The 42,374-nt window shown below is 60.4% G+C and carries 37 protein-coding genes and 1 pseudogene (1 of these 38 running past the window's edge); 24 read left to right on the forward strand and 14 right to left on the reverse strand.

The window, feature by feature from the left end:
• From glmU to ACMGFG_RS09120, 7 genes are all read left to right on the forward strand, one after another.
• Window positions 1-75: the final stretch of a bifunctional sugar-1-phosphate nucleotidylyltransferase/acetyltransferase gene (gene glmU, locus ACMGFG_RS09090; protein WP_436930023.1), read on the forward strand. Its footprint begins 1,125 nt before the window's first position; the window shows 75 of its 1,200 coding nt (coding positions 1,126-1,200); its start codon lies beyond the left edge, outside the window; the stop codon is at window positions 73-75.
• A gap of 61 nt (window positions 76-136) precedes the next feature.
• Window positions 137-1,945: a glutamine--fructose-6-phosphate transaminase (isomerizing) gene (glmS, locus tag ACMGFG_RS09095; RefSeq protein ID WP_436930024.1), complete on the forward strand. Its 1,809-nt coding sequence runs from the start codon at window positions 137-139 to the stop codon at window positions 1,943-1,945.
• Between the two features lie 101 nt (window positions 1,946-2,046).
• Complete coding sequence (locus ACMGFG_RS09100; protein ID WP_436930025.1) at window positions 2,047-3,834, forward strand: ABC transporter ATP-binding protein; 1,788 nt, start codon at window positions 2,047-2,049, stop codon at window positions 3,832-3,834.
• A gap of 46 nt (window positions 3,835-3,880) precedes the next feature.
• Complete coding sequence (locus ACMGFG_RS09105) at window positions 3,881-4,897, forward strand: SDR family NAD(P)-dependent oxidoreductase (RefSeq protein WP_436930026.1); 1,017 nt, start codon at window positions 3,881-3,883, stop codon at window positions 4,895-4,897.
• Window positions 4,894-5,859 (forward strand): dTDP-glucose 4,6-dehydratase, encoded by a 966-nt coding sequence (locus tag ACMGFG_RS09110; protein WP_436930027.1) that lies wholly within the window; start codon window positions 4,894-4,896, stop codon window positions 5,857-5,859. Before ACMGFG_RS09105 ends, ACMGFG_RS09110 begins: the two co-directional genes overlap by 4 nt.
• 5 nt (window positions 5,860-5,864) lie before the next feature.
• Window positions 5,865-7,055 (forward strand): DegT/DnrJ/EryC1/StrS family aminotransferase, encoded by a 1,191-nt coding sequence (locus ACMGFG_RS09115; RefSeq protein WP_436930028.1) that lies wholly within the window; start codon window positions 5,865-5,867, stop codon window positions 7,053-7,055.
• 33 nt (window positions 7,056-7,088) lie between these two features.
• Window positions 7,089-8,138: an N-acetylneuraminate synthase family protein gene (locus tag ACMGFG_RS09120; RefSeq protein WP_436930029.1), complete on the forward strand. Its 1,050-nt coding sequence runs from the start codon at window positions 7,089-7,091 to the stop codon at window positions 8,136-8,138.
• Here ACMGFG_RS09120 and ACMGFG_RS09125 read toward each other — a convergent pair whose 3' ends face one another.
• From ACMGFG_RS09125 to ACMGFG_RS09140, 4 genes are read right to left on the reverse strand one after another with little or no spacing between them, the layout of a single operon-like run.
• A complete protein-coding gene (locus tag ACMGFG_RS09125) occupies window positions 8,139-8,816 on the reverse strand; it encodes a methionyl-tRNA formyltransferase (RefSeq protein WP_436930030.1) in 678 nt (225 codons plus the stop codon).
• Entirely contained in the window at window positions 8,813-9,832 is a 1,020-nt protein-coding gene (locus ACMGFG_RS09130; RefSeq protein WP_436930031.1) for a PseG/SpsG family protein, read from the reverse strand. The genes ACMGFG_RS09125 and ACMGFG_RS09130 overlap by 4 nt, the downstream gene beginning before the upstream one ends.
• Window positions 9,832-10,479 (reverse strand): fumarylacetoacetate hydrolase family protein, encoded by a 648-nt coding sequence (locus ACMGFG_RS09135; protein ID WP_436930032.1) that lies wholly within the window; start codon window positions 10,477-10,479, stop codon window positions 9,832-9,834. Before ACMGFG_RS09135 ends, ACMGFG_RS09130 begins: the two co-directional genes overlap by 1 nt.
• 38 nt (window positions 10,480-10,517) lie before the next feature.
• Complete coding sequence (locus tag ACMGFG_RS09140) at window positions 10,518-11,195, reverse strand: cytidylyltransferase domain-containing protein (RefSeq protein WP_436930033.1); 678 nt, start codon at window positions 11,193-11,195, stop codon at window positions 10,518-10,520.
• Between the two features lie 154 nt (window positions 11,196-11,349).
• Here ACMGFG_RS09140 and ACMGFG_RS09145 point away from each other — a divergent pair, with 154 nt between their 5' ends.
• Window positions 11,350-12,684 carry a surface carbohydrate biosynthesis protein gene (locus ACMGFG_RS09145; protein ID WP_436930034.1) on the forward strand — a complete coding sequence of 445 codons (1,335 nt, stop codon included), beginning with the start codon at window positions 11,350-11,352 and terminating at the stop codon, window positions 12,682-12,684.
• A gap of 105 nt (window positions 12,685-12,789) precedes the next feature.
• Window positions 12,790-13,566 (forward strand): class I SAM-dependent methyltransferase, encoded by a 777-nt coding sequence (locus tag ACMGFG_RS09150; protein WP_436930035.1) that lies wholly within the window; start codon window positions 12,790-12,792, stop codon window positions 13,564-13,566.
• Window positions 13,567-13,600: 34 nt separating this feature from the next.
• On the opposite strand, the gene ACMGFG_RS09155 is transcribed toward ACMGFG_RS09150, so the two are convergent.
• Window positions 13,601-14,941, reverse strand: coding sequence for a sulfatase (locus ACMGFG_RS09155; protein ID WP_436930036.1), 1,341 nt, complete (start codon window positions 14,939-14,941; stop codon window positions 13,601-13,603).
• Between the two features lie 58 nt (window positions 14,942-14,999).
• Between ACMGFG_RS09155 and ACMGFG_RS09160 the strand changes: the two genes are divergently transcribed.
• Window positions 15,000-16,364: a sulfatase gene (locus ACMGFG_RS09160; protein ID WP_436930037.1), complete on the forward strand. Its 1,365-nt coding sequence runs from the start codon at window positions 15,000-15,002 to the stop codon at window positions 16,362-16,364.
• 4 nt (window positions 16,365-16,368) lie between these two features.
• Here the strand turns inward: ACMGFG_RS09160 and ACMGFG_RS09165 are convergent, their stop codons facing one another.
• The gene (locus ACMGFG_RS09165) at window positions 16,369-17,472 is read right to left on the reverse strand and encodes a glycosyltransferase family 4 protein (RefSeq protein WP_436930038.1); all 1,104 of its coding nucleotides are present in this window, start codon (window positions 17,470-17,472) and stop codon (window positions 16,369-16,371) included.
• Window positions 17,473-17,785: 313 nt separating this feature from the next.
• Between ACMGFG_RS09165 and ACMGFG_RS09170 the strand changes: the two genes are divergently transcribed.
• The 6 genes from ACMGFG_RS09170 to ACMGFG_RS09195 all read left to right on the forward strand — a co-directional run bounded on the left by ACMGFG_RS09170 (window position 17,786) and on the right by ACMGFG_RS09195 (window position 23,906).
• A complete protein-coding gene (locus ACMGFG_RS09170; RefSeq protein ID WP_436930039.1) occupies window positions 17,786-18,490 on the forward strand; it encodes a class I SAM-dependent methyltransferase in 705 nt (234 codons plus the stop codon).
• Between the two features lie 151 nt (window positions 18,491-18,641).
• Window positions 18,642-19,748, forward strand: coding sequence for a glycosyltransferase family 4 protein (locus ACMGFG_RS09175; RefSeq protein ID WP_436930040.1), 1,107 nt, complete (start codon window positions 18,642-18,644; stop codon window positions 19,746-19,748).
• Between the two features lie 125 nt (window positions 19,749-19,873).
• Window positions 19,874-21,004, forward strand: a complete 1,131-nt coding sequence (locus ACMGFG_RS09180; RefSeq protein WP_436930041.1) for a glycosyltransferase — start codon at window positions 19,874-19,876, stop codon at window positions 21,002-21,004.
• Window positions 21,005-21,080: 76 nt separating this feature from the next.
• Complete coding sequence (locus tag ACMGFG_RS09185) at window positions 21,081-22,256, forward strand: hypothetical protein (protein WP_436930042.1); 1,176 nt, start codon at window positions 21,081-21,083, stop codon at window positions 22,254-22,256.
• Between the two features lie 70 nt (window positions 22,257-22,326).
• Window positions 22,327-22,455 (forward strand): hypothetical protein, encoded by a 129-nt coding sequence (locus tag ACMGFG_RS09190; protein ID WP_436930043.1) that lies wholly within the window; start codon window positions 22,327-22,329, stop codon window positions 22,453-22,455.
• On the forward strand, window positions 22,452-23,906 hold the full coding sequence (locus tag ACMGFG_RS09195; protein ID WP_436930044.1) for a sulfatase family protein: 1,455 nt from the start codon (window positions 22,452-22,454) through the stop codon (window positions 23,904-23,906). Before ACMGFG_RS09190 ends, ACMGFG_RS09195 begins: the two co-directional genes overlap by 4 nt.
• Before the next feature lie 4 nt (window positions 23,907-23,910).
• Here the strand turns inward: ACMGFG_RS09195 and ACMGFG_RS09200 are convergent, their stop codons facing one another.
• Window positions 23,911-25,440: an ArnT family glycosyltransferase gene (locus ACMGFG_RS09200; RefSeq protein ID WP_436930045.1), complete on the reverse strand. Its 1,530-nt coding sequence runs from the start codon at window positions 25,438-25,440 to the stop codon at window positions 23,911-23,913.
• Between the two features lie 292 nt (window positions 25,441-25,732).
• Between ACMGFG_RS09200 and ACMGFG_RS09205 the strand changes: the two genes are divergently transcribed.
• The 5 genes from ACMGFG_RS09205 to ACMGFG_RS09225 all read left to right on the forward strand — a co-directional run bounded on the left by ACMGFG_RS09205 (window position 25,733) and on the right by ACMGFG_RS09225 (window position 29,931).
• Window positions 25,733-26,917: an NAD-dependent epimerase/dehydratase family protein gene (locus ACMGFG_RS09205; RefSeq protein ID WP_436930046.1), complete on the forward strand. Its 1,185-nt coding sequence runs from the start codon at window positions 25,733-25,735 to the stop codon at window positions 26,915-26,917.
• 3 nt (window positions 26,918-26,920) lie between these two features.
• On the forward strand, window positions 26,921-27,868 hold the full coding sequence (locus ACMGFG_RS09210) for an NAD-dependent epimerase/dehydratase family protein (RefSeq protein ID WP_436930047.1): 948 nt from the start codon (window positions 26,921-26,923) through the stop codon (window positions 27,866-27,868).
• Between the two features lie 23 nt (window positions 27,869-27,891).
• Window positions 27,892-28,173 (forward strand): DUF433 domain-containing protein, encoded by a 282-nt coding sequence (locus ACMGFG_RS09215; protein ID WP_436930048.1) that lies wholly within the window; start codon window positions 27,892-27,894, stop codon window positions 28,171-28,173.
• A gap of 163 nt (window positions 28,174-28,336) precedes the next feature.
• Complete coding sequence (locus tag ACMGFG_RS09220; RefSeq protein ID WP_436930049.1) at window positions 28,337-29,299, forward strand: NAD-dependent epimerase/dehydratase family protein; 963 nt, start codon at window positions 28,337-28,339, stop codon at window positions 29,297-29,299.
• A gap of 182 nt (window positions 29,300-29,481) precedes the next feature.
• Window positions 29,482-29,931: an HVO_A0114 family putative DNA-binding protein gene (locus tag ACMGFG_RS09225; RefSeq protein WP_436930050.1), complete on the forward strand. Its 450-nt coding sequence runs from the start codon at window positions 29,482-29,484 to the stop codon at window positions 29,929-29,931.
• Window positions 29,932-29,994: 63 nt separating this feature from the next.
• On the opposite strand, the gene ACMGFG_RS09230 is transcribed toward ACMGFG_RS09225, so the two are convergent.
• Complete coding sequence (locus ACMGFG_RS09230) at window positions 29,995-31,197, reverse strand: glycosyltransferase family 4 protein (RefSeq protein ID WP_436930051.1); 1,203 nt, start codon at window positions 31,195-31,197, stop codon at window positions 29,995-29,997.
• Window positions 31,198-31,210: 13 nt separating this feature from the next.
• On the reverse strand, window positions 31,211-32,653 hold the full coding sequence (locus ACMGFG_RS09235; RefSeq protein WP_436930052.1) for a sugar transferase: 1,443 nt from the start codon (window positions 32,651-32,653) through the stop codon (window positions 31,211-31,213).
• A gap of 287 nt (window positions 32,654-32,940) precedes the next feature.
• On the opposite strand from ACMGFG_RS09235, the gene ACMGFG_RS09240 reads away from it, so the two are divergent.
• Complete coding sequence (locus ACMGFG_RS09240; RefSeq protein WP_436930053.1) at window positions 32,941-35,361, forward strand: hypothetical protein; 2,421 nt, start codon at window positions 32,941-32,943, stop codon at window positions 35,359-35,361.
• A 37-nt stretch (window positions 35,362-35,398) separates the two neighbouring features.
• Here ACMGFG_RS09240 and ACMGFG_RS09245 read toward each other — a convergent pair whose 3' ends face one another.
• Window positions 35,399-36,607: a glycosyltransferase gene (locus tag ACMGFG_RS09245; RefSeq protein ID WP_436930054.1), complete on the reverse strand. Its 1,209-nt coding sequence runs from the start codon at window positions 36,605-36,607 to the stop codon at window positions 35,399-35,401.
• A 169-nt stretch (window positions 36,608-36,776) separates the two neighbouring features.
• Here ACMGFG_RS09245 and ACMGFG_RS09250 point away from each other — a divergent pair, with 169 nt between their 5' ends.
• Together ACMGFG_RS09250 and ACMGFG_RS09255 are read left to right on the forward strand one after the other, a co-directional pair.
• Entirely contained in the window at window positions 36,777-37,892 is a 1,116-nt protein-coding gene (locus ACMGFG_RS09250) for a glycosyltransferase family 4 protein (protein ID WP_436930055.1), read from the forward strand.
• Window positions 37,889-39,016 carry a glycosyltransferase family 4 protein gene (locus tag ACMGFG_RS09255; protein ID WP_436930056.1) on the forward strand — a complete coding sequence of 376 codons (1,128 nt, stop codon included), beginning with the start codon at window positions 37,889-37,891 and terminating at the stop codon, window positions 39,014-39,016. The genes ACMGFG_RS09250 and ACMGFG_RS09255 overlap by 4 nt, the downstream gene beginning before the upstream one ends.
• Window positions 39,017-39,046: 30 nt before the next feature.
• On the opposite strand, the gene ACMGFG_RS09260 is transcribed toward ACMGFG_RS09255, so the two are convergent.
• From ACMGFG_RS09260 to ACMGFG_RS09275, 4 genes and pseudogenes are all read right to left on the reverse strand, one after another.
• Entirely contained in the window at window positions 39,047-40,243 is a 1,197-nt protein-coding gene (locus tag ACMGFG_RS09260; RefSeq protein ID WP_436930057.1) for a glycosyltransferase family 2 protein, read from the reverse strand.
• 203 nt (window positions 40,244-40,446) lie between these two features.
• Window positions 40,447-41,127: pseudogene (locus ACMGFG_RS09265) on the reverse strand (IS6 family transposase).
• Window positions 41,128-41,213: 86 nt separating this feature from the next.
• A complete protein-coding gene (locus tag ACMGFG_RS09270) occupies window positions 41,214-41,717 on the reverse strand; it encodes a metal-dependent hydrolase (RefSeq protein ID WP_436930058.1) in 504 nt (167 codons plus the stop codon).
• Window positions 41,710-42,180, reverse strand: a complete 471-nt coding sequence (locus ACMGFG_RS09275) for an OB-like fold-containing membrane protein (protein ID WP_495849350.1) — start codon at window positions 42,178-42,180, stop codon at window positions 41,710-41,712. Before ACMGFG_RS09275 ends, ACMGFG_RS09270 begins: the two co-directional genes overlap by 8 nt.
• Between the last annotated feature and the right edge of the window lie 194 nt (window positions 42,181-42,374).

The raw sequence follows: 42,374 nt of genomic DNA on the forward strand, positions 1-42,374 counted from the left end.
GGCCCCGACGCGCACATCGGGACGAGCGTCCGCGCGGGCGGGACGATCGCCGGCGGTGCGGAGGTGGTTCGATGAACGGACGCGGTGGACCTGCGATGGACGGACGTGAAACCGAACGAAACGAGGTGACTGGCTAATGTGTGGTATCATCGGGTGTGTGGGCCGGGAGGACGAGACGCTCGACGTGCTCGTCCACGGCCTCTCGAAACTGGAGTACCGCGGCTACGACTCGGCGGGCGTCGCTCTCTCGGGCGAGCGCGTCGACGTGTGCAAGAAATCCGGGAAGATCGAGGACCTGAAGGGTGCGCTCGAATCCCGCTCGATCGGCGGCGCGGCCGGCATCGGCCATACCCGCTGGTCGACTCACGGCCCGCCGACCGACGCCAACGCCCACCCGCACCTCGACTGCTCGGGCGACGTGGCCGTCGTCCACAACGGGATCATCGAGAACTACCAGTCGCTCCGGGACGAACTCGTCGCGGCCGGCCACACGTTCAAGAGCGACACCGACACCGAGGTCGTCCCCCACCTCGTCGAGGACGCGCTCGCCGACGGCGCCGACAACGAGGCGGCCGTCCGCGAGGCCATCTCGCGGCTGGATGGGAGCTACGCGGTTGCGGTCGTCGTCTCCGGCGACGACACCCTCTACGCGGCGCGCAACGACTCGCCGCTGGTGCTCGGGATCGACGATGCCGACGAGGACGCCGACCCGGCCTACTACCTCGCCAGCGACGTGCCCGCGTTCCGCGATTTCACCGACAGGGTGGTCTACCTCGCCGACGGCGAGTTCGCCACGCTCTCGGCGGACGGCTGGCGGGTGTCGGATGTCGACGGCAACACGGTCGACAAGGACGTCGACACCGTGGACTGGGACCCCGAGGAGACCGGCAAGAGCGGCTACGACCACTTCATGCTCAAGGAGATCCACGAGCAGCCCCGCGCCATCCGGCAGTGTCTCCGCGGGCGCGTCGACGAGATGGCCGCGACGGTCGACATCGGCGACCTGGGCGACCTGTCGCCGACCGGCGTCCAGTTCGTCGCCTGTGGGACATCTTACCACGCCGCGCTCTACGGTGCGCAGTTGCTGCAAAACGCCGGGATCCCGGCACAGGCGTTCCTCGCCAGCGAGTACGCCACGTCGCCGCCGCCCATCGGCGACGCGCTGGTGGTGGGTGTGACCCAGAGCGGCGAGACCGCTGACACGCTCTCGGCGCTCCGGGAGGCCCGCAAGCGGGGCGCCCGGACGCTCGCGGTGACGAACACGGTCGGGTCGACGGTGGCGCGCGAGTGCGACCACGCGCTGTACATCCGGGCCGGACCGGAGATCGGTGTGGCCGCGTCGAAGACCTTCGCGTCGCAGTTGGCCGCGCTGAACCTGTTCACGCTCGGGACGACCCGCGTCGACGGGACGCGCGACATCATCGGCGCGCTGCGGGATCTTCCGAGTAATATTCAGGCGATCCTCGACGATTCACAGGCGGAGGCCGTCGCGGAGACGTACGTCGACAGCGACGCCTACTTCTTCATCGGCCGCGGCCTGCAGTACCCCGTCGCGCTGGAGGGCGCGCTGAAGATGAAGGAGATCACCTACAAGCACGCCGAGGGCTTCGCTGCGGGCGAGCTGAAGCACGGTCCGCTTGCTTTGGTTACGGAGGATACGCCCGTGTTCGCTGTTGTGACCGGTGACGGCGAGATGGCCCGCAAGACCATCGGGAACGTCAAGGAAGTCGAGGCTCGCGACGCGCCCGTGGTGGCGGTTACGGACGGGCAGTCCGACGTGGAGCGGTATGCGGACCACGTGCTGGAGGTGCCCGAGACGCACCCCCAGGCTGCGGCTGTGCTGGCGAACGTGCAGTTGCAGCTGGTGTCCTACTACGTGGCGGACGAGCTGGGGCGGTCGATCGACAAGCCGCGGAACCTGGCAAAGAGCGTGACGGTAGAGTAGGGATCCGATACCGGCGACGATAATTCGACCGTACGCATTTTATACCGGCGTCTGCGATACCGCTGTAGGAGCCCAGCGGGCACGGCTCGTTAGCGCGACCAATGAGCGACGAAATCACCCTCGAAGAGAAAGCACGGGCGCTTGCTAGAGTCGCTCGATATCGGCCACTGTTCACAGTCGGAATTGTCGCGTTCAGCGTATTCGCCGCGCTGTTCGAAGGTATCGGTCTGAGCTTTCTGTTACCGATAATCGAACTGGCTCGCGGGAGCGGAGACCCGAGCGGATACATGGAGTTGTTCGTCGCTGGCTACGAGACAGTCGGCATCCCGTTCACACTCGAGTATGTGGTTGTGGGCGTCGCAGCGGTGATGACTGTTCGGTACTCCTCGAGCTTCCTCGTTGCGTGGCTGAAGGCCGCGCTGAGAGAGACATACGTCCGTCATCTTCGGGTCGAGTCGTTCGATCACGCACTGGATGCCGAAGTCGCATACTTCGACGACGAGGGATCGGATGATATTCTCAACGCGATCGTTACCCAGTCCACTTACGCGGGTCGAACGATACAACGAGTCGTTAATCTGGTCCAACAGGGATTCCTGACGGCGATGTACGGTATCGTCGCACTGGTGATGGCGCCCCGACTGACCGTCGTATCGGTTGTCGTCCTCGGTGGACTTGCCGTGGTCTTTCGGACGGTTCTAGAGTCTGGCTATTCAGTTGGCGACCGCGTCGCGGAGGCCAACGAATCCATTCAGACGGCCGCTCAGGCCGGAACACAGGGGATTCGGGACGTGAAGCTGTTTGGATTGAAAACCGAGCTGTTTGACCGGTTCCGGACCGCGACCGATCGGCTCGTTCAGGCTCGAGTCAAACTTCGCCGGAATGAGGCGGCACTGGACAACTTCTATCAGTTGGCGACAGCGGTCGTCGTCTTCCTCCTGATCTACGTCGCGCTCCGGATAGCGAATCTCTCGCTCGCGAGCCTCGGCGTGTTCCTGTTCGCGATGTTTCGACTCGCGCCGCGCGCGAGTACGCTGAACAACTATTTCTACCAACTCGAAAGCGACCTCCCACATCTCGTTCGGACGCAGGAATTCATTGACGAACTCGCGACCCGTGCCGAACCATCGACGGGAGTCGAAGCAGTTCCCGACCGGATCGACCGAGTTGCCTTCGAGGATGTCTCGTTCAGTTATGACGGTGAGGAACTGACGGTTCGGGATTTGTCATTCGCGGTGGACCGCGACGAGTTCGTCGCGTTCGTAGGGCCCTCCGGTGCCGGGAAATCGACTATCGTCTCGCTGTTGGCGCGACTGTACGAACCTGACGAGGGAACGATTACGGCCGGCGGGACGCCAATAGACGACTTCGACCTGCGCGAGTGGCGTGAGAACGTCGCTGTGGTTCGACAGCAGCCGTTCGTGTTCAACGAAACGCTCCGATACAACGTGACTCTCGGGAACAGAGACGCATCCCGAACGGAAGTTGAACGGGCTTGCGAAATAGCCCAAGTAACCGAGTTTCTCGGGGAGTTGCCGAACGGATACGACACCGTCCTCGGTGACGACGGCGTTCGGCTGTCGGGCGGCCAGCGTCAGCGGATAGCCATCGCCCGCGCACTACTGAAAGACGCGGACCTGCTCGTGTTGGATGAGGCGACGAGCGACCTCGATACCGCACTGGAGGAACGCGTCCACGATGGCATCGAGTCGATGGACCGGGACTGCCTGATGTTCGTCGTCGCGCATCGGCTCTCTACTGTTCGGAACGCCGACCGGATCTACGCGATGGACAACGGCGAGATTGTCGAGACCGGTCCTCACGCAGAACTGATCGAAGACAACGGGACGTACGCAGACCTCTATCAGCGGCAACTGGAGCAGCCATGACCACCACTCCGACAGATTGATACCACAGATGGGACACCCCAGGACAATGATCGACGGTCGAAACGTGCTACTAACAGGCGGCGCCGGCTCCGTGGGGCGGATACTGATCCCCCGATTGCTCGACCAAGACCCGGAGGTGTTGCGGATTTTCGACAACAACGAACCGGGACTCGCGTCACTCAAGTCCGAGTTTGGTGACAACCAACGATGTCGGTTCCTTTCGGGCGATATTCGGGACAAAGATCGTCTGGAACGGGCGATGGAAGGAATCGATGTCGTCATCCACACGGCGGCGATGAAGCACGTCGATGTCTGTGAGTACAACCCCTTCGAGGCCGTCAAGACGAACACGCTGGGACTGCAGAACGTCGTCGACACCGCGATCGATGCGACGGTTCAGCGCGTCGTCTTCACCAGCAGCGACAAGGCGGTCAACCCCGCGAACACGATGGGAACGACGAAACTGCTCGGCGAGCGATTGATCACGGCCGGGAACAAACATCGCGGTCGCTCTGACCTCAGGCTCGCATCAGTCCGGTTCGGGAACGTCCTCAACTCCTCGCACTCGGTCGTGCCGCTGTTCGAACGCCAGATCCGCGACGGGGGGCCGGTAGAGTTGACGGACCGGCGGATGACCCGGTTTTTCCTGACACACGACGCCCTCTTCGAACTGGTTACGGGCGCGCTCGAACTGACGAATGGCGGTGAGGTGTTCCTCGCGAAGATGCCTGCGATCCGTATCGAAGACCTCGCGACCGCGATGATCGAGACTGTGGCCCCAGAGTACGGTCACGACCCGAACGACATCGATGTCGAGATCGTGGGAAAGCGACCTGGAGAAACGTTCCACGAGGAGATCATGACTCGGAGGGAGACCGACCGTGTCATCGAGAATGAGGATCTGTATGCGATCCCCCCGGAAAGTGGTGGCTATTTCTCCTACGAGGAGATTGAATCGTTCGAACCGGCGAACGACGTAGTCCGGTCTTCCGCGGACGCGGAGACGCTCTCGAAGGACGAAATCGTCGACCTGCTCGAAGCGAACGGAGGTGTCACGGCATGAGCGAAGTGCTCGTGACCGGGGGTGCAGGATTTATCGGCCGCTGGGTCGTCGCCGAGCTCCTCAACCGCGGATACGATGTCCACGTGCTCGACGACCTCTCGAACGGGTCGCGGCGGAACGTCGCGGCCTTCGAATCCAACGATGGGTTCCAGCTGACTGAAGGGAGTGTCCACGACGCCGATGTCGTGGCGGACTGTTTCCACGACGATCTCGACGCCTGCCTCCATCTTGCCGCGGAAATCGACGTACAGGAGAGTCTCGACGACCCCGAATCGCACTACGAGGCGAACGTCGCCGGCACGCAGAACGTACTAGAGTCCTGCCGGCGATGGGATACGCGACTCGCGCTCGTCGGGACCTGTATGGTGTACGATGTCGCGAGCGCAGTCGACGACGCGGACGGGATCGACGAGTCTCACCCCGTCAAACCGGCGTCCCCGTACGCGGCGACGAAACTCGCTGCCGAGAACCTGGCCGAGGGGTACTATCATGGCTACGACCTCCCGGTGGTGACACTCCGCCCGTTCAATACGTACGGCCCCTTCCAGCAGACGGGGATGGCCGGCGGTGTCGTCTCCATCTTCACCGACCGCGACCTGCGAGGTGAGCCGCTGAAGATCTTCGGCGATGGTACCCAGACACGTGACCTCCTGTACGCGACCGACTGCGCCCGATTTGTCGTCGAAGGCGCCTTCCACGACGACGCCGTCGGCGAGGTGATCAACGCCGGAACCGGCGAGGATGTCTCGATCAACGAACTCGCGGAACTGATCGCGAGCGACGGGACCGAGATACGCCACGTCGAACACCACCACCCGCAGAGCGAAGTACAGAAGCTCCGGTGTGATCCGACCAAAGCTCGAGACTTGCTCGGATGGGAACCGGAAGTGAGTCTGGAGGAAGGTGTCGACCGCTTGCGAACGTGGCTGCGCGAGAACGACGCGAACGGAGGGAGTGAGTGACTGGTATGGACGAGCGCATTCCCGCTCACTACGGTGGCGACCCGATCCGGGACGCAGTGCTTGGGTACGGTGGACAGAGCATCGGCGACGAGGAGAAACAGCGGGTTCTAGATGTCCTGGACGGTGACTACATCACCCGCGGACCAACGGTCGACGAGTTCGAGGACCGCGTCGCCGATTTTCTGAACGTTGAGCACGCCATCGCGACGACCTCCGGGACGACGGCGCTCCACCTTGCGGGAGAGGGAGCGGGCTTCGGCCCGGGTGACGAGGTGATCACGACACCGCTGACGTTCGTCTCGACGGCTCACGCAGCGACGTACGCGGGTGCTGATCCCGTGTTCGCCGACATCGATCCTCACCGGCGAGCGTTGGACCCCGATGCAGTACGCGAACAGATCACCGACGACACTGTGGGGTTGGTCCCGATGCACTACGCGGGCCATCCAGCCGATATCGAGGGTCTGCTTGACGTCGCAGACGAGTACGACCTGACCGTGCTCTGGGACGCCTGCCATGGGTTCGGTGGGACTTGGCGGGGTGAACCGCTCGGGTCCCAGCGGGACCTGGCGACGTTCAGTTTCCACCCGGTGAAGAACATCACGACCGGCGAGGGCGGCATGGTCGTCACCGACAACGACGACATCGCAGAGCGCGCACGCCGCTTGCGTTCGTTCGATATGAACTACGACCCGCCGGAACACGCGGACGAGCCCTGGTATCAGGTTGCCGAGGGCGTCGGCTACAACTACAACGTCACCGACATCCAGGCGGCGCTCGGACTTGAACAGCTGGAGCGCCTTGAGGAGTTCAAAGAACGGCGCGACGAGATCATCGCTCGGTACGACGAGGCCTTCGCGGACGTTTCGGGGATCCGGACACCGCCCGACCCCGAGGAGTCCGACCCCATGTATCACCTCTACGCGGTCGAGATTCGTGACGAGTTTGGGTGTGACCGCGGTGAGTTCGTCAACGCGATGCACGACGAGAACGTTGGGGTGCAGGTCCACTATGTTCCGCTGCACTACCATCCGCTGTTTCAGGAGGAATACGGGTGCGAGCGGGGAGACTTTCCGAATACTGAGCGCGTCTACGAAGGGCTGGTGAGTCTACCGCTGTTCCCAGGGATGGACGACAGCGACGTGGCGGACGTTATCCAGGCGGTCGAGCGACTGCACCGGTACCACGCGGAGTAAGTAACTTCACGTCGCCGGTCGTCTCTCGGTGGTATGGACGTTTTCGAGATCGGGGACCGACCGGTCGGTCCAGGAGAACCGACGTTCGTAATCGCCGAGGCCGGTTCGAACCACAACGGAGACTTGGAGATCGCGAAAGAACTGATCGACGTGGCCGCCGACGCGGGAGCCGACGCGGTGAAGTTCCAGACATTCAGGGCAGAGGACCTGTACGTCGAGGACAGCGGTGAAGTAGAATACCTCGATGACGACCGGTCGATCTACGAGATCATCGAGTCCATGGAGATGCCGTACGAGTGGATTCCGGAACTGTACGAGTACTGTCGCGAACAGGGCGTCTATTTCATGTCGACGCCGTTCGACGAGCGCTCGGCCGACGAACTCGCCGAGTACGTCCCGGCCTGGAAAGTAGCGTCGTACACGAGCAGCCACCACCCGTTTCTGCGTCATCTCGCCGGGACCGACAAGCCGGTCATCATGTCCACCGGGGCGCACGAGATGGAAGAGATCGCGGAGTCGGTAGCGGTGTTACAGGACGCGGGCGTTAAGGACCTCGCGTTGCTCCAGTGTGTTGCCGCCTACCCGACACCACTGGAAGACATCAACGTCAGCGTCGTCGAAACCCTGCGTGAGGAGTTTGGTGTCCAGAGCGGGCTATCGGACCACACACTCGATCCGGTGACTGCGCCTTCAGCTGCGGTGGCACTGGGCGCGTCGGTCGTGGAGAAACACTTCACCTTGGACAATTCGATGGAGGGACCAGATCACGAGTTCGCACTCGAACCTGACGAATTATCACGGATGGTCGAAGCGATCCGAAAGACGGAATCGGCACTCGGATCCCGAGACAAGCGAGTGCTTGATGTCGAGGAAGAACTCTTCGAGAAGGCGCGGCGTAGTATCCACGCGACAACGAATATCGAAGCAGGACAGGAGTTCACTGAAGAGAACGTAAGCGTTCTCCGGCCCGGGGAGCGTCAGTCTGGTCTTCATCCGAAGTTCTACCAAGAGATACTCGGGACGACGGCGACGAATGACCTGAGCGCAGGCTCAGGTATCCAGTGGGACGATGTCGACCAGTGATCATTCCCGTTTGATATCGATCTCGACGTAGTACGTTTCCCCGTTGACTTCGATTTTCGCGTTATCGTATGGTGGGAAGGTCAAGGCACGGAGTCGGTCCAAGAAGTCCTTCACTCTGACAGTCTCGTCGGGCTCGAGTCGACAGAGTGTGTCGAACTCCGATGTCTGGTGAGATGTTCCCTCACTAAGGTCCTGTTCGCTCGGGGTGATATCACCGCCCACCACGCGAGGCCAAACCTCTTGGAACAAATTCACCTGTGCGTCTTCGAGTCGTTCATAGAGGTCTTTACCCGTATCGGAAAAATCGTTTTGAACCTCACGACGGGCTATGATATCACCGGTGTCAACCCCAGGATCCATATAGTGAAGCGTCACGCCAGCGGGCGTCCCCTCGACGATACTCCAGACGTTGGGATTGGCTCCTCGGTTGTACGGGAGGTATGCGGGATGGAGGTTGAGACACCCCTCAGTCGGCACGTTCAGAATCTCCTCGGGGACGATGTGGCGATAGCCACAGGAGACGACATAATCCGGTTTGACTTCCGGGATCACCGAAAGCTGATCCTCGGTCGTTAGAAGCGAGCGAACGAATACATCATCTCGCTCACAGAGCCACTCGTAGACGCGCATTCCGGCGTCGTTCACACCGAGAAAGATGACTTCGAGGTCGGAATTCATGTATCCGTGTTCTCCCCGGCGAGTGATAGTAGTTCCCTGAGGACTCGGCGTGTGCCGTGACCGTCTACCAGATTCCGGCCGATCTGTCGGCGGGACTGTCGGAGTTCCGGATCGTTCAGATACTCGTTTACTGCCGTCTGAAACTCGGTCTCGCCACCGTCAGGCTCAACGACTGTCGCCGCGTCCCTCTCGCGGAGGGCAGTTGCTATCGGCTGCTGATTGTCTACGACGGGACAACTCACGATCGGCGTTCCGAGAGCCAGAAGTTCGTATGTAGTGGTACTTGCTGTACTGACCGCGAGATCCGCTTCAAACATTCGCTTCGGAAAGTCGTCGGGATCACGGTCCACTCTGACATCAGTTGACACTGTTGAGGCAGCGTCACGGATGTCCTGTTCCTGTTCCTCGGAACAGCCTGGACCGACAATAGCGTCCACGTGGAGGTCGAACCCGTTGACGGCCCGTATTACCGTCGGGGTCAACCTAGCGATGTCACTCCCGCCCATTGTTACGAGCATCTGCTTGGGAGGATCACGCCACGGTGGTTCATCGTCCGCGAGTACTGCGATTGCACGACGTAAAAGGAGATATTCGGGGCCGAGACACCACTGTGGTTGGTCGTCGATGTATTCGTAATCCAACGAGGGGGCGTAGAGGTTGCCGTTGACGAGCACGTCGGAACAGATAGTGTGTCGGGCATCGTCTTGGATTACGAGGTGTGGATATCGCTCCATGACGGCCCGCTGGTAGTCCGTATCGATCGGATAAGCGTCAGTGACGACTGCGTCGGGGTTACTCTCAGATAACCTGTCGAGGAAAGTCTCCGGATCACCTCGTGACGAGACTTCTACGACAGAGCAGGCTTCTGGATAAACCTCCTGCGCGTTCTGTGGTGTGGTCGTCGCGATCGTCACCACGTGATCGGTATTAAGGAGCGCCTCAACGAGTGCCGACGTGCGGACGAGGTGTCCGTAGCCGATTTCGGGGCCACCGTCGGCGCGGACCGCAACATGCATTATAATCGCTCGATAGAATTAGTGAGTTCCCCAACACTCTCGATGTAGCACGTCACCGAACTCGCGTCGTCAAGATACTTCGTCGGGTTCCCTGGGTCGCCCAGTGCGACGACATCGTTTTCTTGAAGTTTCACGACGCTACTAGCGAACGATACCATTTCCGGGATCGAGAACGCCATCAGTTCGGTAGTTCCTTCGACGGCAGTTTCGCCGTCAACCTCGACCCAGACGTCGAGATCGTCGTAGTGGTGTTTCCGCCTACGCGGTTGATATTCTGAAAGGATCGGAGAAAACGTCGGGAGAAGTTTGTAACCAACACCAGTGATCATACCGTGATCGGGGTCAGACCAGCCAGGCCAGTCTCCTGAAGCTGTGACATCGTTTGAGATGGTGAATCCTTTAATCCCGTCCCAGGCTTCTTCTTCATCGGCTTCCCAGAGATCAGAACCAATTACTGCAGTCAGTTCTGACCCCGGTTTCACTTTCTCGACTCGTGACGGGATCTGGATCGACTCCTCTTCCCCGATGATTCCTTCTTTCGGAACCACCCAGAGATCAGGCCATCGGTACTGTCTATCTTTTTCGTCCTGATGTGAGTGGAATGTCCCCCCGAGAGCGACAAACTTTCCGATATCTTCGAGTTCCATAGGACTTGTTTCACCTGGTATCGATTTTAATGTAGTGACTACTCTGATCGGTTTTGATGATCCAGACACCACTTCGCGACTTTCATCGGATCTCCCCCCACACTCTCGATAGCATCGATCAGCATCCAGTAATCGGACGGAGTGTCAACGGCTAAGTGTGCCTCGGACAGGCCCGTCCACTTCTCTGGAACGTCGAACGATACGTTCCAGTTCTCCGGATTCTGTCGTAATCTCGATGTGGGGTGTTCATCACCGAGAGCGGCGAGTTCATTGAGCACGTCGACTTCGACGACATCCACGACTATACCGTCTGGAATGCTGTCGTCTGCATTTGTCGTATAGACTGCATCGTTCGCGTGATGCGCCTGTACCAATCGAACGATTTCGTCTGTAGGGACGAACGGACAGTCTCCAGTGACTCGAACCTGAAAGTCCGGATCGAAGGCTTTAGCTACGTTCCGATGCCTGTCGAGAAGATCATCCTCTGGACCGACAACGTACTCGTAGTTATTTCTTTGACACAATTCAGTAAGTGCATCGTTTTCCGGTTCGTCACCGATTGCCAATACGACCTGTTCAACCACAGAATTCGTGTCGCACTGGTTCATCACTCGCTCTATAACCCGGTTTTCCTTGATAGGTAACAGTACCTTCCCGGGGAGTCGTGTTGAACCCATCCGAGCCTGGATGCTGACAATACCTGTTCGACCCACCATTGGCGAGTCAATGTCACTATGCATATTCAATGTTTCTACCTCAGAACAAGTTGAATGTTAGAAGGGAAGCACGAAACATAAATATCTCTCACCACCAGAACAACGTACATCACGGATCGTCGATTAATATGGGTAGTTTACATTCAAATATAGTATGAGAAAGATAGTAATACCTATTGAAATTAAAGCCCGAGAACTTGTCGCTAAGGTATGGCTTGCCGCTAATCTTGCGGATCGAGGATATCAGATCGCATTAGGAAATTCAAATAGTGTGTACAATTCTTTCGATATTCTTAAACCGGATATATATTTTTCATTAAGCGCGGTTAATCACAAGAGACGACACAACCGGATCTCAACTCTCGACAGATGCGGTACTCAAATTGCGGTCTTGGATACGGAAGGAAGTGCATTCCCAGGATTCGAAAGATACAGACAGAGAGTTGATCCAGCAATTCTATCGATGGTCGATTATTATTTTGCGTGGGGGCAAAAAGCTAAAGAAGCAGCTATCAGGCGGACAGATTCAGGTTTTAGCAAAAATGTAACTGTTTCTGGGAATCCACGTTTTGACCTCTTGCAACCCGAGTTACGAGATGTCTATCATGACGAAGCAAATAGCATCGCCAGCAAGTACGGAGACTACATATTATTCAACACGAACTTTGGAGTAAACTATGCAGAGGGAGATGCATTGGCTGATTATATTAACGAATCAAATCGAGATCTGTATCAAAAACAAACCCGTTTGATCGGTGAATTCATCAGTCTGATTGTTGCGATGAGCAAATCATCATTAAGTCAGGATATCGTTGTACGTCCCCATCCATCCGAAGATCTTAGATTGTACGAACAACTATTCCTCCCGTTCGAGAACATCTCGGTAGTCCGAGACGGAGATGTCAGACCATGGATAGTGGCTTCTGACGCCGTGATACACAGCAGTTGTACTACAGCTGTTGCATCGGCGTTGCTCAATAAACCTGTCTTTGCCTACACGCCACATGGACTTTCCCCACACGAGTCTCCGATCCCGAATGTCGTGAGTGAAAAGTATGAGGACCCAGATGCTCTGATCGAACGATTGCACAGTGTTGAATCTGGAGAGCGTTACGAGATCGACGCCGATCAGAAAAATAAACTCAAGCATCACATCGCTAACATCGACTTTTACTCCGTTGATAGGATTGCCAACACTCTCGATATTGATGAAAATGCAACGGCAAGTGGGTTCGATTCAGAATTCGAACCGACCACCAAAACAAAACTTCGACGAAGAGCGCTCCAGACCGTTGGTCAGGGCTTTTTGGAAAAGTATTATTACAAATGGCGACGTGACGACGAGAACGGATACAAATTCGATTCACTAACGCTAACAGAGATACGAACGATCCTTGATCGATTCCCCGACGGTATGGTTCCAGATAATATCGAAGTGAAATCCGAAAAAAGGGTTCTGGATGTATTTTGGCTGCAGACTAGCGGATAAAATATCTAAAAGAGATCGTGTGTTGGTCAGAACTTTGCCCGACCAGAAATTCACTCGAACACAACCGATTCGGTCCACCTTCGAGTCGTACTTGGAGGGCTCTAGATGACACAGATTGACGCAAGTGCACCTCGATCCCTGAAATCACGATTGATGGCACCGGAAGTGAAAGCCCGTCCCTCAAAAACCTACTTTCAATCGCTTCTATCTGAGGACATTAAGCGTTTCAGTTCTTGCGATACCGCGGCAGACATTGCATCGAACGCTCACCAAAATGCAAGATATTTCAACAGTCAGGTCTACTACGGTGTCGACATCGACAGAGAGGCACTACATACCGGGGTGGCGAGCCACAGCCCGGAGACAAACACCGATTACGTCGAGGGACCGATTTCATCTACATCCATTGACCAACAGGTATCCGCCGATGACCCGTATTACGTCTCGATAGAAGGTGACCTTCGCGAGCAGTTGTTCCCCGCATCAAGCCTTGACCTCATTGTCTCATCACACACCATGCATCACATCGACCCAGAATACCACTATCCCATCATCGAGTTATTCTGCTCGTATCTCCGTTCTAATGGAAATCTTTTGTTACAGTTCTCGAACAAAGAGTGGTACACCAACCGGATCCGGGACAAACTAGAACGAGAGTTCAGGAGGGTAGAGACGATCGAATACAAAACGATCATATCGGACTGGTACGAACGCATGGTAGACGATGAGGAAACGGGCGTTGTGTTCCCTGATCTCGTCGGATTGAACCGCTACAAGTACGCTGTCATGGCTACTACTTCTATCGCTCTCTCGAAGTTGGAGTCTCTCCCCTTTCTGCGTGGTAGATACGTGTACGTGCGGGCACTCGATAAAATTAAGTAACGACAGACTTCCTACTGACAGAACTGTCTCGAGGCTATAGATATCCCATCTCTTTGATGTTCTCTAGTACTTCTTCGGAGACCGCACGTTGCTCGCCTGGTGAAACCGGTCGTAATGCGTTTTTGTGTCTCGATAGTTCCTTCCGAAGTTCCTCCGGACGTGGACCGATCGATTCGTAGCGGTCTGATCTTGGATACCAGACGAGTTTACGATCTTCTTCTTTCCAGACGAGGTGTTGCTCACGCTCTAGACGGTCATCCAGTCTGCCTTCAAAATCTGGTGGAAGGCTCTCACACATGTCGGTCCACATTGATTCCGGTGCTGAGTAATAGACGAACGCGGAGTCCCGAGTCATGTCAGAATAGAGACTCTGACTTCGAGTGTCGGGGGGGTCACAACCGGCCGCGTCGAGCACCGTCGGATACAAATCATTCAGTTGTACGATCTCATTCCTGTCTTCATTGGTGAGTTCCCCACTTGGGTCACGTACGAGTAGTGGAACTCTCACGACACCGTCGGTGACAGTAAAATTGTGCCCAAAGATCCCATCGGTGCCGAACGAATCGCCATGGTCGCCGAAGACTACCAGAAGTGTGTCATCAAGTAAACTATCTTCCTGCAGTGTCTCTACTACCTCACCGATCAGTTGGTCAGCTTCGTAGATGCAACCGCGATATAAGTCTTTGAAATGTTCTATGTCTGCGTCTGAGATCGGGGACAGTCCAAGGAATCTGTTCAGACGGCTATCATAGAGTTCCCGCTGGGTCTGATGTATTCGGTAGAGGCCGTGTGTAGTGAAATCGCCGAATCGTCGGTAGGCAGTAATGTGGGGGTGATACGGATAATGGACGCCCTGTAAGTGAACAAAGTAGCAGAATGGCTCGCTTTGCTTAGAAAGACTCTCAATAACGCGATCGATCGTGAACCGATCTTCGTTCTCAACACGAAACGTCGCTTCATGCAGCTTTCGCCAGCCACGCCGAACGAGACCTGTCAGTCCCTTTGAAATTGGCCCATATTTTGGTGTGTGCACGTGGTCGAAGCCCCGAAGGATATCTCCTTGTTCCAGCCACCCATTGTGTCCAAATGACCGGACTGAGTATCCTCGCTGACCCAACAGCTCGGCGAAGGTCGGATGGTCTCCGAGTTGAACACCTTCATCGTTGATCTGGTGCTCTTCCGGATAGAGCCCAGTAAACACCGACGCATGAACCGGTAACGTCCACGTTGATGGCGAGACCGTATTATGGTAAAGTGTACTTTCATCCGCGAGAGATTCAAGAAATGGCGTCGTAGTCAGAGACTGATTGAGGAACGAACAGAAATCCGCACGAAGACTGTCGACCGAGATACACAGAATATTTGGAGCAGACATGTACTTTCCAGAAGAGTGAACAGAGGTATATAGGTGCTGGATCGAACAGATCACAAGGATGCCCACTGTGCTAATCACTGTCGATGCGCTCCGGGCAGACCACCTCGCACAATACGGCTATTACCGGAATACCATGCCCGTTTTAGACGATATTGCGGATGACGCTCTACGATACACCAATGCGTATGCAAATGGGCCACACACAGCCCGGTCGCTGCCATCACTTCTCACCTCGAAACGATTGTTTTCGACAGAGCTCACTAACGGCCCCACGATCGCAACGGTACTCCAAGACGGTGGTATCACGACAGCTGCATTACACTCGAACACAGCGATATCGACACGATATGACCAGATTGATGGATTTGACACCTACGAAGACTATAGCACAGCGCTGGACGATTCCAGCGAAAATACTGTTCCCAAGAAGAGACGACAAAAATTGTACAACCGACTCGTCTCAGTTGTCGCTCCTCGAATCCCAGAGTCATCGGGTATCCATAGCTTAGCGAGTTTCGTCCACGGTTCGATGTCGTCGTCTGAGTCGATGCATGACTTCAGCGTATACGTTGGCGCGGAAGAGTTGACGACCGACGCGATCGAATGGGTTCGTCAACATGCCGGGACGGAATTTTTTCTTTGGATGCACTATATGGACCCCCATCGACCGTATGGTCTTCATCCCCCAGAACCGGAATACGTCGAAAAAAAGCCATCAACAGACCGGTTGCGTCGCTTGATGGCAAAAGTTGGGGAGAACACTTCTGACGTGACAGACGAAGAGTGGAAATACCTCGTTGACCTCTACGACTCCGAACTTCGTTACACAGGCAAGCAGATCGACCGCTTCTTTCGGTTATTACGTGACGAGGGAATTTGGGAGGAAACGAACCTGATTCTGACGGCAGACCACGGAGAAGAGTTCTACGATCACGGGGAAGCGTTTCACCGGAACCTCCCTTACGAGGAACTGATCCACGTCCCGCTGTTCGTCCGAACTACAGACGGTAGATCCGGAACACGGGAAAGTCTCAGAGAGCTAATCGATATCGGACCTACAGTACTAGAGTTCCATGATGAACACGAATCGAGTTTCGAGGGTCGATCACTGTTTGACGGCCCCGACCGTGATGTTGTGTCTGTCGGCTCAATTCGCGAAAACGACAAAGCCGCGGCCGCCAGGCAAGGGGATCACAAACTCATTCAGATGTGGTCGAATGGCGATGGGAAAGCCAACGAGTACTACGACTTATCGACGGATCCAGCGGAAAGAGAACCCCTGGCTGATACGTCAGTGATAGACGCGAGCAAACTGGAAACAGTCATCCACGAGGTTGTTCAGGACGCTGACCTCGACTACTCGGTTCCAATCGAATCCGAAGCGGCACGTCGGCGACTACGTGACCTCGGATACGTAGAATAGTCACTCAGAGAGCATCGATGAACGACACGATATTTTTTGCTCGCTGAGTCCACGTATACTGTGTAACGTTACGTTGGACACTCTCCGCGAGTGAACGATACAGGTCGTCGTCACTGAGTACTAACCTGATCGCATCAGCCAGCGCTACTGAATCGCCAGGCGGCACAAGTAGCGCGTTCTCGCCGTTGGTGAGCACTTCACCGAGGACATTGAGATCACTTGCGACAATCGGTCGTCCGGCAGCCATGTATTCGAACAGTTTCAGTGGGGATAGAAAGTCCCGCGCATCCGACGTGTACGGTGCAATGAGGATATCCGCGGCTGTCTGATATAGCGGAATTTTCGCCGGTTCAACAAACCCTGTGAATACGACGTTAGCCGCTCCGTTAGCGATACTTTCAAGTCGTTCAATGTCTTCTTGATATCCTCCGACAATATAGACTGTTGCATCAATATCGGGGGCGGCACGAATGAGTTCTTCAACACCTTTGCCCCGATATAGATGTCCAGTGTACATCACAACTTGTTCATGTTGCGACATACCGATTTCGCGTCTCGCAGCAGCTTTACTCAACGACTCATAAGGACTGAGATCAACTCCATCTGGCGCGACTAGACACTTTTGATCCGGTATCCCGTACAGATCCTGATCACGCTGTTTCAGTGCATCAGTTATACAAACAAGACCGTCAAGATCTCCGAAGAATCGTTGTTTGAAATGTGCGGAGATATCATGATGGTGCTCAAAGATGAGGGTTGGACGTTTCGATTTTGGCAAAAGTTCTTTAATTTCATTAATAAAGAACATACCATAGTAGTTTCGCCCATAAACCGTGTCTGTTCCGTCAATATCGCCAAGTAACAAGCGATAGATGCCCCAAGCGGTCATTGAACCCATCATTGAGAGTGGTCCTATTTGTGGAACTTCCGAGAAACGATTCTGAAGAGACGGAATAGTGATAATATCAAATGGTTCGGAAAGACCGTAATATGGCGCTATATCATCCCACGTTACTTGGTTCTGCAACTGACCATGGCTTGGATGAACGAAAGCCACATCAACACCGCACTTTGAGAAAGATTGACACATGTGCATCTGTTGGATCATATGGGCTCTCTTCCCTGGAATATCCGCGTTTGAAAGATAATATAACAAATCAGTTGTAGATTAGATGGAGGGCGATAATAAATGTAGTGCTAACCGTCTCTAAGACCCATAGCCTGTTTGCGTAGCAAGTACCCCTGAAAAATTAATTGTTGGTTGTGTTTTTAGTATTGTATTAATTAATAAGTTCATTTTACTAGGTCAGTTCATATGAGTGAAAATAAATTTTTGGCCGAGAAGAATCTCGATAGAGTTGCAACGTATCAATCTATCCCGGACGTGCCACTGTCGACCAAAGCGTTTCATGACTTAGTACATGATAACAGAATTGTTGAGATCCCGTGTCGCTGCGGGCGATCGGTTACTCGATGTCGGGACCAAGCACGGGCGGACGGTGACTGGACTCCCGTGCGATGTCTACGGGATCGATATCGAACTCGACCCGCAGGTCGACGACGTCCAGTTCGCATTGGCCGATGGCTGTCGACTCCCATTCGCTTCGGACACGTTCGATTACGTGGTCTGTACGCAGGTATTAGAACACCTTCCCGACAAACGAGCTCTCGTCAGAGAGATGAGCCGGGTCCTCCGACCGGACGGGACGCTGTACGTGAATTTCCCGAATCGCCTGTTTCCGGACCGCCCGCACAGTCCGCCAGGGTGGTACTCGTATCTGCCCCGGAGCGTCGCACTCGCTCTCGCGCCGGCTCTACTCGACAGGGAGACTGCTCGATACTACGAACGGAGCGTTTTCAATCTCTCACCGATCCGAGCCAGACGATTGCTTCACGAGAGTTTCGAGAACGTCGAGTATGCCACGTTCCGACACAAGCGCCAACATAGGGCTGTATTCACGGGCGAGAAGTCAGTCGAAGGCTACGAGACGAGTCCGTCGGGTCGGATAGTCGGGAGAGCAGCCCCGATCCTCGAGTTGCTGGCCCGTGTCCCGGTGTTTGGCTGGATCCTAGAACTCGTCTACCCCCACGCAGAGTACACGTGTCGGGAGCCGCGTCGGTCGTAACTGGCCAGCGAGGATCTGTCGTGGCCACAGAATCTGGGTCGAGGACGGACCGGAGCCAGTACGTTGATACCTCCCTCACTAGATGCAAACGCACGGGTAGTCGTTCGAGTATCGAGTACGAAGGGAAACGGCGCCACAGGATCACCGACCGATGACACGGATCTGCTTCGTTTCGCTCGCTGCCTACGGGTACTTCGTCCCAGACACCGACACTTTCGGAGGGGGCGCACAGCGACAGCTTTCCCTCCTCGCTCGAGAGCTGACCGCTGACTTCGACGTCCACTTTGTCGTCGGCGACTACGGCCAGCCCGAGCGGGAAGTCCGCGACGGCGTCGTGTTACACCGATCGTATCGTCCCGACCCGGAGTCGGCGGCCCTCCGACAGCCGGTCGAACTCGCGAAACTGCTAGCTGCCATGCGCCGGGCGGACGCGGACATCTACGTCTACAGGGGTCGGCCGTGGAAAGCAACCCTCGTCTACCTGCTCGCTCGAGTGCTCCGGAAACGGATGGTGTACAACCTCGCGAACGACTCGAACGTGACTGATGGTCCGGACGCGCTCCCGTCACCGGCTCGCTGGCTCTTCGAACGAACGCTCAAGAAGTGTGATGGGATTATCGCCCAGACCGACCGACAGGCTACCTTCCTCGCCGAACGATTCGGCGTCGAATCGACGGTCGTCCCGAACGGTTATCCGCCGATCACCGACCGGGTTCCGCACGACGACCGCGAGTACTTCCTGTGGGTCGGTCGCCTCGACGGATCACAGAAACGACCGCACCTGTATCTCGACCTGGCCGAGCGTTTGCCCGATACGGAGTTCCGCATCGCCGGTCCCGACGGACTCGACGCCGACTACTCGAGGCGAGTTCGCCAGCGGGCCGCGGATCTGGAGAACGTGAACGATCTCGGCGTCGTCGACCCCGAGGAGATCCACCGGTACTTCCGGGACGCGATCGCGCTCGTGAACACGTCCGCCCACGAGGGGTTCCCGAACACCTTCCTCGAAGCGTGGCGGTTCGACACGCCCGTCGTCAGTCTCGACGTCGACCCGTCGCGGTTCGTCTCCCCGGACATCAACGGGTTCGCCCGCGGTGACCACGACCGGCTCGTCGGCTTCGTGGAGCGACTGCACGACGACGTGGCATTCCGACGGGAGCTGGGTCGAACGGCCGGGAAGTACGTCCGCGAGAACCTCTCGATCGAACGTGTCGCTGAACAGTACGCCCGTGTGATCCGTCGTGCCGCCGAGTCCTGACGGGAGCGGCCAACGGCAGAGGGCCGACGACTGATTGACTATGACTCCCCGGCCTGAGCCGAGATCACCGAAACCGGTGGATAATTCGGGTGGTTATATACTTTCGACGGACGAGAGTCCGCTGGATGGATGTCTGCTACCTGATCAACCAGCTCGCGCCGGGCGGTGCGCCCACGCTCTTGCTCGATATCGTGCGCACCATCGACGACCCGGACATCTCCTTCACCGTCTGCTATCTCGAAGGCGACGATACGCTCGTCACGGACCTGAAAGACGCTGGCGCGACAATCGTCGACTTGGAAGCGACGTTCAAGTTCGACCCGCGGGCGCTGTGGCGACTCCTCCGATTCCTCCGGAGCAACGACTTTGATATCCTGCACGCCCACCTTCCGTACTCCCAGACAGTCGGTCGGGTTGCGGCCCGCCTCTCGGGCATCGACGTAGTCGTCAGCACCCAGCACAACGTCCCCGAGAATTACCACCCGATCACCCGGTCGCTCGAACGGGCGACGCGGCCGCTCGACGACGCGACGGTCGCGGTCTCGACCGGGGTAGAGCGAGCGTTTCGCGATGCGGCGCACCGGTTCAACGGAGCACTCGACGACGGGTGGTGTACGATCTACAACGGCATCGATGTCGAGGCCTTCGGATCGGCAGTCGAAGCGGCGGATCCCGAATCGCTGACTGTCGACATCGACGACAACGCAACGGTCTATCTCAACATCTCGCGGTACGTTCCAGCGAAAGATCAGGAGACACTCGTGGACGCGATGGCTGCTGTCGTCGATCAGGAGCCAAACGCCCGGCTGTTCATCGTCGGCTGGGGGCCTCAAGAGGGTCAACTCCGTGATCGGGTTCGTCAGCGCGGGCTCGACGATGTCGTGACTGTTACCGGACGTGTCCCGTCGGTCCACGAATACTATGCGCTGGCCGACGTGTTCGTCTCCTCGTCAGTATTCGAGGGACTCCCGATCGCCCATCTTGAGGCGATGGCTGCGAGGCTTCCGGTGGTTGCGACGGACATTCCCGGCGTGGACGAGGTCGTCGTCGACGGGGAGACAGGACGACTTGTTCCACCCGAGGCCCCGGACGCACTCGCGTCGGCGATGTGTGAACTCGCGGACGCCGACCGCCAGGCGGCCTTCGGTCGTGCAGGTCACCAGCGGGTCAAAGACGAGTTCGACATCGAAACGACCATCGAAGCCCATCTTCAGCTCTACGAGTCGCTCTGTTCCAGGCAACGGAGCGTTCAGTGAGTAGAGGTCTCGTTTCCGGACCGAGCGTCGGTGCGGGCCAGAATCGTTTTGTCGGCCGACACACGTCTCGGAAACGATGAACGATGGGCGACGACTCGGTGTCGGCGGGCTCGTCTTCTTCGGAGCCCTTGCAACGCGCCTTGTCGGTGTGGCGGCGACCAGCCTCACAGCACTGAACCCGTATGCGAAGGCAGATGCGGACCGGTTCGCCGTTAGTGCCGCCGAGACTGCCGCAACGCTAGCCGCGGGACAGATCCCGGTGATCCCGACGGATCCGAACCGGATCGTCACACTCTGGGGGTTCTTTCTCTCGCCGCTGTGGCTGTTGCCAGGACCCAACCGACTGTACGGGCGGGTGTTCGTCGCCCTTCTCGGGGCATTCGCCGTCTACGGACTGTATCGTCTCACCAGTGCGCTTCACTCTCGCAAGGCTGGCATCGTTCCTACGCTCCCTCTAATCTGTTATCCGAGTTTTGTCTTCATTCACAGTACCATCCTCAGGGAATCGTTCGTCCTCGCAGGGCTCGTCTGGGCGACGGTGTTGCTGAGTGGTGCCGTGTCCGTCCCTGCGTGGATTCCGAACGATATCGGGCCCGCGTGGTTCCCGAGTGGGACCGTCCGACTCGTCGCGGGTACGGCAGTTCTGGGCGTGATATCGATCGTCCGGTGGGAGAACCTGCCGCTGTACGCGCTCGCGATCGGAACTGGCGTCGCGGTCGGATATCGAGACGTTCTCACACGCGTTCGAATCGCTGTCGCAGCGGGCGTCAGCACTCTGGTTGGTCTCACGGTCGCCCGTCCGATGGTTCGGTCGGCGCTCGACTTCCTGGTCGTCAAGCGCCGCCGCCGGAGCCGGGGTCGGACAGTCTATCTCCCCGGGTTCCTCCCGGACACGATCCCGAAAGCGGTCGCGTTCGCGCCCGTCGGCGCGATTTACTTCCTGTTCACGCCGTTCCCCTGGATGGTCGAGCAGGCGGCCGACGTGGTTGTGTTCGTCCAGGCTATCGGCAATGTCGTCGCAGCGGGCTTCGCTATACTCGGCGTCCCGGTCCTCTGGCGCCGCTCGAAGCGGACGACGACTGCGCTCATCGCGGCGTTCGTCGTCGGGACGGTGCTCTACGGGTTGGTCAACGCGAACGTCGGGGCGAACGTCAGGCAACGCCAGATGTTCCTCTGGGTACTCTTCCTGTTCGCCGGTGTCGGCGTCGCCGAGCGCGTCGACCTCACCGAGCGGTTCGAGCGGCTTTCCTGATCGCGCTGCCGAACGACTCGTGCCGATCCGACCGACATCGTTAGGGGGCTGAGCGGACGTATGGCGAACGATGACTGCCGGACCATCCGTTCGCAAGGCCGGTTGCGCCCAGTCGCTCGGTCCGGTCCGGCTGGCGAAGTCTGGCACCGCCGACACGCTGCTGTTCGAGATGTCCATCGCCACGGGTGAGCAACAGTGACCCGTAACGTCGTCGTCGTGGTGATGGATACGGCCCGCTACCGGGACGTGTTCCCCGAGAACGAAACCGTCGCGCCGACGCTCGAATCACTGGCCGCGGACGGCACGCGGTTCGACCGCGCGGTCGCGCCGGCGCCGTGGACGCTCCCGTCGCACGCCTCCATATTCACGGGCACCTACCCGTCGAAACACGGTGCTCACGCCGACCACAAACACCTCGACGACGACCGCCCGACGCTGGCCGAGGCGTTCGCGGGGGCGGGCTACGAGACCGTCGCCGTCTCGAACAACACGTGGATCAGCGACGAGTTCGGCTTCGCCCGGGGGTTCGAGCGCTTCCGCAAGACCTGGCAGTACCTCCAGGCCGACACCGACCTCGGGCCCGTCGCGCGCACCAACGAGGGGCGGGAGAAACTCCGGGCGCTCGCCCGGTCGCTGTTCGACGGCAACCCGCTAGTCAACGCACTCAACGCGGTCTACGGCCAGTTCTTCCGCAAGCGCGAGGACAGCGGCGCGCGCAGGACGAACCGGTGGATCCGGGAGTGGCTCGCCGACCGCGGCGACGACCGTCCCTTCTTCCTGTTCGTCAACTACCTCGAACCCCATCTGGCGTACCGGCCGCCCCGCGAGACGACCGAACAGTTCCTCCCGGACGGGACCAGTTACGAGGAGGCGATGGCCGTCCCGCAGGATGCGTGGTCGTACGTCGCGGGCGAGCTGGGCCTCGACGAGGTGGACTTCGCTGCGTTGCGCGCCCTCTACCGCGGCGAGATTGCCTACCTCGACGACCGGATCGCTGAACTGCGCGAGGCGCTCGCGGCGGCTGGCAAGTGGGAAGACACGGTGTTCGTCGTCACGGGCGACCACGGGGAGAACATCGGCGACCACGGACTGATGGACCACCAGTACTGCCTCTACGAGACGCTGCTCCACGTGCCGCTAGTCGTCCACGGTGGCCCGTTCGACGGGGGCCGCGACGAGCGGCTGGTGTCTTTGACCGACCTCGCACCGACGCTGCTCGACGCGGCCGACGTGGACGCGCCGACGTTCCGCGACCAGGCACAGGGCGAGTCGCTGCTCGTCGACAGCAGCGGGCAGCGAGACCACGTCTTCGCGGAGTACCTCGCGCCCCAGCCGTCGATGGCGGCGCTGGCCGAGCGCGTGGGCGGCCTCTCCGACGACGTGCGCCGGTACGACCGGTCGTTGCGCGCCGTCCACGGCGACGAGTGGAAGCTGATACGCGGATCCGACGGGTCGCGCGAGTGTTACCACCTCGCGATCGACCCCGGTGAGAGCGACGACTTGGTGGCCGACGAACCCGAGCGAGTGGCTGATTTCGAGGCGAAACTCGACGAGTGGCTGGACTCGTTCGGACACGCCGATCCCGACGGCGATCCGTCCATGTCGGACGCGACCCGGCAGCGACTGGACGACCTCGGCTATCTACAGTGACTGGCTAGCGGCAATCCGTTATTCGAATGGTTCCATCGTCTCGCGAGACAACGACGTTTCCAGCCGCGATCTGGCTTGTACAGGTATCCTTCGGCAGTTCTGGCCGATACTGCACACCTCCGGAATCACGCATATTCCGTTCCCTGAACAGTACGTCGCTGTACACCGCCACTCGACCCGCAGAGCGAGTGAAATCCGTCTCCCAGTCACCGACGAACACGAGGTCGTCCGCATCGATCGAATATTCCGCCAATTGTCGTCCCGCTCGTGTCGCTTCGGGATTCTCGGTGCGCTCTCCCTCTACGTGCTGGACGACTGGAGCACCACTCCCGCCGAGTGCACCTACCTGAAATACGACCGCATATAGCATCGACATCGTCACGAGACTGAGTGCGATGATACGGACAGTCCGGTCGCGTGTCGGTAGCCAATCTCCGAGATCCCATGCCGGCCGGAGTTCGGTACAGCAGACGGCGACCGTGACCGCGACGGGGGCGAACAACCCCCACAGGTAGTAGTAGTGGATGAGGTATCCGTGAGCGAGCAAGACCGGGATCGCGAGCCCACTAGCCGTCCAGGATGCGAGCAGATACGCGCGTCGCGATCCGGTCATCACGGCACGGTACAGCCACCCGCCACAGGCGAGAACGCTTACCGGGAGAAGTATCGTGAGTGCGACGCCGTATGGCACCGGTAGTCCCTGATAGAGGTCGAGATGGGCGAGCCAGAAATCCGACGACACAAACACCTGAATCCCGACTGTCTGTGTCCCGTGTACAGTGAGCGAACTCGGGCCTTCTGGCTGGAGGCCTGTCACGTAGAGGACGCCCAGTATCGCCGTCCCCGCGAGGAGTCCGAGCCCGGCTGCTCGGCGTATCTTTCCCGCAGTGGCCAGCAAGACGACGACCGGGAGCGCAACGGTCGCTTCCCACATGTGATTCGTGATACCGAGCACGAGTAGTACCGCTGTACCGGCGAACCACGGCTCCCGGTTCGTCTGGACGTATTCCAGTGCACAGTAGACCGTCGCACAGGTGAGGGCGATACTCAACGAATCTGGTTCGAATACCCAGGCATGTCGTACAAAGGCGGGATTCGCCCACAGAACGGCGGGCGCGAGGACCATCGCCCGGTCGCCGGCAAGCTGTCTCGCGATCAGTGCCACGCAGCCGGCAGCCCCGACCGCAGCCAGCAACGAGATCAATCGTCCCCCTTCGTGATACCCAGCTGCGACCAGCGGCGCACTCAACAGACTGTGGAGGTGAAGCGCACTGAAACTCTCCTCCGGGGTCAGGTACAGGTACGATTCGAGTCCGGTCCGGACGAATCCGAGGGCCTGAAAGTAGCCCGCGATTTCACGCGCGCCGTGGATCGTTACAGGGATCTTCGCTGTGAGCAGGGGGAGTAGCGCAACGGCCGGAGCGAGGCAGACGAGACAGACGAACCGTCGAGTATCGAGCCCTCGAGAGCCGAGTATTTCTTCGAAGAACGCGTGCCTGCCTGTACCGTCACTGGGCGCTTCATCGCTGCTCATTGAATATTCTCACCACGACCGGGACGGATTTCCCGTATTTCGCCGGAGATCCTCAGAGGTCGACACCGCCCCGTGAGCCCGTCGCAGCCTGTTCGCGACTCATCGCATCGCCATGGCAAGTGGCGTTCCATGTCCGGAGAGTCTATCCGGGCCACGCACGGGTGTTGCATTCCAGCGTCCGTCAGCCCGCTATCGACATAATCGTGGCGCTCCGCCCCGTGCTGGTGCGCATCGATATCACCTTACGAAAAGATATTTAACCGCTCGGAGTTACTCACAATCTGAGTAACTCATGACGATCCTCGTCACCGGCGCCGATGGCTACATCGGCTGGCCGACCGCCCTGCGCATCGCGAACCGGACGGACGACCGCGTGCTGCTCGTCGACAACTTCGCCCGCCGCGAGTGGGTCGAGGAGGTCGGATCGAAGAGCGCGACGCCCATCGCGGGCATCGACCAGCGCCTCGACGCGGTCGAGGACGTGTTCGGCATCGGCAACATGTCCTTCGTCGAGGGCGACCTCGTCGAGAAGTCGTTCGTCGACGAACTGCTGGCAGTGCACGAACCCGACGTGGTGGTCCACGCGGCCGCTCAACCGTCCGCGCCGTACTCGCAGATCAACGGCGAGCGGGCCAACTACACCCAGCACAACAACATGCAGGCGACGCGGAACCTGCTGTGGGGGCTGGACGAACACGACCTCAACGATACCCACTTCATCGAGACGACGACCACGGGCGTCTACGGCGCGCCCGAGTTCCCCATCCCCGAGGGCGGCGCCGTGATGGAGAACGACGGCGAGCGCGACGAGGTGCCGTTCCCGGCGATGGCGGGCTCGTGGTACCACCTCACCAAGAGCCACGACGCCGCGAACATGCGGCTGGCCCACCAGCAGTTCGACATCCCCATCTCGGACGTGCGCACGGCCATCACCTACGGCACCGAGACCGAGGAGACCCGCGAGGACGCCCGCCTGAAGACGCGGTTCGACTTCGACTACTACTTCGGGACCGTCGCGCACCGCTTCGCCGCCCAGGCCGTCGCGGGCTACCCCGTCACCGTCTACGGCAAGGGCGAACAGCGCAAGCCGTTCATCTCGCTGGAGGACGCCGTCGAGGGCCTCGCGAACCTCGCCCTGCAGGACCACGGGGAGCGCCCGGACGACCTGACCGTCTACAACCAGGTCACCCGCGCCATCTCCATCGTCGAGATCGCCGAGACCATCGCGGGCGTCGGCGACGAGTTCGACCTCGACGTGGCCGTCGAGCACTTCGAGAACCCGCGTGACGAGGACGAGACCCACAAGATGGAGATCGAGAACGACCGCTACGCGGACCTCATCGGCGGCCAGGCCCAGGAGTTCGAGGGCGGCATCCGCGACGTGTTCGAGACCCTGACCGCCCACGCCGACACCATCGAGGCCCATGAGGACCGGTTCCTCCCGGGCGTCCTCGACGACTGGGAGCCCGAGGAGTAAGCCGTGGACGTGCTCGTCACCGGCGGGTGTGGCTACATCGGCAGCCACCTCGTCCCGAAACTCCAGGCCGACGACGCGGTCGACCGCGTGGTCGTCCTCGACAGCCTCGTCTCCGGGTCGCCCCGGGCCCTGTTCGGCTGTTTCGACGACGGGCTGGACTTCCGCCGGGGCGACGTACGCGAGTACGGCGACGTCGAGAGCGCGATGCGCGATGTCGATCGAGTGGTGCACCTCGCGGCCATCACGGGCGCGGCGAGCACGCACGACCGCCGCGACGAGACCTTCGCCGTCAACTACGACGGCACCGAGAACGTCCTGACTGCCGCGGGCAAACTCGGCGTCGACCACGTCGTCTTCGCCTCCTCGTGTAACATCTACGGCCGGGCGACGAGCACGGACATCGACGAGACGGTCGACCCCGACCCGATCAACCCCTACGCCGAGACGAAGTACCAGTCGGAGGACCTTCTCGCCGACTACTGCGCGGAGTACGACATGACCGGCACCGCCCTGCGGGTGGCCACCAACTACGGCTACTCGCCGGCGGTCCGGTTCAACCTCGTCGTCAACCACTTCGTCTTCCGCGCGGTGACGGGCCGGCCGCTGACCGTCTACGGCGACGGGTCGAACTGGCGGCCGTTCGTCCACGTCGACGACGCCGCCCGCGCCTACAAACACGCCGTCTGCCAGCCCGGCGCGTGGGACGAGCGCGTCTACAACGTCGGCTCGAACGACGGCAACTACCGCATCGAGGAGATCGCCGAGGTCGTCCGCGACGAGGTCGGCCCCGTCGACATCACCTACCTCGAGGACGAACACCCCGGCCCCTCCTACCACGTCAACTTCGACCGGCTGGACGGCACGGGCTTCGAGACCGACCACTCCCTCCGCGAGGGCGTCCGCGACCTGGCCGCCCGGTTCCGGGACTCGGAAGCGAAGGCAGGTTTATGACGAGCGGAACTCGGATCTGACACATGGCCGAAATCGTCCGAACCGACGGTGTCCTCGGCGGGAAGCCGCGGCTGGCGGGACACCGTATTTCGGTCCTGCAGATCGCGGAGATGGTGCTGGACGCTGGCTACTCCCCGGAGCACACTGCGGATCAGCTGGGAATCTCGCTCGCGGAAGTCCACACCGCACTCGCGTATTACTACGACAACCCGGACAAGATGGCCGCGCTTCGCGAGCGTAACGACCGTCTCGAAGCGAAACTCCGTGAACGGGCTATTTCTCCCGATCGGGGGGATGGGGGATGACTCGCACCACCTGTCCCACTGGTTCGACCGTGCGACATCCCGAACAAGGCCGCGTACGGGGAATTACGTCGTGTTCAACAAGGCGTAACGTGACCGTTCCGTTCGTCGACTTTCGACGACCGTTCACGACTCACCTGCGATCCAATACCGAAATCTACGAACTATGACAGACCAACGCACCGTCGCCGTCACAGGCGCGGCAGGATTCATCGGCAGTCGCGTCGTTCACGAACTACAGCAGGCCCACCCCGACTGGGAGATCACCGCGCTCGACAACTTCTACCTCGGCGACGTGCGGGAGATCGGGGACGTGACCGTCGAGCACGTCGACGTGCGCAACCGCGACCGGCTGGAGGACGCGCTCGACGGTGCGGACATCGTGATGCACCTCGCCGCCATCTCCGGCGTCGACGACTGCGAGGAGAAGCAGGACCTGACCTACGAGGTCAACGTCCAGGGGACGAACAACGTCGCGTGGTACTGCCGGAAGAGCGGCGCGGCGCTCGTCTTCCCGTACTCGATGGCCGTGCTGGGCGACCCTGTCGAGTTCCCGATCACCGTCGACCACCCCCGCGACCCGATGAACTGGTACGGCCGGTCGAAACTCCTCAACGAGCGCGCCATCGAGTCGTTCGCCGACGGCGCGTTCCCGGCCCATCTCTTCCTCAAGTCGAATCTGTATGGAGAGCACGAGATCGAGGGAGACATCGTCTCGAAGGGGACGGTCATCAACTTCTTCGTCGGCCGCGCGAAGGACGGCGAGAACCTGACCGTCTACGAGCCCGGCGACCAGGCGCGCAACTACGTCCACGTCAAGGACGTGGCCCGCGCGTACGTCCGGAGCGCCGAGCGGCTCGACGACCAGCTCGCCGCCGGCGAGAAGGGCGTCGAGAAGTACGAAATCGCCAGTAACGAGGACCCCGGCATCACGACCGTCGCGGAGATCGTCCGGGATATCGCCGCCGAGGAGATCGACTTCGAACCGGAGATCGAACTGCTGGAGAACCCGCGCGACGAGACGCTCGTCAGCGAGTTCGAGGTGGACACGACCCGCGCCCGGGAAGAGCTGGGCTGGACCGTCGAGCACTCCGTCGAAGAGAGCATCCGGGAACTGTTCCGGACATAGAGACACTCTTCCGGCCCTTTCGTCGATTGTCGGTTGTCTGGTGATTGCATTGGTTCTTCGACCAATACAACTATTGCATTGGTACCCGTACCAATGAGGGGTCGAACTCTGGGAACGGTTCTGGAACGAGATGCCGAAATCCGCGTTCAAGGTCGAATGAGGCCAATATCACGGTGATCCCAATGGACGACACTACGCCACCGCTGCATCCGATGGAACGCGAACAGCTTCGAGCCGCGTCGACCCTCGTCGTGACTGTAAAACCGTCTGCGGAGTTCCATAGCGACGTGACCGACGATATCGAGGCGCTCGAATTAGGAGATGCGGCCGATTCCACTCCGACGCTCTCGTTCACGAGCTACGACGATCTCATGACGACGCTCACGCCTCGTGTCCTCGAACTCGTCGAGGCGATCCGTCGAGAGGAGCCGTCCAGTATCAACGAGGCCGCGAGAGTCGTCGACCGGGACGTGAAGAACGTGCACGAGGAACTCACTCGGTTAGCACGACTCGGCATCGTCTTCTTCGAAGAGGAAGGCCAGAGCAAGCGTCCGGTCGTCTGGTTCGACGAAGTCGTGATCAATCTCCCGGTCGATCCGGACGCCGACGATACGACGGCCGCTGCGCCGTGAGATGTCGTCGATCTTCCTCAACAGATCTACGGTTAGCTTACTGGTAGACCCTCGAACAATCGTCTATCGGTCCGCCGCGATCCGCCGAAGATGCTCGGTCGTCCGCTCGACCGTCGTCGCCCAGTCGTAGCCGTCTTCGACGACTACACGTGGCGAGTACGTCTCCCTGTTCCCGGTGACCGCCATCAGCGCGTCCGCGAACCCCTCGACGTCACCGACGGGAACTGTCTCGCCGCCGCCGTCGACGACGCCGGTGAGCTGGTCGAGCGCGCTCGTGACGGCGGGCACGCCGGTTGCCATCGCCTCCAGCACCGTGCGCGGCAGCCCCTCGGCCTCGCTCGGCAACACGAGCGCGTCGGCCGCCCGGTAGACCGCCGGCATCGACTCGTAGGGGAGGTGACCCAGGAACTGGACCGCGTCGTCGAGACCCCTTTCGCTGAGCTGTCGTTCGAGGTCCTCGCGAAGTGGACCGTCGCCGCAGACGGTGAACCTCGCTTCTGGTACCCGTTCGTGCAGGCGCTCGAAGGCCGCGAGCGCGTCGCCAGGGCGTTTCCCGTCGACGAGCCGACCCACGAAGAGGACCGCGGGGTCGCCGACCACATCGTCGTGCTGGGGGCCGTCTGGGGTGAACCGTGCCGTGTCGATCCCGTTGGCGACGACCTCGATCGGGGTCGAGACGCCCAGCTCGCGGAGCCGGTCGCGGTCCTCGTCGGTGTAACAGAAAGCCACGTCCGCGCTGTCGAACGTCCAGCGCCCGATCGTCCGGAGGTAGCCGTCGAAGACCCACTTCGGCGCAGTCTGGGAGTACAGGCCGTGGTTCGTGACCGCCAGCGGCGTCCCCGACAACCGGCGAGCGAGTGCCGCGAGGTTCGTCGAGAAGTACAGGTGCGAGTGGGCGTGGACAACGTCGTACTCCCCGACCCGACGGAGGAACTGCGCGACGCCCGCGGAGACGGCGTTGCCGAGCGGCGCGGCGGTCGGCGGGAACCGGACCACCGTGTAACCGTCGCGCTGCTCCACGTGGGGCCAGTCCCCGTCGGCACCGGGCGCGACCGCAAGCACCGTCACGTCGTGGCCCATCGCGGCTTGGTCGCGGCTCAGTGCGTGGACGTGGTAGGCACCCCCGCCGGCCACGTCCGGGTAGACCTTCTGTGCGACCCGCAGGATCCGGAGCGAGCGCGAGCGGTCGTCGGGACCTTCTGACTCGTCCTCTCCCTCGGATGTCCCCGGCGCTGTGTCCGGTACCCTGCGACGGTCGCGCGTCATCGGGCGTGGAGACTCATCGGTCGGTGTTAGGTCGGACGGTTCGGACCGCGTCGGCGCCGACCTTCCAGAGCTGCCGGATCACGATCTTGAGGTCGAACCAGAACGACTGCCGGCGGATGTACTCCACGTCGTAGCGGAGCTTCTCCTCGGGGTCGTGACCCGTCGCGTCGTTGATCTGCGCGAGGCCGGTCAACCCCGGCCGGACGAACCACCGCCGGCGCCACGTGTCGGCGGCCGTCTCCATCTCTGTGTCCAGCTCCGGTCGCTCCGGGCGCGGGCCGACGACGCTCATGTCGCCGACGAGGATCGACCACAGCTGGGGGATCTCGTCGAGGTGAGTCTGCCGGAGGAACCGACCGACCCGGGTGACCCTGGGGTCGACCTCGCCGGCGTCCTCCTCGCTCAGTTTCGGCCCGGACGCGGCCTCGGCGTCGGTCACCATGCTTCGGAACTTGTACACCGGGAAGCGGTCGCCGAACTCGGCGGTGCGCTCCTGGCTGTACAGCACCGGGCCGTGGCTGTCGAGCTTGACCGCGACGGCGACGGCGGCGATCACCGGCGCGAGCACGACCAGCCCCGTCGCGGCGAAGGCGATGTCGAACGCGCGCTTGACGACGTAGTCCTGGGTGTCCCAGGGTTCGAGGTCGATGTCGAGGAGTTCGCTCTCGGAGACGCCGCTGGTCAGCACGCTGTCGGCGTGGTCGCGGTGGACCTTCGCGACGACGCCGTGTTCGTAGCAGGTGTCGAGCGTCCCGAAGAACTCCATGCGGTCGGCGTCGCCGAACGCGAGGACGGCCGTGTCCACGTCGTAGGCGACGAGGACCTCCTCCAGCCGGGAGAGCCCGCCGAGACACTCCAGCTCCGCCAGGGGGTCGGCCTCGACGACGACGCCGCCGTCAGTGTAGCCGGCCCGCTCCGGGGACGCCTCGTCATCTCGACCCGCGAACGGCGAGACGTAGCCGACCACGTCGAGGTCGGTCGTCGCGAGCACGTCACCCATCGCCTCGGGGTCGTCGCCGACGAGGACGGCCCGTTCGGTGCCCGGCGGCCGGCGCCGGATCGCCGCCATCGTCACCGGGAGGACGACGAACAGCAGCCCGGTCACGATCATCAGCGTCGACCGCGGGAGCTTGTAGGTGTAGTTGTAGTAGCCCAGCGCGGCGAGGCCGACCATCGCCAGCAGGACCCGCTTCTGGGTCAGGAGGATGGTGTCGAGGATCCGCCGCGGCCGCGGCTTGAACACGGGCCACATCGCCGCGGCCACGACGCCGACCGTCGTCGCGACGGCGACCGTGAACTGCCCGCCCGCGAGCACCGCCGGCGCCGGCCCCCCGAAGTACGGGACCAGCGCGAACAGGTTCTGGACGAACGGGTGGTTCGCGACGAGGACGGCGAGGAGCGTCAGGGCCAGCGTCGCCCCCACGCTCGCGACCCGATACTGCCACCGCGAGTTCATCACTCCCGATTCAGTAGCCCGTCATATAAGGTCTATGCCACGATTATCGCGTTTGAGGTTACGATTCTCCGAAGGATCCATCGTGTATTACCGGTCGCATGACCCGATTTGAACTGCGGTGTCGATCGACTCGTACCGGTGACAGGACGTACCGAGGATACAGTCTTTTGACGACCGTTTTCGAAAAGGCTGTACAGTGTCGGCGGATCTATCCGACCAGATACAGGAGGGCGGTCGATGAATCGCTGTCCTCTCTCAGACTATCATGAGGCCTCGACCCAGCAACCATGACCGACGTTCGTGAAGAGACACAGCAGTTACTCGCCGATCGCCCGGAACTCGCGCCTGCAGTGGAACACCTGGTTGAGATCGATGCTGACGGGGCGTGGGACTTCCACGATACATCCCTCGACTCCGGCGAGTTCGGCGAGATCGTCTCACAGGATATCGTCGCCCAGCAAGGGGACGCATATCGGCTTGTCGACCGTGAGGCGACGGCAGCCGCGCTCGACGGGAGCCCCGAAACCGACCCGTCCGGGTCGACATCCGGAACGACAGTCCCGGATCTCTCTCCCAACCTGACGTCGATGCGCTCGCGGCTGTCTCTCACTAGCCCACTCACGAGCGGAGCGGTACTCGCGGGACTCCTCCTGATAGTGCTCCTCCGCACCGTGTTCGCGGCTGGAGCGGTGTTCCGGGACGGCACCGTCGTTCTCACGGGCAACGATCCGTATCGGTACCGCTACTGGACGGAGTACCTCCTCGATAGCGACATCCCGGCGTTTTCCCCGACAGCTCTCGGTGCGATCCCCGAATACGTCACGAACCACGATACGCTGCTGATCGTCGTGATGTGGTGGTGGTCGAGGCTGTTCGGTGGATCCGCCGATGCGGCCGGACTCGTCCTCGCGTGGTATCCGGTCGGTGCCGCGGTCGTCGTCGGACTTGCAGTCTACGCGCTCGCTATCCGGGTGACTGGTGACCGCCGGGTCGGTCTCGCGACGCTCGCTCTCTACGCGGTGATGCCGGTGAGCGCCTATCGAACCATGGTTGGTTTCGCCGATCATCACGCGTTCGATTACCTCTGGCTGGCAGTCACGCTGCTCGCGCTCGGTGTTCTCGCGACAGCACACAGTGACCGTCTCAGGCGTCGCCGCGACGTGCTGGCCGGCTGTATCGGGCTCTCTGTCGGCGTTGCGGCCCAGACGCTCGCCTGGCGAGGCGGCCCGCTCCTCATCTTCCCGATCGGCCTCTACGTCTTCGGTCGAACGTTGCTCGACCTCCGAGAGGAGCGGTCTCCGCTCTCGGGTGGCCTTCCGCTGGTCGCGGGCCTCGGTGTCGCTGCGGTGCTCGCTCTCGTCCCCCACCTGGCCTGGGGGTGGTTGCCGATCTACCGAGCAGCGGCACCGCTTCTGTTGTTCGCGGGTTCGGTCGTCGTGGTCGCGGTCGGTGAGGCGAATTACCGCGCAGCGTACGGTGCGAGAGCGGCGTTCGTCGAACTTCTTGCAGTCGGTGCCGTCGGATCCGCAGTCCTCTGGACGGCAGTCCCGGCTCTCTCCAGCGGGCTGAGTGACTTTGTCGCGTACATGCAGACCTATACCGGGAGCGGTATCGCCGAGACGCAGTCGCTGATCAGCGGCAATCTCGGCCTGTTTTTCGGCCCGGCACTGTTTTTCGGGTTCATCCTCTTTCTCGCCCTCCCGTACCTCGCTCTCGTATCCGTCCGCGGCGTTCGTTCGGGTGTCTCCCACTGGTTGCTCCTCTCGATCTACGGCTGGTACTTCTTCGTCCTGTCACTGGTCCAGCTCCGGTTCGCCGGCGAACTGTCGGTCGTGATCGCCCCTGTCGCCGGGCTCGGATTCGTCGACCTGGCCGCGCGACTCGACGTGACCCGGCCGGTCGACTTCAGACAAGACGCTGGAGATGCTACCCGATTTTCGGCCGACGGCTCCGGAGAGAGCGCTTCCCACTCGCTTTCCCTGCCGGACGGTCGAACGATCGGCTATCTCCTCGTCCTCTTCGTTCTGGTCGCGAGTTTCTCGTTCGTCCAGATACCGATCAAACAGGGTCAACTCACCGTCGACGACACCGAGTACCGGGCCGCGTCCTGGATGAGCGGACACGCATCCGAGCGCGGTTGGGCGTATCCCGACAACTACGTCTTCAGCTCGTGGGGCGACAACATGATGCTGAACTACTTCGTGAACAGTGAATCCAGGGACTACGGTTACGCCAGGGAACACTACACCGACTTCCTCACGTCCGGGGCCCCGGAACAGTGGTACGATCGCCTCCGCGACCGGGCCGGATTCGTGGTCGTCCGCGACGACGATGCGGATCTGGGACCGCAGGCGATCCACAGCCGACTGACAGCCCAGTACGGGAGTCGAACGGACGATGCGCCTGCCCTCTCACACTATCGAGCGGTCTATACCAGTGACGACCGCCGACTGACGGTCTTTACGCTCGTTCCGGGAGCGACGATCTCCGGTCAGGCAGCCGCCAACGAGTCGGTCGTAGCCGAGACGGAGGTCGACATCCCGGGCACGGCGTTTACCTACCGCAATCAGGTTACCGCTGGAGCCGACGGCCGGTACTCGATCACGGTCCCGTACCCGGGTTCGTACGAGATCGGTGATCAGTCTGTCACTGTCTCAAAAACAGCCGTTCGAGAGGGCGGGAACGTCTCCGCAAGCGCCGGATCCTGATATTGGGAGGTGTCCGGTGTAGCTGCTTGAAGCGTGTCTATTCGGCATCTGTGATCGCTGTTTCGACGACCGCTGTGATCTCCGACCGGAAGCGCTCGCGACCGTACTGAGTCGCCGACGCGACCAGTTCTGACTGGAGCGACCGCTGATGTCCGTTCTTCGAGTGGATTCGCTTCATCTTCCGGATCGCTTCGGCGGGCGATCCATAGGTCAGTTCGTCCCGATCACCGACGATCTCCGTCTGGCCGCCGCTGTCGTGAACGAAGGGTATCGTTCCACCGGCGACGAGTTCGGCGACGGCGATCCCGAAGTGTTCGAAGCGTCTCGCGTGAACGCCGTAACGGTGAGTTTCGATCAGTTCGACGAGACGGTCACGAGACACTCGCCCTTCGAGATGAACGTACCCTCTGTCCCCCGCGAGTCGCTCGATCCGGTCGACGTACTCGTCGCTGCCCGATGGGCCGATGAGGTGGAGATGCGTGTCGATCCCGGCCTCGCGGAGGCCGTCGACGATCTCGATCGCGACGTGCTGGCGCTTCAGCGGATGTATCCGTCCGAGACAGACGATTCCGTCCGTCTGGCTCCCCCACTCCGGCGGGTCGAAGTCCGCGACACCGACGGGTGGGGCCACTACCTTCGCCGATTTTCCGGTCGTTTCGGCGAGCACCGACGCAGTCCACCGGGAGTTCGTTACGGTGACCGGCGTGTCACTGTCAGCCGGTGTTCCGGTTTCGGTCGGTCGGAGCATGCGACAGAGCCGGTGATACTGCGGATACAGCGACTCCTCGAAGCGTGTCCCGTACCGACGCATGGCCGCTGGTTCGAAGTACGGGAAGTGGACGTACTCCAGAGTCGGCCCGCGGGCGGCCAACTGACCGTCGGTGCTCACGAGAAGGTCGTGGCTGTCCTGCTGGCGAACGACGCGTCGCTCCATCACCGCCCGTCGCAGGAGCGGAAGGTCCGTGACGCCCGTGACGGCGCGTGCCGCGTCAGTCAGCCGGTCGACAGCGAGCCGCGCGGTCGACGCCGGCTGTTCCACATCGATCGGCGACTCGTCGCCCGCGCTGTTACCTGTCGAGAGGGCTGTCCCGAACGTCTCGTCCAGGGTGGCGAAGTCCGGGTCGTCTGCGGTATACACAGTCAGCTCGTGACCGGCGCCGTGGAGGGCCTGTAGCGTATTGGCAGCGACGGCCTCCGCACCACCCCCCGCCATGAGCCCCGCGTGGAACACACCGATATCTGCCATCCGATACCTGCTCTCTCGGTCCACGAGGGCTTATATCCGTCTCACTTCAGGCCGAGAAGACTGGTTGCGGTTCCCTCGTCGCCGGGTGCACGATACTAGTGCTTGCCTGTGGGATCGCGTCCCTTTTTGTCCATCACAGTCTGGTCGGTGGTACGTCGGTTCGCCCGCTATGAAGATCACGCTCGTCTCGACACCGCCGGACGTTACCTCCGGAACGGGAAAGTACGCCGACCAGCTCGCAGACGCACTCGATACCAGCGTCGAGCTCGAGCGCGTGTACCTCCGGACCGACAGTGCCGACCCGATCCATTTCGTGAGACGGGCGATCGCTGCGAGCGCCACCGGGGCGGACGTGATCCACGTCCAGTTCGACTACGTGCTGTTCGGTCCACGCGGGCTCTACACGCCGCTGTTTTTCGGGGCGATCCGGGCGCTTGCGAACCGCGACGGGAGTTCGATCGTCGTGACGGTCCACGAGGTGCTCACGCCCGACCTGGTCGCGCCCCCCGCCGCCCGGGCGAAGGGCGCCTACGTGAGCGCCCTGAACCGGATTCTCGACCGCTGTAGCGACCGACTCGTCTTCCTCTCCGAACAGGCCCGCGATCGGTTCAGCGACGACGTGCGTCGCCCTACGGCGACGGTGCTCCCCCACGGCGTCACCAGGGACGTGCCGGTCTCCCCCGATCCGGCCGCAGCGCGGGCCGAGTTCGGGTATGGTCCCGACGATGTGGTCGTCGTCGAACCCGGCTACGTCAGCCCGCGGAAGGGGAGCGAAACGATGCTCGCGCTCGCCGAGCACTGTCCGGACTTCGAGTTCCTGCTCGCGGGTGGGCCACCGCGTGAACGCCACGACCAGTTCGTCGAGTCGCTACGTGCCCGGGCCCCTGCGAACGTCACGATCACGGGCCATCTCTCTGACGAGCGATTCCACGCTGCGTTCGCCGCTGCGGACCTCGTTGTCCTCCCGTACCACGAGACGACGCAGACGGGTATCGTCAACACCGTCAACCAGAGCGGCGTGTTCAACTGGGCGATGGCGCACCGAAAACCCGTTCTGGCGAGTGACTGCGACCGGTTCCGTGCGGTCGCCGACCGCTGGGGAACGCCGGCGCTGTTCGACGCCACCGATGTCGACGCTGCCGCGGCCCGCGTTCGCGAACTCGTCGCGGACGAGGACCGCCGCGCGGATCTACGCGACGCCTGCGGGGCGTATCTGGATGCGAACGACATGGCGACTGTCGCCGAGCGACACGTCGCTCTCTATCGGGAGGTCGCCGGAGCGTGAGAGTGGCCTTCGTCTCGAACGTCGTCTACCCGTTCGTGACCGGGGGTGCGGAGAAGCGCATCTACGAGATCGGGCGTCGACTCGCCGACCGCGGGCACGATGTGACGGTGTACGGTCGCCACTACTGGGACGGTCCCGCGGAGCTGGAGTACGAGGGGATGACGCTCCGCGCGGTCGCGCCGGAACGCGATCTCTACGCCGGCGACCGGCGCTCGATCTCGGAGGCGGTTGACTTCGCCGCCAGAGCGACACCCACGCTCGTCCGACAGGCCGGTAACCACGATGTTCTCGTGGCCTCCGTGTTCCCGTTCTTTCCCGTGCTTTCCACCCGACTCGCGGCGTCGCTCGGTTCGACCCCGCTCGTAACCACCTGGCACGAGGTCTGGCGGGAGTACTGGCGTGAGTATCTCGGTTATCCCGGATTGGCTGGGATGGCCGTCGAGCGGGCGGTGGCCAATATCCCCCAGCAACCTGTCGCTGTCTCGGGCGTGACCGCCGACCGCCTCGCCGGGCTCGGCGTCGACCGCGGCCGGATTTCCGTCGTCCCCAACGGCGTGGATATCGACCGGATCCGGTCGATCCCGCCTGCGGCGGACGGGTACGATATCGTCTTCGCCGGTCGGCTCGTCCCGGAGAAGCGCGTCGACCGACTCGTCCGGGCGTTCGCCGCCGCCGACGTGGACGGGACGCTCGGTATCATCGGCGACGGGCCACAGCGGGACCGACTGGAACGACTGGCTGCCGACAGGGGGGTTACCGATGATGTCGACTTTCTCGGATTCCTCCCCGAGTCCGACGACGTTCTCGCGCAGTTCCGGGCAGCCGATATCTTCGCGACCGCCTCGACCCGCGAGGGGTTCGGGATCACCACGCTCGAAGCCCTCGCCGCAGATTGTACCGTCGTCGCGGCCGACCACCCGCGTTCGGCCGCCGCCGAAGTGGTCGGCGACGCGGGATTTCTGGTAGCGCCGTCGGTGTCCGCACTGGCGGACGGCCTCGAAACCGCCTGCTCCGGCGAGCGCCCTCCCCTGGACCCGCGAGAGCGCGCTGGGACATTCGACTGGGAACGAGTGGCCGACGACGCCGAACAGGTCTACGAGACGGCGTGTGGTTTCTCGGAGTGACCGGCCCGCCGACTCGAAATCGTTCTGGAATCAACGACGGTTCCGCCGGACAGCAGTGACGAAGAACGCGGCGAACACGGTCTGGATCCCGAGGACGATACAGGTGAACGCCAGGATGTCGTGGGTCATCGGCGGGAGCGTCGCGTAGCCCTCCTGGAGCCACGTGCGGATGATCGACGCGGCATAGGCGGCCCCCACGGCCACGACGAGGCCACCGAGTGCGATCCCTGTCTCGAGGCGCAGGTGTTCTACGAGCCACGTCGTCACGCGGTCCGTCGGCCGACGTATCGGTTCGCTCGCGATCGTCGCGAAGACACCGAGGCTGGCGATCTGGAAGCCGACGATCGTCAGGAGGCTTCCGGCAACCATCGTCCGGATTCCGAACCAGATCGGGCCCACCCCGTCTAGCGTCACTTCGACGTTGAAAAATGCCAACAGCATCAGTACCGCTCCGGACACGAGCGAAACTGCGCCGGGGATCGTAAAGAGATAGCCCGGCGCATTGAGCAGCATGAATCGCAGGTGTTTCCATCCGTCCCGCCACGTGTCGAGCGTCGCGTCCCCCTCCCGGGGGTGGTAGGTGATCGGGACCTCTTCGATGTGGAGGTCACGGGCGCTCGCCTCCATGATCATCTCGCTCGCGAACTCCATGCCGTCGGTCCGCAGTGTAAGTTGTTCGAGTGCATCCCGTCGGATAATGCGGAATCCGCTATGGGCATCGCTGATGTCCGCGTCGTAGAACCGGTTTAAAAAGGCAGTCAGAATTGGATTGCCGATGTGTTTGTGGAGCCACGGCATAGCTCCGTCTTTAATTTCACCAGCAAATCGACTTCCAAGGACCATGTCTGCATCGGTTTCGACAATAGAATCGAACAACTTCGGGAGTTCCTGGAAATCATAGGTCGTATCTGCATCTCCCATGACGATGTACTCTCCCCGAGCTCGCTCAAACGCATAGCGGTATGCATATCCATATCCGGCCCGGTCTGGGGTGACGACTGTTACTCCATATTTTCGAGCAATCTCTGGAGTTCGGTCTGTTGAACTATCGCTTACAATAACCTCTGCGGTTACAGCAATAGTATCGATTGTCTCTACGATCGCTTCAAGGCATGCAGCTATCCCGGCCTCCTCATTCATCGTTGGTAAGACAAAACTGATCTTCGGCATTTCATCACTCGCCGGGGTGAGGAGATTTGACGAGGCGTTCACTACTGCGGTGCCCATCTATCCTGTTTGTCCGCTAACCGTGGTTATGTGTTAAACTGTTCTGTTCGCTTCTCCTCTCAAACGCTATGGAGAAAATAACTTGGGCTGAACAGAATCTATCTAGCTTAATGATAGCACCATCTCTAGGTGGAAACGACTCGGGAGAAATATGCATAAACAAACCTCTTGGAATAGGCGGTTCACGGCCTAATAGGCACTGTCTAGTTGAGAACCTCCTCGACAGGCATGCGGCCATCTAGTGCTTGGTTCGGTCGATCTCCGTTGTAGTAGTGTCTGAACCGCTGGAGCCACCGTTTCGCGCTGGATTGACTGCTCGCCAAAACGAATGAAAGCGGTCGATCCGCATCGCCACTGTTTGAAACCATTTCTCGATGTGGTTTCGGTCGGAATAGTTGAGCTGACCGCTCAATTCGTGACAAGCGAGGGCAGTCAGATAGCCACCAGCATCCACGAGAAACTCCGTTTCAGAGACGTTGTGTTTCTCGGTGAGGCGGTGGAGAAATGCCGCCGCGGGGTCTGTTCCGCGGCGGCTGTAGACATCGACTTCGAGCAACAGTTTCGAGTCCGTGTCGATCGCGGCGTAGAGCCACTTTTTTTTCGCCGTCTACTTCGATCTGTTTTTCATCGACTGCGACCCGCGACGGCGACGCCGTCGACGGGTCGCATTAAGTTTCGGCAAGCGTCTCTTCCCAGTTCTAGATTGCCTGAAAGCTGCGATCGACACCCAGCTAGGCTAAGACAGCCTCGACTTCACGGAGTGACAGCCCCATCGAATGAAGTCGGACCGCGAAACAGCGCACGGGTGTCGGGGTGCACTCGTTCTCCCAAGCGTCTTGATTCTTGATGTCTAAGTGCTCTTTGAGGAGGTCTGCGAGTTGCATGGACACTTCTCGCTTCGACCTCCTCGCTTCTCAAACTCGCTGAACTAGACAGTGCCAATATATGAGGTAATACAATTTCTTGACGTTTAGTTCGCCTCGGAAGAGGGATGAGAATGGAAAACATACCACGCGGAAATTGCGAGCACTGCGGCAACGACTAGTGGCCACAGATCAACGCTAGTATATAGACCAGGCGTAGGTGGTTGGTAGGGCGTTAACGGCCAGAAGATTGATTGAGAGCGTGCATCGGGAGCACGTAGGAGTGCATCCGTCAAGAGGTGGGTAAGCGCCCCAAGCCATAGCAATCCAAAGGCCCTGCTGCGCTCGTCAGCCTCGATCAGAACAGTCCCGAGCAGAATTATCAGGAAGACACCACCCCCTGTCTGAAGCGCGTTGTATGAAATGGGCCGTCCAAGGATGTCCCAGATGACCGGCGTCGGAATGAGTATCGAGAGATGATTTAGATCCGGAATAATCGCACCAATCATCCCGATGGTAAGATACGCTGGCACGGTTCGGCCCTCAAGGTGCCGTAGCGCGAACGTACTCGCCGCATAGCCTAGTAGGATGTGTGTCAATAAATCAGGCATCTTCTGGGTCACTCCGATCGAAACGATCCGCAAGTGCTACGAGTATTGGGGTGGGATTTTGTCTGCGTTCGATCCGGACGTTCTTGATGTCGATCCGCCAGTGAGATACTGATCGTCCGAGTACGATTAGACCTGCGACTGCCGAAAGAATTCTTGTGCGGAGGTACGGCCAAGAAGGTTTGTGGACAACATCAATAGCCGCGACAGACCGATCGGTCATGAGAGTACCGTAGACGTTGAGGTAATCGCCTGTTTCAACTGTTATCTCAATGTCGGTGACTGTGAAGTATAAAAATTCCCCAGTGTTCGCCTGAGCCTTGATGGCGAGAGGGGTTGTGCTGACGACCTCTCCGAAGACAAGAACTCGCTCCCCGATATAGGCATCTCTGTCAAGAGCAATATCAGTGGTTCCCGGCGGGACGCCAAGCGTTGGTGCGGGACCCAACACGGGAAACACCAGCATCAGCGTCACCAAGAAGCCGATTAAGACGATGCCACTTACGAATCGAATGCACTTTGAGCCCCACATCTATAAGTTGGCGGTGGGGCAGAAGTGTTCTCATAGCGTGATTGTGGGGCTAGCGACATCGTTTCCTCGATGGTGATTAGCGAGTGCAACGGCCAAGCGGAGACAAAGAGCGAGGAAGACGTGTGCTT

Origin of the sequence: Halosimplex halobium (assembly GCF_051414055.1) — an archaeon.
Taxonomy (GTDB): Archaea; Halobacteriota; Halobacteria; order Halobacteriales; family Haloarculaceae; genus Halosimplex; species Halosimplex halobium.

What these genes read in the sequence shown, in the direction of transcription:
- glmS (WP_436930024.1), top strand. Translation starts at nt 137, where the DNA reads ATGTGTGGTATCATCGGGTGTGTGGGCCGGGAGGACGAGACGCTCGAC.
- ACMGFG_RS09100 (WP_436930025.1), top strand. Translation starts at nt 2,047, where the DNA reads ATGAGCGACGAAATCACCCTCGAAGAGAAAGCACGGGCGCTTGCTAGA.
- ACMGFG_RS09105 (WP_436930026.1), top strand. Translation starts at nt 3,881, where the DNA reads ATGATCGACGGTCGAAACGTGCTACTAACAGGCGGCGCCGGCTCCGTG.
- ACMGFG_RS09110 (WP_436930027.1), top strand. Translation starts at nt 4,894, where the DNA reads ATGAGCGAAGTGCTCGTGACCGGGGGTGCAGGATTTATCGGCCGCTGG.
- ACMGFG_RS09115 (WP_436930028.1), top strand. Translation starts at nt 5,865, where the DNA reads ATGGACGAGCGCATTCCCGCTCACTACGGTGGCGACCCGATCCGGGAC.
- ACMGFG_RS09120 (WP_436930029.1), top strand. Translation starts at nt 7,089, where the DNA reads ATGGACGTTTTCGAGATCGGGGACCGACCGGTCGGTCCAGGAGAACCG.
- ACMGFG_RS09125 (WP_436930030.1), bottom strand. Translation starts at nt 8,816, where the DNA reads ATGAATTCCGACCTCGAAGTCATCTTTCTCGGTGTGAACGACGCCGGA.
- ACMGFG_RS09130 (WP_436930031.1), bottom strand. Translation starts at nt 9,832, where the DNA reads ATGCATGTTGCGGTCCGCGCCGACGGTGGCCCCGAAATCGGCTACGGA.
- ACMGFG_RS09135 (WP_436930032.1), bottom strand. Translation starts at nt 10,479, where the DNA reads ATGGAACTCGAAGATATCGGAAAGTTTGTCGCTCTCGGGGGGACATTC.
- ACMGFG_RS09140 (WP_436930033.1), bottom strand. Translation starts at nt 11,195, where the DNA reads ATGGTGGGTCGAACAGGTATTGTCAGCATCCAGGCTCGGATGGGTTCA.
- ACMGFG_RS09145 (WP_436930034.1), top strand. Translation starts at nt 11,350, where the DNA reads ATGAGAAAGATAGTAATACCTATTGAAATTAAAGCCCGAGAACTTGTC.
- ACMGFG_RS09150 (WP_436930035.1), top strand. Translation starts at nt 12,790, where the DNA reads ATGACACAGATTGACGCAAGTGCACCTCGATCCCTGAAATCACGATTG.
- ACMGFG_RS09155 (WP_436930036.1), bottom strand. Translation starts at nt 14,941, where the DNA reads ATGTCTGCTCCAAATATTCTGTGTATCTCGGTCGACAGTCTTCGTGCG.
- ACMGFG_RS09160 (WP_436930037.1), top strand. Translation starts at nt 15,000, where the DNA reads ATGCCCACTGTGCTAATCACTGTCGATGCGCTCCGGGCAGACCACCTC.
- ACMGFG_RS09165 (WP_436930038.1), bottom strand. Translation starts at nt 17,472, where the DNA reads ATGATCCAACAGATGCACATGTGTCAATCTTTCTCAAAGTGCGGTGTT.
- ACMGFG_RS09170 (WP_436930039.1), top strand. Translation starts at nt 17,786, where the DNA reads ATGATAACAGAATTGTTGAGATCCCGTGTCGCTGCGGGCGATCGGTTA.
- ACMGFG_RS09175 (WP_436930040.1), top strand. Translation starts at nt 18,642, where the DNA reads ATGACACGGATCTGCTTCGTTTCGCTCGCTGCCTACGGGTACTTCGTC.
- ACMGFG_RS09180 (WP_436930041.1), top strand. Translation starts at nt 19,874, where the DNA reads ATGGATGTCTGCTACCTGATCAACCAGCTCGCGCCGGGCGGTGCGCCC.
- ACMGFG_RS09185 (WP_436930042.1), top strand. Translation starts at nt 21,081, where the DNA reads ATGAACGATGGGCGACGACTCGGTGTCGGCGGGCTCGTCTTCTTCGGA.
- ACMGFG_RS09190 (WP_436930043.1), top strand. Translation starts at nt 22,327, where the DNA reads ATGACTGCCGGACCATCCGTTCGCAAGGCCGGTTGCGCCCAGTCGCTC.
- ACMGFG_RS09200 (WP_436930045.1), bottom strand. Translation starts at nt 25,440, where the DNA reads ATGAGCAGCGATGAAGCGCCCAGTGACGGTACAGGCAGGCACGCGTTC.
- ACMGFG_RS09205 (WP_436930046.1), top strand. Translation starts at nt 25,733, where the DNA reads ATGACGATCCTCGTCACCGGCGCCGATGGCTACATCGGCTGGCCGACC.
- ACMGFG_RS09215 (WP_436930048.1), top strand. Translation starts at nt 27,892, where the DNA reads ATGGCCGAAATCGTCCGAACCGACGGTGTCCTCGGCGGGAAGCCGCGG.
- ACMGFG_RS09220 (WP_436930049.1), top strand. Translation starts at nt 28,337, where the DNA reads ATGACAGACCAACGCACCGTCGCCGTCACAGGCGCGGCAGGATTCATC.
- ACMGFG_RS09225 (WP_436930050.1), top strand. Translation starts at nt 29,482, where the DNA reads ATGGACGACACTACGCCACCGCTGCATCCGATGGAACGCGAACAGCTT.
- ACMGFG_RS09230 (WP_436930051.1), bottom strand. Translation starts at nt 31,197, where the DNA reads ATGACGCGCGACCGTCGCAGGGTACCGGACACAGCGCCGGGGACATCC.
- ACMGFG_RS09235 (WP_436930052.1), bottom strand. Translation starts at nt 32,653, where the DNA reads ATGAACTCGCGGTGGCAGTATCGGGTCGCGAGCGTGGGGGCGACGCTG.
- ACMGFG_RS09240 (WP_436930053.1), top strand. Translation starts at nt 32,941, where the DNA reads ATGACCGACGTTCGTGAAGAGACACAGCAGTTACTCGCCGATCGCCCG.
- ACMGFG_RS09245 (WP_436930054.1), bottom strand. Translation starts at nt 36,607, where the DNA reads ATGGCAGATATCGGTGTGTTCCACGCGGGGCTCATGGCGGGGGGTGGT.
- ACMGFG_RS09250 (WP_436930055.1), top strand. Translation starts at nt 36,777, where the DNA reads ATGAAGATCACGCTCGTCTCGACACCGCCGGACGTTACCTCCGGAACG.
- ACMGFG_RS09260 (WP_436930057.1), bottom strand. Translation starts at nt 40,243, where the DNA reads ATGGGCACCGCAGTAGTGAACGCCTCGTCAAATCTCCTCACCCCGGCG.
- ACMGFG_RS09270 (WP_436930058.1), bottom strand. Translation starts at nt 41,717, where the DNA reads ATGCCTGATTTATTGACACACATCCTACTAGGCTATGCGGCGAGTACG.
- ACMGFG_RS09275 (WP_495849350.1), bottom strand. Translation starts at nt 42,180, where the DNA reads ATGCTGGTGTTTCCCGTGTTGGGTCCCGCACCAACGCTTGGCGTCCCG.